Annotated in this window: 52 protein-coding genes (2 of these 52 only partly in view); 21 read left to right on the plus strand and 31 right to left on the minus strand. The window is 55.7% G+C overall.

Annotated elements, in window-relative coordinates:
- From BN2591_RS14005 to BN2591_RS14020, 4 genes are all read right to left on the minus strand, one after another.
- Positions 1 to 61: the start of a sulfatase-like hydrolase/transferase gene (locus tag BN2591_RS14005; protein ID WP_086872425.1), read on the minus strand. Its footprint begins 1,574 nt before the window's first position; only the first 61 of its 1,635 coding nucleotides appear in the window; its start codon is at positions 59 to 61; the stop codon falls past the left edge of the window.
- Positions 62 to 79: 18 nt separating this feature from the next.
- Entirely contained in the window at positions 80 to 1,123 is a 1,044-nt protein-coding gene (locus tag BN2591_RS14010) for a glycosyltransferase family protein (protein WP_244173012.1), read from the minus strand.
- Entirely contained in the window at positions 1,059 to 2,042 is a 984-nt protein-coding gene (locus BN2591_RS14015; protein WP_086872429.1) for a glycosyltransferase, read from the minus strand. Before BN2591_RS14015 ends, BN2591_RS14010 begins: the two co-directional genes overlap by 65 nt.
- Before the next feature lie 159 nt (positions 2,043 to 2,201).
- Positions 2,202 to 3,569 (minus strand): hypothetical protein, encoded by a 1,368-nt coding sequence (locus tag BN2591_RS14020; RefSeq protein ID WP_086872431.1) that lies wholly within the window; start codon positions 3,567 to 3,569, stop codon positions 2,202 to 2,204.
- Between the two features lie 244 nt (positions 3,570 to 3,813).
- Between BN2591_RS14020 and BN2591_RS14025 the strand changes: the two genes are divergently transcribed.
- On the plus strand, positions 3,814 to 4,917 hold the full coding sequence (locus BN2591_RS14025) for a glycosyltransferase family 4 protein (protein WP_086872433.1): 1,104 nt from the start codon (positions 3,814 to 3,816) through the stop codon (positions 4,915 to 4,917).
- Here the strand turns inward: BN2591_RS14025 and BN2591_RS14030 are convergent.
- The 5 genes from BN2591_RS14030 to rfaD are packed head-to-tail and all read right to left on the minus strand — an operon-like array spanning position 4,896 to position 10,066.
- Complete coding sequence (locus BN2591_RS14030) at positions 4,896 to 6,005, minus strand: glycosyltransferase family 4 protein (protein ID WP_086872435.1); 1,110 nt, start codon at positions 6,003 to 6,005, stop codon at positions 4,896 to 4,898. The two genes, BN2591_RS14025 and BN2591_RS14030, sit on opposite strands and share 22 nt — an antisense overlap.
- Positions 6,002 to 7,105, minus strand: coding sequence for a putative lipopolysaccharide heptosyltransferase III (rfaQ, locus tag BN2591_RS14035; protein ID WP_086872437.1), 1,104 nt, complete (start codon positions 7,103 to 7,105; stop codon positions 6,002 to 6,004). Before rfaQ ends, BN2591_RS14030 begins: the two co-directional genes overlap by 4 nt.
- Positions 7,098 to 8,081, minus strand: coding sequence for a lipopolysaccharide heptosyltransferase RfaC (gene rfaC / locus BN2591_RS14040; protein WP_086872439.1), 984 nt, complete (start codon positions 8,079 to 8,081; stop codon positions 7,098 to 7,100). Before rfaC ends, rfaQ begins: the two co-directional genes overlap by 8 nt.
- Before the next feature lie 3 nt (positions 8,082 to 8,084).
- Positions 8,085 to 9,131 carry an ADP-heptose--LPS heptosyltransferase RfaF gene (rfaF, locus tag BN2591_RS14045; protein ID WP_086872441.1) on the minus strand — a complete coding sequence of 349 codons (1,047 nt, stop codon included), beginning with the start codon at positions 9,129 to 9,131 and terminating at the stop codon, positions 8,085 to 8,087.
- A 2-nt stretch (positions 9,132 to 9,133) separates the two neighbouring features.
- Positions 9,134 to 10,066, minus strand: coding sequence for an ADP-glyceromanno-heptose 6-epimerase (rfaD, locus tag BN2591_RS14050; RefSeq protein ID WP_017458185.1), 933 nt, complete (start codon positions 10,064 to 10,066; stop codon positions 9,134 to 9,136).
- Positions 10,067 to 10,282: 216 nt separating this feature from the next.
- On the opposite strand from rfaD, the gene kbl reads away from it, so the two are divergent.
- Together kbl and tdh are read left to right on the plus strand one after the other, a co-directional pair.
- Positions 10,283 to 11,479: a glycine C-acetyltransferase gene (kbl, locus tag BN2591_RS14055; protein WP_086872443.1), complete on the plus strand. Its 1,197-nt coding sequence runs from the start codon at positions 10,283 to 10,285 to the stop codon at positions 11,477 to 11,479.
- Between the two features lie 9 nt (positions 11,480 to 11,488).
- Positions 11,489 to 12,514, plus strand: coding sequence for an L-threonine 3-dehydrogenase (gene tdh / locus BN2591_RS14060; protein ID WP_086872445.1), 1,026 nt, complete (start codon positions 11,489 to 11,491; stop codon positions 12,512 to 12,514).
- Positions 12,515 to 12,550: 36 nt separating this feature from the next.
- Here the strand turns inward: tdh and BN2591_RS14065 are convergent, their stop codons facing one another.
- Genes BN2591_RS14065 through gpmM form a run of 3 tightly spaced genes read right to left on the minus strand, consistent with a single transcriptional unit; the run spans position 12,551 to position 16,318 of the window.
- Complete coding sequence (locus tag BN2591_RS14065; protein ID WP_086872447.1) at positions 12,551 to 13,492, minus strand: divergent polysaccharide deacetylase family protein; 942 nt, start codon at positions 13,490 to 13,492, stop codon at positions 12,551 to 12,553.
- A gap of 3 nt (positions 13,493 to 13,495) precedes the next feature.
- On the minus strand, positions 13,496 to 14,761 hold the full coding sequence (envC, locus tag BN2591_RS14070) for a murein hydrolase activator EnvC (protein ID WP_017458189.1): 1,266 nt from the start codon (positions 14,759 to 14,761) through the stop codon (positions 13,496 to 13,498).
- A 9-nt stretch (positions 14,762 to 14,770) separates the two neighbouring features.
- A complete protein-coding gene (gene gpmM / locus BN2591_RS14075) occupies positions 14,771 to 16,318 on the minus strand; it encodes a 2,3-bisphosphoglycerate-independent phosphoglycerate mutase (protein ID WP_086872449.1) in 1,548 nt (515 codons plus the stop codon).
- 246 nt (positions 16,319 to 16,564) lie between these two features.
- Between gpmM and BN2591_RS14080 the strand changes: the two genes are divergently transcribed.
- From BN2591_RS14080 to cysE, 5 genes are all read left to right on the plus strand, one after another.
- Positions 16,565 to 16,996 carry a rhodanese-like domain-containing protein gene (locus BN2591_RS14080; protein WP_017458191.1) on the plus strand — a complete coding sequence of 144 codons (432 nt, stop codon included), beginning with the start codon at positions 16,565 to 16,567 and terminating at the stop codon, positions 16,994 to 16,996.
- Positions 16,997 to 17,027: 31 nt separating this feature from the next.
- The gene (gene grxC / locus BN2591_RS14085) at positions 17,028 to 17,279 is read left to right on the plus strand and encodes a glutaredoxin 3 (RefSeq protein WP_007369517.1); all 252 of its coding nucleotides are present in this window, start codon (positions 17,028 to 17,030) and stop codon (positions 17,277 to 17,279) included.
- 39 nt (positions 17,280 to 17,318) lie between these two features.
- Positions 17,319 to 17,786, plus strand: a complete 468-nt coding sequence (gene secB / locus BN2591_RS14090) for a protein-export chaperone SecB (RefSeq protein ID WP_017458193.1) — start codon at positions 17,319 to 17,321, stop codon at positions 17,784 to 17,786.
- A complete protein-coding gene (gpsA, locus tag BN2591_RS14095; RefSeq protein WP_086872451.1) occupies positions 17,786 to 18,796 on the plus strand; it encodes an NAD(P)H-dependent glycerol-3-phosphate dehydrogenase in 1,011 nt (336 codons plus the stop codon). The genes secB and gpsA overlap by 1 nt, the downstream gene beginning before the upstream one ends.
- A gap of 84 nt (positions 18,797 to 18,880) precedes the next feature.
- Positions 18,881 to 19,702: a serine O-acetyltransferase gene (cysE, locus tag BN2591_RS14100; protein WP_086872453.1), complete on the plus strand. Its 822-nt coding sequence runs from the start codon at positions 18,881 to 18,883 to the stop codon at positions 19,700 to 19,702.
- A gap of 243 nt (positions 19,703 to 19,945) precedes the next feature.
- Here cysE and trmL read toward each other — a convergent pair whose 3' ends face one another.
- The 8 genes from trmL to BN2591_RS14140 all read right to left on the minus strand — a co-directional run bounded on the left by trmL (position 19,946) and on the right by BN2591_RS14140 (position 28,500).
- Complete coding sequence (gene trmL / locus BN2591_RS14105; RefSeq protein WP_086872455.1) at positions 19,946 to 20,419, minus strand: tRNA (uridine(34)/cytosine(34)/5-carboxymethylaminomethyluridine(34)-2'-O)-methyltransferase TrmL; 474 nt, start codon at positions 20,417 to 20,419, stop codon at positions 19,946 to 19,948.
- A gap of 36 nt (positions 20,420 to 20,455) precedes the next feature.
- Positions 20,456 to 21,643, minus strand: coding sequence for an FMN-dependent L-lactate dehydrogenase LldD (gene lldD, locus BN2591_RS14110; RefSeq protein WP_086872457.1), 1,188 nt, complete (start codon positions 21,641 to 21,643; stop codon positions 20,456 to 20,458).
- The gene (gene lldR, locus BN2591_RS14115; RefSeq protein WP_086872459.1) at positions 21,640 to 22,416 is read right to left on the minus strand and encodes a transcriptional regulator LldR; all 777 of its coding nucleotides are present in this window, start codon (positions 22,414 to 22,416) and stop codon (positions 21,640 to 21,642) included. The genes lldD and lldR overlap by 4 nt, the downstream gene beginning before the upstream one ends.
- On the minus strand, positions 22,413 to 24,068 hold the full coding sequence (gene lldP, locus BN2591_RS14120) for an L-lactate permease (protein WP_086872461.1): 1,656 nt from the start codon (positions 24,066 to 24,068) through the stop codon (positions 22,413 to 22,415). Before lldP ends, lldR begins: the two co-directional genes overlap by 4 nt.
- Before the next feature lie 263 nt (positions 24,069 to 24,331).
- The gene (locus BN2591_RS14125; protein ID WP_045507540.1) at positions 24,332 to 24,694 is read right to left on the minus strand and encodes a YibL family ribosome-associated protein; all 363 of its coding nucleotides are present in this window, start codon (positions 24,692 to 24,694) and stop codon (positions 24,332 to 24,334) included.
- Positions 24,695 to 24,749: 55 nt separating this feature from the next.
- Positions 24,750 to 25,337, minus strand: a complete 588-nt coding sequence (mtlR, locus tag BN2591_RS14130; RefSeq protein WP_176519658.1) for a mannitol operon repressor MtlR — start codon at positions 25,335 to 25,337, stop codon at positions 24,750 to 24,752.
- Positions 25,337 to 26,485 carry a mannitol-1-phosphate 5-dehydrogenase gene (gene mtlD, locus BN2591_RS14135; protein WP_482793317.1) on the minus strand — a complete coding sequence of 383 codons (1,149 nt, stop codon included), beginning with the start codon at positions 26,483 to 26,485 and terminating at the stop codon, positions 25,337 to 25,339. Before mtlD ends, mtlR begins: the two co-directional genes overlap by 1 nt.
- A 107-nt stretch (positions 26,486 to 26,592) precedes the next feature.
- Positions 26,593 to 28,500, minus strand: a complete 1,908-nt coding sequence (locus BN2591_RS14140) for a PTS mannitol transporter subunit IICBA (protein ID WP_086872467.1) — start codon at positions 28,498 to 28,500, stop codon at positions 26,593 to 26,595.
- 514 nt (positions 28,501 to 29,014) lie between these two features.
- On the opposite strand from BN2591_RS14140, the gene BN2591_RS14145 reads away from it, so the two are divergent.
- The 4 genes from BN2591_RS14145 to BN2591_RS14160 all read left to right on the plus strand — a co-directional run bounded on the left by BN2591_RS14145 (position 29,015) and on the right by BN2591_RS14160 (position 33,750).
- Entirely contained in the window at positions 29,015 to 29,623 is a 609-nt protein-coding gene (locus BN2591_RS14145; protein ID WP_086872469.1) for a glutathione S-transferase, read from the plus strand.
- A gap of 91 nt (positions 29,624 to 29,714) precedes the next feature.
- Entirely contained in the window at positions 29,715 to 31,091 is a 1,377-nt protein-coding gene (gene selA / locus BN2591_RS14150) for an L-seryl-tRNA(Sec) selenium transferase (protein ID WP_086872471.1), read from the plus strand.
- On the plus strand, positions 31,088 to 32,932 hold the full coding sequence (selB, locus tag BN2591_RS14155) for a selenocysteine-specific translation elongation factor (protein ID WP_086872473.1): 1,845 nt from the start codon (positions 31,088 to 31,090) through the stop codon (positions 32,930 to 32,932). Before selA ends, selB begins: the two co-directional genes overlap by 4 nt.
- A 344-nt stretch (positions 32,933 to 33,276) precedes the next feature.
- Positions 33,277 to 33,750: a 4Fe-4S dicluster domain-containing protein gene (locus BN2591_RS14160; RefSeq protein ID WP_086872618.1), complete on the plus strand. Its 474-nt coding sequence runs from the start codon at positions 33,277 to 33,279 to the stop codon at positions 33,748 to 33,750.
- Positions 33,751 to 33,914: 164 nt separating this feature from the next.
- Here BN2591_RS14160 and avtA read toward each other — a convergent pair whose 3' ends face one another.
- Both avtA and BN2591_RS14170 read right to left on the minus strand, forming a co-directional pair.
- Positions 33,915 to 35,165 (minus strand): valine--pyruvate transaminase, encoded by a 1,251-nt coding sequence (gene avtA, locus BN2591_RS14165; RefSeq protein ID WP_407659163.1) that lies wholly within the window; start codon positions 35,163 to 35,165, stop codon positions 33,915 to 33,917.
- A 149-nt stretch (positions 35,166 to 35,314) separates the two neighbouring features.
- Entirely contained in the window at positions 35,315 to 37,351 is a 2,037-nt protein-coding gene (locus BN2591_RS14170; RefSeq protein WP_086872477.1) for an alpha-amylase, read from the minus strand.
- Positions 37,352 to 37,665: 314 nt separating this feature from the next.
- On the opposite strand from BN2591_RS14170, the gene BN2591_RS14175 reads away from it, so the two are divergent.
- Positions 37,666 to 38,493 (plus strand): protein bax, encoded by an 828-nt coding sequence (locus BN2591_RS14175; RefSeq protein WP_017458212.1) that lies wholly within the window; start codon positions 37,666 to 37,668, stop codon positions 38,491 to 38,493.
- Between the two features lie 47 nt (positions 38,494 to 38,540).
- Here the strand turns inward: BN2591_RS14175 and xylR are convergent, their stop codons facing one another.
- The 4 genes from xylR to xylF form a co-directional block, all read right to left on the minus strand.
- Positions 38,541 to 39,719 (minus strand): D-xylose utilization transcriptional activator XylR, encoded by a 1,179-nt coding sequence (gene xylR, locus BN2591_RS14180; protein ID WP_086872478.1) that lies wholly within the window; start codon positions 39,717 to 39,719, stop codon positions 38,541 to 38,543.
- Between the two features lie 102 nt (positions 39,720 to 39,821).
- On the minus strand, positions 39,822 to 41,003 hold the full coding sequence (gene xylH / locus BN2591_RS14185; RefSeq protein ID WP_086872481.1) for a xylose ABC transporter permease XylH: 1,182 nt from the start codon (positions 41,001 to 41,003) through the stop codon (positions 39,822 to 39,824).
- On the minus strand, positions 40,981 to 42,522 hold the full coding sequence (locus BN2591_RS14190; protein WP_086872483.1) for a xylose ABC transporter ATP-binding protein: 1,542 nt from the start codon (positions 42,520 to 42,522) through the stop codon (positions 40,981 to 40,983). The genes xylH and BN2591_RS14190 overlap by 23 nt, the downstream gene beginning before the upstream one ends.
- 78 nt (positions 42,523 to 42,600) lie before the next feature.
- On the minus strand, positions 42,601 to 43,593 hold the full coding sequence (gene xylF, locus BN2591_RS14195) for a D-xylose ABC transporter substrate-binding protein (protein ID WP_086872485.1): 993 nt from the start codon (positions 43,591 to 43,593) through the stop codon (positions 42,601 to 42,603).
- A 350-nt stretch (positions 43,594 to 43,943) separates the two neighbouring features.
- On the opposite strand from xylF, the gene xylA reads away from it, so the two are divergent.
- The 4 genes from xylA to BN2591_RS14220 all read left to right on the plus strand — a co-directional run bounded on the left by xylA (position 43,944) and on the right by BN2591_RS14220 (position 48,356).
- Positions 43,944 to 45,266, plus strand: coding sequence for a xylose isomerase (gene xylA / locus BN2591_RS14205; protein ID WP_086872487.1), 1,323 nt, complete (start codon positions 43,944 to 43,946; stop codon positions 45,264 to 45,266).
- A 49-nt stretch (positions 45,267 to 45,315) separates the two neighbouring features.
- Positions 45,316 to 46,770, plus strand: coding sequence for a xylulokinase (xylB, locus tag BN2591_RS14210; RefSeq protein ID WP_086872488.1), 1,455 nt, complete (start codon positions 45,316 to 45,318; stop codon positions 46,768 to 46,770).
- A 129-nt stretch (positions 46,771 to 46,899) separates the two neighbouring features.
- Entirely contained in the window at positions 46,900 to 47,436 is a 537-nt protein-coding gene (locus tag BN2591_RS14215; RefSeq protein WP_017458219.1) for an isochorismatase family protein, read from the plus strand.
- Positions 47,436 to 48,356 (plus strand): GlxA family transcriptional regulator, encoded by a 921-nt coding sequence (locus tag BN2591_RS14220; protein ID WP_017458220.1) that lies wholly within the window; start codon positions 47,436 to 47,438, stop codon positions 48,354 to 48,356. The genes BN2591_RS14215 and BN2591_RS14220 overlap by 1 nt, the downstream gene beginning before the upstream one ends.
- Here BN2591_RS14220 and BN2591_RS14225 read toward each other — a convergent pair.
- Positions 48,349 to 49,344, minus strand: coding sequence for an acyltransferase (locus tag BN2591_RS14225; protein WP_065369632.1), 996 nt, complete (start codon positions 49,342 to 49,344; stop codon positions 48,349 to 48,351). The genes BN2591_RS14220 and BN2591_RS14225 overlap by 8 nt on opposite strands.
- A 171-nt stretch (positions 49,345 to 49,515) precedes the next feature.
- Here BN2591_RS14225 and BN2591_RS14230 point away from each other — a divergent pair, with 171 nt between their 5' ends.
- The 3 genes from BN2591_RS14230 (at position 49,516) to glyS (ending at position 52,942) form a co-directional block, all read left to right on the plus strand.
- On the plus strand, positions 49,516 to 49,815 hold the full coding sequence (locus tag BN2591_RS14230; protein ID WP_065369631.1) for a YsaB family lipoprotein: 300 nt from the start codon (positions 49,516 to 49,518) through the stop codon (positions 49,813 to 49,815).
- A 136-nt stretch (positions 49,816 to 49,951) separates the two neighbouring features.
- On the plus strand, positions 49,952 to 50,863 hold the full coding sequence (gene glyQ / locus BN2591_RS14235; RefSeq protein WP_017458223.1) for a glycine--tRNA ligase subunit alpha: 912 nt from the start codon (positions 49,952 to 49,954) through the stop codon (positions 50,861 to 50,863).
- Between the two features lie 9 nt (positions 50,864 to 50,872).
- Positions 50,873 to 52,942: a glycine--tRNA ligase subunit beta gene (gene glyS / locus BN2591_RS14240; protein ID WP_086872489.1), complete on the plus strand. Its 2,070-nt coding sequence runs from the start codon at positions 50,873 to 50,875 to the stop codon at positions 52,940 to 52,942.
- Positions 52,943 to 52,998: 56 nt separating this feature from the next.
- On the opposite strand, the gene BN2591_RS14245 is transcribed toward glyS, so the two are convergent.
- The 3 genes from BN2591_RS14245 to BN2591_RS14255 are packed head-to-tail and all read right to left on the minus strand — an operon-like array spanning position 52,999 to position 54,982.
- Positions 52,999 to 53,970 (minus strand): GGDEF domain-containing protein, encoded by a 972-nt coding sequence (locus tag BN2591_RS14245; RefSeq protein WP_086872490.1) that lies wholly within the window; start codon positions 53,968 to 53,970, stop codon positions 52,999 to 53,001.
- A 2-nt stretch (positions 53,971 to 53,972) separates the two neighbouring features.
- Entirely contained in the window at positions 53,973 to 54,614 is a 642-nt protein-coding gene (locus BN2591_RS14250; protein ID WP_017458226.1) for a chemotaxis protein CheC, read from the minus strand.
- Positions 54,611 to 54,982, minus strand: coding sequence for a response regulator (locus tag BN2591_RS14255; RefSeq protein ID WP_017458227.1), 372 nt, complete (start codon positions 54,980 to 54,982; stop codon positions 54,611 to 54,613). Before BN2591_RS14255 ends, BN2591_RS14250 begins: the two co-directional genes overlap by 4 nt.
- Before the next feature lie 413 nt (positions 54,983 to 55,395).
- Between BN2591_RS14255 and BN2591_RS14260 the strand changes: the two genes are divergently transcribed.
- Positions 55,396 to 57,015: an ABC-F family ATP-binding cassette domain-containing protein gene (locus BN2591_RS14260; protein WP_086872492.1), complete on the plus strand. Its 1,620-nt coding sequence runs from the start codon at positions 55,396 to 55,398 to the stop codon at positions 57,013 to 57,015.
- 45 nt (positions 57,016 to 57,060) lie between these two features.
- Here BN2591_RS14260 and BN2591_RS14265 read toward each other — a convergent pair whose 3' ends face one another.
- On the minus strand, positions 57,061 to 57,326 hold the 3' portion of the coding sequence (locus tag BN2591_RS14265; protein ID WP_086872494.1) for an HTH-type transcriptional regulator. 28 nt of this gene lie beyond the right edge of the window; the window shows 266 of its 294 coding nt (coding positions 29-294); the start codon falls outside the window, past its right edge — the gene reads right to left on this strand; the stop codon is at positions 57,061 to 57,063.

The raw sequence follows: 57,326 nt of genomic DNA on the forward strand, positions 1-57,326 counted from the left end.
GCAGAGTCCTTAGGCTATCGCGCCCCACTTTTCCATGGGTCGATAAAGTCTTACTTAACATTTAACTACCTGACTTTTATTAAAACTTCCTGGTAAGCGGACGAATCGCCTTACTCAATACGAAGCGCAAAGCGCGCCCGGTGGTAGTGCGGTTGTGTAGCCCTTTTTTCCAGATACTTTCAAACAAGGCATTCCACTTAGCTGCAACAGCTTCATGGGAATGCGCAAGTCGCCGTTTCTCACCTTGTGTGCGCATACGCGCATACAAGTCAGGAGAATTTTTAAGCGCCATAATGGCATCAAAGGTTTCATCGGGCGTTTTGGCGATCAGATAATCCAAATCGTTTTCGCGTATAGCCCGGAAAGAAGGTTCGTCATCGCAGATCATGACGGTTTTGCCCAGCCAGCTGTTAATCAATTTACTGGCCGGTTTACGCGCCAGCCGGTGATCGTGGTTTTTGCGAAAACTCAGACATACGTCCACATCGCGATAATCTGTCCAGTTATCGAACGAGATGCGCAGCGTAATACCTTGATCCGCTAAGCGCTGTTTAAATTCTTCACTCTGGTATGCATCCGGAAGGCTGTCTTTACTGCCGAAGTAGGCGACGGTACGTACGGTGTTATCGTCACGCTCGCGTGGTTGCAAACCCGGTTGAGGCCAATGTGGGATGAATATTCGTCCTGGAGTCGATAAGACCGCCGGATTTTGTTCAACCACATAATCTGCGCCAAGTACGGGTGGGCGATCGGTTCGGGCGACTACAGTAAGACCATTCCACGGTTTTATCCGATAACCGAAATGATCGTTATGCAGCAAATTAATGGCATCAGCACGGCACTCTGTACCCCAGGAAAATTCTATTTCGCCAGGATAGTAATAATTCAGGCTGAGCATGGTTTGAAATGTCCATACACCCCGTCCCCCGCAATAAAAACGATGGGGAATATCATCCGGATTGACACTTTCATCCATCAGGGTCTGAAAATCGGCAAAATTCGTCGCGATAAAGTCGTCGTGTGAGACGATATGTAACCTAAATCTGGTCATGGTTAAGTTATTTAATAAGTTTTTTAAGCCGAAAGTAGCGACGCCCAAGCCGCCAGCGCTGGCGAAACCCACGTGCGTTTTGCCAAATCATTGACCAAATCCCTCGGTCAAAAAGCTCCTGCGTGATCTCGCGTTTTTTTGCCAGATCATCAATGTTATTAATCTCATGTAAAATGCCCAACCCTTCTTTGGCGATTTGCCACTGGCAAGCCGGAACACGTTTGACTTGTTCCGGATATCGACGGTTAATCGCGTCGAGCATTTCCAGGATTTTCATATAATGACGCGCTGAACGCATTCGAGTGTCATTGGTACCAGGAATATGTGATACCGATGCAGAATGGATCAAATAGTCGTAAAACGTTTCATCCACATATTGAACACGCTTCGCGGTGAGCAATACTTCAGTTGTCCACGGAATATCCTGATGGCGTAAACCGTGCTCGAACGTAAAACCATGCTCTTTGATAAATGCATGACGGTAAATATTCAACCAGGTGACGTGCAGAAACTTGCGCGACGAGAGCGCCATTTGCAACCAAACCGGCCCTTCCAGTACGCCTGTTGAAGAGAGTTTATCGGACGGAAAAATTTTCTTTGCCGGACGGCCATCATCATAGATGTAAGTACCATTACAGGTCGCGACATCCAGATTACCTTGCGTCGCTATCTCCAGCAGGCGCGGATACATGCCGGGATAGATCACATCGTCGATATCGGGGAAAGCCAGATACTCACCGCGCGCGACAGCAAGGCCAGTATTTCGCGCCGCTGAAACGCCCTGGTTAGCCTGGTTGATCACCTGAAAGTGAGCAAATTCACTGGCGTAACGCGCGATCACTTCGGCAGAACCATCAGTCGAACCATCGTTAACAACAATCATCTCAAGGCTTTCAAGTTGTTGATTCTTGATACTGTCAAAGAATGCGCTGAGGAATTTTTCGCCATTATAAACAGCAATAACGAGGCTCAGTTGCGGTGTATCGGACATGCTTTCTCCGTTAAAAGCGGGCTGTGCGAAGGATTTACCCTGATAGTTTGTGGCCTTTTAAAGACCATCGAAGCGGCAGATTTGTTCCGTGGTGGTTGCGCCAGCGGTGCTCATTATCTACGAAGCGATAAAGAAAGCTACTGGCGCACGGGGAGACTGTTAAATTTTGGGGGGATCAGCGCGCAACTGGTGTAAAGCACACATGCCAATCAATAGGCCAGTAAGAAACATGTATTGCTCAAGATAGTGATCCAGCAAGTTATGATCAACCAACGTGCGTGAGAAGAAGCCAATGGTAAACAGCAGCAAAAACATGCCGATCATTGTATTGCCATGGCGAAAGTGTCGCCAGCCGATATACCAACATCCCGCCAACAGAATTAACCAACCCGCGATACCCGCAAACCCATTTTGCAAGCCGAATTCAATCAAGCCGTAATGGCTGTGTGGGATGGTAATACGATTGGTATGTAAATCGCGATTCAAAATATAGTTGAAAGCTTCTTTATGGGGGCCCATTCCTGCTGGATACTTGAAGACCAATTTCCATCCCTGATGGAAAAAGCTGGCACGGCAGCCATTAGAGTGGTTCATCGGCATATCCATGTCATTTATGGGTGCTGCTGCGCTCTTGATATAGCAGAAACTGTCAAAAGGGGCATTCCAGCCGGTAATCGCATCGCTTTCCAGACTCTGCCAGCGAGGGTCTGTTTTCCACGAGGCGTAGCCCAGCGCCATAGAGGCCGCGACAATTGCCACTAAAATGCCACAGGTCAGCACTACCCGGCTGCGCTGCATATTATGCAGCGTGATAAGAATGAAGGCGGAAAACAGGCCGCCAACCAGGCCGATAGTCCCCCAGCGTGTATCCACTAATGCGGTACAGACGAGGTTCGACAGCAGTAGCAACCCCAGCACCGGTGTGCTCAGGCGCAGAAAACGCTGGTGCATTAAACCGCGCGCCAACAACTCTGCCAGAATAAAACCGGTGATCATATTGATCTGGAAACTCATGCGCGTGCGGTTAAACACAATACGCGTCTCACCCCAATGGATCACACCATCACGCCAGTAAAGCCAAACCGTATCCAGCAAGTGAATGAGAATGACGCCCCAGAAAGAGAGCACAATCAACGTAAATAGCCGGGCAGCAGAAAAATTGGGAAACGCCGATTGTACGGCTGGCAGCAGCACGATACCCGCACAGAAAAGTAGTGCGGGACGTACCCATTGCCCGTCCCAGGTGCCGATCATCTCTTTCAAATCTGGCGCAACAAACAAGCCGTTGATCAGCAGGAACAGTGTTAACGCACCAAGCGTATAAAGGACAAAGCGCAACTGTTTACCGTGCAACTGAGTGCGAGCCTGGGGAGAGGTGAAAAACAGGCCGAGTGAAAGCGCGATAACCGGATAGATGAACCCATTTCTGTGGAAAGGTAATTGACCGTTAGGCATTGGCCAGACAAAACACAAAGCGAGGGTAAACAGGACCAGGATCCCTGCCAAAAAAGTGCGAGTTTTAGTCATAATTCTCAGGCTGATTAATAAGTTCGTGGCCTTATCGGCAAATTAACGCTCCAGAATGCACTCCCCTGGATCGCTTGGGTAGTGTGATGAAGCGGAGGAAAACTACCACAGAAAAATTATGTTAAGAAGTGGCTTCTTTGTAATCAGGGTTTTCTTCTGGAAATCGCTCGCCGTGCACTTCGGTGCTCCCGACGTATATAATGCCCCCAATTTTGGCGTCTGTAAGCCAGGTTACAGGAAATCTATGCATATTGTTCACACCGAAGCAGATGGCGGGAAAGGCGGGCAGCCGCTGCGGATTATCAATGAGTCGTTAGGCATGCTGGAGCGCGGCCATCAGGTGACTATCCTGTGTCCAGAAACTGCGCCGCTGCACCAGATGGCGAGCGATGCCGGGCTAACGGTGGTGACCATGCCGCTGAAACGCAAGAATATCGCCAACCTGCTTGCGCTGCGCCGCTGGTTGCGCGCGAACCGCGATAGTATTGATGTGATTAATAGCCATAATTCCGCCGATACCTGGCTGGTGGCGCTGGCGAACCTCACGCTGTCACGCCCGGTGCCGTTGGTACGTACCCGCCACGCTTCCGGTACGCCGCGCAATAACTGGACCACGCGCTGGCTGTTCCGCCGTGCCTGCGCGCATATCGTCAGTACCGGAGAAGCGCTGCGCTATCAGATGGTCGACATCGGCGTACCGCTGGAACAAACCACCTCGGTGCCAAGCGGTGTTGATACCCGGCGTTTTCATCCTGCTGATAAAACGGCTGCGCGTGAACTGTGCGGGTTAGCGCAGGATGCCCTGTGGCTGGGTGTGGTGTCCCATTTGCGCCCGAACAAAGGGCATAGCGTGCTGCTCAAAGCGCTGGCGCAAATTAACGACCCGGCGATCAAACTGGCGATTGTCGGTGAAGGGCCGCATCGGGCGACGCTGGAACAGGAAATCGTGCAGCTTGGTTTGCAGGATCGCGTGGTGATGGCGGGCCATCAAAGCAATCCTTCGCAGTGGTTTCCGGCGTTCGATATTGCGTTAAGTCCGTCGCACGATATGGAAGGTGTACCGCAAGGCGTACTGCAATCGCTGGCTTGCCGCATCGCGACTATCGCCACAGATGCGGGGGGCACGGCGGATGCCATTATCAATGAACAAACCGGCTTGCTGGTGGCGCAGCGTGACGTGGAAGCTCTGCGCGGCGCGATTGTTCGCCTGGCTGGCGACGCCGCGCTACGCGATACGCTGGCGCAACAGGGTTATGATTACCTGTGCGCGCATTTAACGCGTGAATGTATGCTGGCGGCGATGGAAAAGGTGTTCGACGACGCCGCTCAGCACACCAGGTCGCGGTAAAGCGCCTGCAACTCCTGGGCCATTCGATCCAGCGTCCAGGGTTCTGCGGTGGCGCGCGCCGCCGCCGCATAATCCACGCCGCGCGCACGGCCGGCCAGCCACTCACCGACAGACGCACTGTAACCCTCGCTGTCCAGCGCATCGCGCACCCAGCCGTTTTCCCCTTCGACCACCCATTCGGCAGCGCCGCAGCCTGGGCTGGTAAACAGCGGCAGCCCGCAAGCCAACGCTTCAACGCAGACGTTCGGGAACGGATCGTAGAGCGTTGGCAGGATCAGCGCATCCGCCGAACCGTAGACCTGGCGAATATCCGCCACCGGGCCAAGAAAACGCACACGCTTCGCCACGCCCAACTGGCGTGCCAGCTTTTCAAACTTACGGGCGTGTTTATCGCGACCCGCTACCAGCAGCCAGACGGACGGATGCGCGACAATCGCACGCAGCGCCGTCGCGACGCCTTTGCGGGTAAAACCGGAACCGACATACGCCAGCATCGGCGCATCGGCAGGAATTGCCAGCGCCGTTCGCAGGGACAATTCACGCACGCTGGGGTGGAAATGGGCGGTATCGACGCCGTTATAAATCACCGTCAATTGGTCGTCGCGCAATTGAAAACGGCGGGCGATATCATCGCGCACCATCCGCGAATTACAGATAACCGTGCGCAGCGCAGGGTGAGCGAACATCTGGCGCTCCGCCTGCAAAATGTAGTGGTGATAGGGGCTGAAATTCTGCGACCAGCGTTTTAGCGGTGACAGAATGCGGCTGTATTGCTCAAGCCAGGTGGCATGTACGCCGTCTCCGGCACGGAAAATGGTCGCACCGGGAATGCGCTCATGGCTTTGCACAATATCGAAATCGGCAAAGTGCGCCGCCGCCGCGTCAGCAAAACCCGCTTCGCGCATTTTGCGGTTACGAAACGGTGGATTGACCGTCAGGGTGTGCCAGCCAGCGGCGTTTTCCCATTCGCGGGCAATCAGCGTGACATCCAGTGATGTGTCCTGCGCCAGCACATTTAAGGCGCGGGAAACGAAACGCTCTGCGCCGCCGTTCGGGTTATAGGTTTGTCTGACGATAGCCAGCTTCATGCGGGGTTTTCCAGCAATAAGGTATCAATCGCGCCGAGCACTTGCGCAGGCGTAATGGCGGTAATGCAATCAGAAACCTGGCTGTCGCCGCAGCCTGCTTTGCCGCAAGGCTGGCAGGTGAAACCGGCAGTGATCACCCGATAAGAGACGCCCCACGGTGCCCATTTGATAGCGCCCGTCGGGCCAAAAATAGCGACGGTGGGCGTTCCTACGGCGCTGGCCAGATGCATTGGCATCGAATCGACGCCGAAGTAGAGCCGCGCATGTTTCATCAACGCGCCAAGCTCTTTCAGATTCAACTGCCCGCTTAGATCAAACACCGGTTGTGTCAGTGCGGCGCGCAGCTTATCCATATAATCGCTCTCCTCTTTCGACGGCGCGGCAGAGAGAATGATCGGTAAGCCACGGGCTGCCAGCGTGTCGATAGTCGCTGCCAGCTTGTCGATTTGCCAGGCTTTGAACATCCAGCGCGATGTCGGGTGCACCAGAATGTAGGATTTGCTGGCGAGGCCAAAGCCCGCCAGTTTTTGCAAAATGGTGTTTTCCGCTTCCTCGCCTGGCGTAAACAACGTGCGTTTGTCCTCTGCGCTGGCCGGGTGGATACCAATGCGGCGCAGGGCATCCAGGTTCACTTCCACCATATGGCGGCTGTTATCCTGGATTGCCGGATAGAGTGTGGTGAAGGATTTCACCCAACGCCAGCGGGCGAGGCCGCCGCGTTTATCCGGCTTGAAACCCACCGAGACGCGAGGTTTCAGCTTGCGCGCCAGTCGCGCCCCGTGCCAGTGTTCGGTGAGGTTTATCAGCACATCATAATTGCGCGCTTTTAGCCGGTTGCGCAGGCCGCGATAGAGGCTTAACTGCTTTAACCAGCCCTGTTTGCGCCATTTGCGCCCGATGGTATGTACTTGATCGATATAAGGATGGTTGGTCAACATCGCCTGAGTATCGTCATATACCAGTGCATCCACTTCGACGCCGGGCCAGTTTTTCTTCAGTACGGTAAACATGGGCGAGGTCAGCAAGACATCACCGTGGTGACGCAACTTGATAATCAGCACCCGTTTCGGCGGGCGTTCGGGTGAGAAGAAATCAGACATGGACACGCTCAGCTGCCAGCAAAGGCTGTAATTGGCGATAAACCGCAGCGGCAGAAAGGCTGCTCAGTTGCGAAGAGTTTTCCGGGCGGCAAATGGTTTGGTTTTTTCCGTAGCCGCCGATAAGACCGGGATCCGTTGGGCCATAAAGCGTGATGTTCGGCCTGTCCAGCGCAGCGGTAAGATGGCTTAAACCGGTATCGACCGAGACGACAAACCGCGCGCCTGCCAGTTCTCGTGCCACATTCTCAAGGCTCATCCGCGGCAAAACGTCGACAAAATCCAGCCCTTGCGCCAGCCGTTTCGCGCGGGCTTCTTCATGCGGCGCGCCCCACGGAAGCTTGATGCGTAAACCGCTATCTGCCAGCAAATTAAGTAACTCGCGCCAGTGCGCTTCCGGCCAGTGCTTATCATCGCGGGTGGTGGCGTGTAAGAACACGGCATAGGGCGAATGCGACGCGTCCGCGACGGCAAAGTGGCGGGCAATGGCGTAATCGCCCTGCGTTTGTGGTTTGGTATAACCGAGGCTTTTGGCGAACAACTCGCGGGTGCGCTCAACAGCGTGTTGCTGTTTAGCAATGTGGTGACGGCGATTATAAAACAGGCTCGCCAGCGGTTCGCGCGCGGTACTCCAGTCCATACCGTGCTTCACGCCATGCGCCAGCCGGGTGACCAGCGCGGCGCTTTTCACCAGCCCTTGCGCATCAATAATCGCGTCGTACTGTCCGGCCTGCACCGCTTCGCGAAAGGCTTTACGCTCAGCAGCAATCGGCGCGGAAAACCAGGCTTTGCGCCAGCGGCGGATCGCCACCGGGATAACGCGCTCAACGGCGGCATGCCAGGCGGGGATCTGGGCGAAACCCTCTTCTACAACCCAGTCAAAGCGGATGCCGGGAATCGCCTGTGCGGCATCGGTGAGCGCGGGCAGCGTATGCAGCACATCGCCCATCGACGAGGTTTTAACGATCAATACCCGCATCGGTTATCCTTCCGCGTCCAGCAACAGCGCGTTCAACTCTTCCAGCACGCGCTGCGGGGTAATATCGATCAGACTCTGGTGATACCCTTCAGCGGCGTCGCCTTTGCGCACTTTGTGGTAGCCGGAAATCAGGCGGATCACACGCGCTTTGTGCGACAGCGGCGGGGTGAAATCCGGGCTGCTTGGACCGTAAAGCGCCACCAGCGGACGATTAAGCGCGGCGGCGACATGCATCAAACCGGAATCATTGGTAACGACCGCTTTACAGGCGGCAATCAGCACAACGGCTTGTTCCAGCTGCGTTTCACCGGCCAGATTGCGGCACCAGGCTTGCTGCTCGGTGCTGAGCGAAGCCAGGATCTCGTTGCCCGCTTCGTGATCTTTCGCCGAACCAAACAGCAGCACCTGGTAGCCTTCATCAATCAGTTGCTTTGCCAGCTCTGCGTAATGGTAGTGCGGCCAGCGTTTCGCGGGGCCAAACTCTGCGCCGGGGCAAAAACCAATCAGCGGGCGTTCTGCTGAAATATCAAACGTCGCGCAAACTTGTAATTTTTCGCTGTCGTTAACTTGCAACTGCGGCCACAGCAGCGGTTGCGGCAGATCCTGCGCCGAGCGCATCACACCGTTGTCATATGCCAGCGCGACATAGCGCTCTACCATCAGCGGCCAGGCTTGTTTATCCAGCGTGCGAATGTCATTGAGCAGGCCGTAACGCATTTCACCGCGCCAGCCGGTACGGTGTGGCACATTGGCGAAAAAGGGCACTAACGCGGATTTAAACGAGTTGGGCAGCACGTAGGCGCGGTCATAACGGCGCTCGCGCAGGCTGTGGCCCAACTTACGGCGTGCGCCAATTTCCAGCGCACCGTGACCAAGCGGCATCGGGATCGCTTCGTTGACTTCCGGCATGCGTGATAAAAGTGGACGGCACCACGCGGGTGCCATCACATCGATTATCGCCTGGGGAAAGCGCGCTTTAAGCGTGCGATAAAGACTCTGCGACATCATCATGTCGCCGACCCAGGACGGGCCAATGACCAAAATTTTCATACTTACGCGTCGCGGTTCAGCCAGGCCATATACTCGGTTACGCCTTCGGCGACGGTTTTAAACGGTTTGTCGTAACCTGCCGCGCGCAGGTTAGTCAGATCCGCCTGGGTAAACGCCTGGTAGCGGCCTTTCAGTTTGTCCGGGAACGGAATGTATTCAATGCTGCCTTTTTTGTGGAAGGCCAGCGTCGCATCGGCAACGGCCTGGAAAGATTCCGCGCGACCGGTACCCAGGTTGTAGATACCGGAAACACCGTTTTCCCAGAACCACAGGTTGACCGCCGCGACATCGCCCACGTAGACGAAATCGCGTTTGAAGTTTTCGCTGCCTTCGAACAGTTTCGGGCTTTCACCGTTGTTCAACTGGGTATTGAGGTGGAAGGCCACGCTCGCCATGCTGCCTTTATGCCCTTCGCGCGGGCCATACACATTGAAGTAGCGGAAACCGACGATCGGCGAGTTCGCTTCCGGCAGGATGCCGCGCACATACTCGTCGAACAGCATTTTTGAGTAGCCGTAGACGTTGAGCGGCTTTTCATATTCGCGGGATTCAATAAAGTCCGACGTACGCCCGCCGTAAGTGGCGGCGGACGAGGCGTACAGGAACGGGATTTCACGCTCCAGGCAGTAATGCAGCAGCTCTTTGGAGTACTGATAGTTGTTATCCATCATATACTTGCCATCCCACTCGGTGGTGGAAGAGCATGCGCCTTCGTGGAATACCGCTTCAATATCACCGAACTCTTCGCCAGACATAATCTGGATCAGGAAATCTTCTTTATCCATGTAGTCGGCAATGTGCAGGTCAACCAGATTGACGAATTTGGTGCCGTCTTTCAGGTTGTCCACCACCAGAATGTCGGTGATGCCTTTATCATTCAGGGCCTTAACGATGTTACTACCGATAAAACCCGCGCCGCCGGTCACGATGATCATAACTGTACCTTTGAAAAGTGGAGCGTTGAGACGATCTCAGACACTAATGTCTCTTATCATATCATCACATTGACGACCCTTCAGCCATTCACCCAGTGAACGATATGGCTATGCGTGATTTATGCTACAAAATGAAGAATGGATGCTGTGTCATCTCGTATCACCGTATACCTTTCGGTAATATGTGCCGAAATTTGCCCAGTCTGGAGAATTGCGATGCGTGGGGATTTTTATAAACAGTTAACGAACGACCTGGAAACCGCGCGGGCGGAAGGGTTGTTTAAAGAAGAACGCATTATCACGTCGGCCCAGCAGGCTGATATCACCGTGGCGAACGCGGGCCATGTCATTAACTTCTGCGCCAATAACTATCTTGGCCTTGCTAACCACCCTGATTTGATTGCTGCGGCGAAAACCGGCATGGACAGCCACGGCTTCGGCATGGCGTCGGTGCGCTTTATCTGCGGCACGCAGGACAGCCACAAAGTGCTGGAGAAGAAGCTGGCCGACTTCCTCGGCATGGAAGATTCCATTCTTTATTCCTCCTGCTTCGACGCGAATGGCGGCCTGTTTGAAACGCTGCTCGGCGCGGAAGACGCCATCATTTCCGACGCGCTGAACCATGCTTCCATCATCGACGGTGTACGTTTGTGTAAAGCGAAGCGCTACCGCTATGCCAACAACGATATGCAGGAGCTGGAAGCCCGCCTGAAAGAGGCGCGTGAAGCGGGGGCGCGTCATGTGCTGATTGCGACTGACGGCGTGTTTTCCATGGATGGCGTGATCGCTAACCTGCAAGGCGTGTGCGATCTGGCGGATAAATATGACGCGTTGGTAATGGTCGATGACTCTCACGCCGTCGGTTTTGTTGGCGCGAATGGTCGCGGCACACATGAATATTGCGACGTGATGGGGCGCGTAGACATCATCACCGGCACGCTGGGCAAAGCGCTTGGCGGCGCGTCCGGCGGTTACACCGCTGCGCGTAAAGAGGTAGTGGAGTGGCTGCGTCAGCGTTCCCGCCCGTATCTCTTCTCCAACTCACTCGCACCCGCCATTGTGGCGGCATCCATTAAGGTGCTGGAAATGCTGGAATCCGGTGCTGAACTGCGCGATCGCCTGTGGGCAAATGCCCGTCTGTTCCGCGAAAAAATGTCTGCCGCAGGCTTTACGCTGGCAGGTGCCGATCACGCGATTATCCCGGTGATGCTGGGCGATGCGGTAGTGGCGCAGAACTTCGCACGCGAGCTGCAAAAAGAGGGGATTTACGTCACCGGTTTCTTCTTCCCGGTGGTGCCGAAAGGTCAGGCGCGCATCCGTACGCAGATGTCTGCGGCGCATACGCCTGAACAAATTGAACGTGCGGTAGCTGCCTTTACCCGCATTGGTAAACAACTGAGTGTGATTGCCTGAGGGCGTGAAATGAAAGCGTTATCCAAACTGAAAGCGGAAGAAGGCATCTGGATGACCGACGTACCGGAGCCGGACGTTGGTCATAACGATCTGCTGATTAAAATTCGTAAAACCGCGATTTGCGGTACTGACGTGCATATCTACAACTGGGACGACTGGTCGCAAAAAACCATTCCTGTGCCGATGGTGGTCGGTCATGAATATGTCGGCGAAGTAGTGGGCATCGGCCAGGAAGTGAAGGGTTTTAAAATTGGCGATCGCGTTTCCGGTGAAGGCCACATTACCTGCGGCCACTGCCGTAACTGCCGCGCCGGGCGTACGCACCTGTGCCGTAACACCACGGGAGTTGGCGTTAACCGTCCGGGCTGTTTTGCTGAATACCTGGTGATCCCGGCGTTCAACGCTTTCAAAATCCCCGACAATATTTCTGATGATTTGGCGTCGATTTTCGATCCGTTTGGTAACGCGGTGCACACGGCGCTCTCCTTTGATTTAGTCGGCGAAGATGTGCTGGTCTCCGGCGCAGGCCCGATTGGTATTATGGCCGCGGCAGTGGCAAAACACGTTGGCGCACGTCATGTGGTGATCACCGATGTGAATGAGTACCGCCTCGATCTGGCGCGCAAAATGGGTGTGACCCGCGCGGTTAACGTCGCCAAAGAGAATCTGGCGGATGTGATGGCAGACCTGGGCATGACCGAAGGGTTCGACGTGGGTCTGGAGATGTCCGGCGCGCCGCCTGCGTTCCGTACGATGCTCGACACCATGAACCACGGTGGCCGTATTGCGATGCTGGGTATTCCGCCGTCCGATATGTCTATCGACTGGACTAAGGTCATCTTTAAGGGGCTGTTTATCAAAGGGATTTACGGTCGTGAGATGTTTGAAACTTGGTATAAGATGGCCGCGCTGATCCAGTCTGGCTTGGATCTTTCCCCGATCATTACCCACCGTTTCAGCATTGATGAGTTCCAGCAGGGCTTCGACGCGATGCGCTCGGGGCAGTCCGGCAAAGTGATTCTGAGCTGGGATTAATGACGAAAAAGGCGCCTGTGGGCGCCTTTTTAATGCTTAAGGGTGGGTTGTTTTCCACCCTTGCCACTGATTCTGCATATAACGCACCAGCGTACTCTCGCCAACACTTTCACTGATTACGCTAAAGAAGCGGCTGGCATATACCGGTTCCGGTTTATGCTTCGCTTTACACAGTTTTACGCCGCGGAACGGATTACGCGGTGGCTGAACAGTGCCACCTGGCGGCGTGGCGTTGGGCGTTGAGGTATCTGTCTGCGGTTCATTGAGCAGGTCGCTTGGGCGCACCAGCGTAATATCGGCAGGCAGGCTTGAGAGCGCTTGCTGTAACACGCGAACGGTAGCGGGATGTGGATGACCAATCGCAATGGCGGAACCGTTGCGGCGCGCTAACTGTACGGCGCGGTCAAACTGACGGCGGATATCGCCTTCGTTTTGCGTATCGTCGAGGAACACCTTGCGCTTAATGACTTTCACCCCGGTGCCGGAAGCGGCGCGCAGCGCCTGACTATTGCCGATAGTCATGCTGTCAAGGAAATAGAGGTTGTAACGCTCCAGTGCCTGCATCACTTTCTGCATGCCAAACAGGCTTGACGTCATGGCGCTGCCCATATGGTTGTTCAGCCCGACGGCATACGGCACGTTGTTCACTGCATCGCTGATGATGCGCTCAATCTCTGCGCTGCTCATCTCCGGGCGCAGCGTGTCTTTTTCCAGCGGCTGTTTACTCAGCGGTGCCATTGGAAGATGGATCAGCACTTCATGCCCACTGTTGTGCGCTTTGGTCGCCATTTCCCGCGCATGCGTTGCATTGGGCAGCACCGCGACAGAGATCGCCTGCGGCATGGCCAGCACCTGGTTTTCAGTTTGTGGACGGTAGCCGAAATCGTCGATGACGATGGCCAGTTTCCCGGCGAATACCGGAACGGAAAACGCCAGCACACTGGCGAGCGTCAAAACAATACGACGAAATTGAAGCAAACCTTATCTTCCCAACCACGGTTGTGGATTGACCGCCTGACCCTGACGGCGAATTTCGAAATAGAGTGAAGGCCGGCCCTGACCGCCACTGCTCCCTACGAGGGCTATCGGCTGACCGGCGCGAACCTGGGTGCCTACGCTCACCAGCGCGCTCTGGTTGTAACCGTAAAGGCTCATGTCGCCTTTGCCGTGTTCAACCACCACCACCAGACCATAGCCTTGCAGCCAGTCGGCTAAGATCACACGTCCATCCGCGATGGCTTTCACTTCGCTGCCTTCAGACGCGCCGATAACAATCCCTTTCCAACGTAGCTCACCCTGCAGTTGTTCGCCATAACGGTGCAGCAACGGGCCGCGAACCGGCCAGACGGCCTGGCCTGACGGCGAGCCTAAACCGCCGGTGCGGGACATCAGCGAGCGTTCGCTCTCGGTAGGTTTATAGGTGGTGCCTTTACGGCTGGCTTCATTCTGGCGGTCACGCACCGCTTGCGCTTCGCGGGCTTCACGTTCGGCACGGGCTTTGGCGGCCGCTTCCGCACGGGCGAGGCGATCGCGCAAGCGAGATTCGTTGGCGCGCATTTCGCTGAGCTGTTGTTGACCTTCCTGAATGGACGATTCCAGACCAGAAAGGGTTTTCTGCCGCTCACTGCGCGCTTGTTCAAGTTTGGCCTGCTGCGCTTTTTGCTCATACAGCAGCGTTTGTTGCTGGCTCTGCTTCTCTTCCAGCTCGGATTTTTGCGTGGCGACCTCTTCGCGCGTCTGTTTCAACTGCGCGATGGTTTCCTGTCGCGCCTGGTTGAGATAACCAAAGTAGGCCTGCAAACGCTGGCCGCGCTGGCTCTCTTCACCGCTTAAAATCAGTTGGATCCCGGTGTGTGGCCCCTGACGGAACGCCGCATCAAGCTGTGCCGCGAGGTTGTGTTCCTGCGTGGTGCGCTGACGTTCCAGTTTGGCAATCGAGGCGTTCATCTCGGCGATCTGCTTATTGAGCTGGGCGAGGGTGTTTTGCGTTTCCCGTAACTGGCGAGTGGCGGCAGAGATGGCTTCTTCCTGTGCCTTTAACTGGGCAAGAAGGCCCGCGCGTTGCTGTTGTTGCTGGCGTACCGCGCGCTCTTTTTCAGCGATATCGGCCTGAATAGATTTGAGCTGATCGCGATCGTCCGCGTGGGCGGAAACGGCGCACAGCAATGCGCCAGCGCTGAGTGCGCTGGCGCAAAGAAAGGGTCGGATCCCGACCCATGTAATTGAAAAAATCGCCTTTCCCCTCATGGGGAGCGATTATTCCACGATGAACAGCGGCTTACCAGTCATCTCTTGCGGGATTTCCATGCCCATCAGCGCCAGCATCGTCGGCGCGATGTCGGAAAGTTTACCGCCGGAAACGGCTTTCAGCGCTTTGTCGCCGACATAGATCAGCGGCACCGGCAGGTTGGTATGCGCGGTGTGCGCCTGACCGGTTGACGGGTCACGCATCTGTTCCGCGTTACCGTGGTCGGCGGTGATCAGCATCTGGCCACCAACGGATTCCACCGCTTTGCTCACCTCTGCAACGCAATGATCCAGCGCTTCTACAGCGGCGACAGCGGCTTCAAACACGCCGGTATGACCAACCATATCGCCATTCGGATAGTTACAAATAATGGTGTCGTATTTACCGCTGGTGATCGCACCCACCAGTTTCTCGGTCAGCTCTGCGGAGCTCATTTCCGGTTGCAGATCGTAAGTCGCCACTTTCGGCGAGTTGATCAGAATACGGTCTTCGCCCGGGAATGGCTCTTCTACGCCGCCGTTAAAGAAGAACGTGACGTGGGCATATTTTTCCGTTTCGGAAATACGCAACTGGGTTTTATGGTGTTTCGCCATCCACTCACCGAACGTGTTCGCCAGAGAAGCGGGTGGATAGGCGACGGCGGTTTTGATGTCGGCGGCATATTCGGTCAGCATGACGAAATCGCCCAGCTTAACGATTTTCTTACGCGCGAAACCGTCGAAATCTGCGTTAACGAACGCACGGGTAATTTCGCGTGCGCGGTCGGCGCGGAAGTTCATGAAAATCAGCGCGTCGCCATCTTCCATTGCCGCATCAGGCTGGCCTGCGGCGCGAATGACGGTGGCTTTGACGAATTCGTCGTTCTCATCGCGAGCGTAAGCCGCTTGCAGACCCGCAACGGCGCTATCAAAGGTGAACTCGCCTTTGGCTTCGGTCATCAGGTTGTAAGCTTGTTCCACGCGATCCCAGCGGTTGTCGCGATCCATGGCGAAATAGCGGCCAATGATACTCGCAACACGGCCTTTACCCAGCGCGGCGAACTTGTCTTCGAATTTTTTCAGGGAAGATTCTGCGCTGCGCGGCGGTGTGTCGCGACCATCAAGGAAAGCGTGCAGATAGATTTTTTCCGCGCCGCGTTCTGCAGCCAGTTCCACCATCGCCAGAATGTGGTCTTCATGGCTGTGCACGCCGCCTGCGGAGAGCAGACCCATAATGTGCACGGCTTTGCCAGCGGCAACCGCTTTGTCTACCGCACCGGCCAGCACCGGGTTGCTAAAGAAAGTGCGCTCTTTAATCTCTTTATCCAGGCGAGTCAGATCCTGGTAAACAATACGTCCTGCGCCCAGGTTAACGTGGCCGACTTCGGAGTTGCCCATCTGGCGATCCGGCAGGCCGACTTCGAGACCTGACGCGTCAATCAGCGTATGCGGGCGGGTTGCCCACAGTTTGTCCATTACCGGGGTTTTGGCGTTGAAAATAGCGTTATCCTGCTGGTCTTCACGGTAGCCGTAGCCATCCAGAATCACCAGTACCATAGGTTTTTTAGAAACCGACATTGCGACAACCTCATGCTCAGAAGACAAAAAAATTTGCGTAATTTTACTACAGCTGAATCGATAAAATAGCCGCAGAAGATCAAAGAAAGCGGCTGACCAACCCCTTGTTTGCGCGGCGACGCTTTATTTTTTTTGTAACACTCCGCAGAAAATGCATTCCGTCGCGCTCGCTGGCTGTATTTGCCCCACTGCGCAGGTATACTCCTTGCTGGTTTTTAATCACTAAGTCCGGAGTTGTAACCCCAGATGCAAGAAATTATGCAATTTATTGGCCGCAACCCAATCCTGTGTATCGCCTGGATTGCGTTATTCGGTGCTGTGCTGTTTACCACTTTCAAGGGCATTGCGTCTAAAGTGAAAGTGATTTCTCGCGGCGAAGCTACGCGCCTCATTAATAAAGAAGATGCCGTGGTAGTGGACTTACGCCAGCGTGATGATTTCCGTAAAGGTCACATCGCAGGCGCGGTGAATTTGCTGCCAAACGAGATCAAAGCCAATAATGTAGGTGAGCTTGAAAAACACAAAAGCGCGCCGATTATCGTTGTTGATGGTACCGGCATGCAGGCCCAGACCCCGGCGAACGAGCTGGTGAAAGCCGGTTTCGAGAAGGTCTTTGTGCTGAAAGACGGCATCTCTGGCTGGATGGGCGAAAACCTGCCGTTAGTTCGCGGTAAATAATTTACCCACGGGTAAACATCGGAGAAGAGATATGGCCAATATTGAGATCTACACGAAAGCGACTTGCCCGTTTTGCCACCGTGCAAAAGCGCTGTTGAGCAGCAAAGGCGTCGCTTTTGCTGAGCTGCCGATCGATGGCGACATGGTAAAACGCGAAGAGATGATTCAACGTAGTGGCCGTACGACGGTTCCGCAGATTTTTATTGATGCGCAGCACATTGGCGGCTGCGACGATTTATATGCGCTGGACGCGCGTGGCGGGCTGGATCCGCTGTTGCGTTAATGCTTTTAGAGCACTACAACACTAAAGGGTTATTCACTCATGTCTGAACAAAACAACACCGAAATGACTTTCCAGATTCAGCGTATCTACACGAAAGATATCTCTTTCGAAGCGCCGAATGCGCCACATATCTTCCAGAAAGAGTGGCAGCCGGAAGTGAAACTGGATCTCGACACGGCCTCCACTCAGCTGGCGGAAGGTGTTTATGAAGTGGTTCTGCGCGTTACCGTGACCGCTTCTCTGGGCGAAGAAACTGGCTTCCTGTGCGAAGTGCAGCAGGGCGGTATCTTCTCTATCGACGGTATCGAAGGAACGCAGATGGCACACTGCCTGGGTGCATACTGCCCGAACATTCTGTTCCCGTATGCTCGCGAGTGCATTACCAGCCTGGTTTCCCGCGGTACGTTCCCGCAACTGAACCTTGCGCCAGTGAACTTTGATGCGCTGTTCATGAACTACCTGCAACAGCAGACTGGCGAAGGTGCCGAACAACATCAGGATGCCTGATGAACGCACTTAATGCTGCAATGACTGTGATCGGTGCCGGCTCTTACGGCACCGCTCTTGCCATCACGCTGGCAAGAAATGGCCACCCGGTTGTACTGTGGGGCCATGACCCCAAACATATCGCGACCCTGCAACATGACCGTTGCAACGCCGCGTTCCTCCCCGATGTGCCTTTCCCCGACACACTGCAATTAGAGAGCGATCTTGCCCGTGCGCTTTCCGCCAGCCGTAATATCCTGGTGGTGGTGCCAAGCCACGTCTTTGGCGATGTGTTAGCGCAAATTAAGCCGCTTATGCGTGATGACGCGCGTATTGTCTGGGCGACAAAGGGGCTTGAAGCTGAAACCGGGCGTCTGCTCGAAGAGGTGGCGCGCGAGATATTAGGTCCGGATATTCCGCTGGCGGTGATTTCCGGCCCGACATTTGCCAAAGAGCTGGCGGCGGGTCTGCCAACGGCGATTTCCCTCGCTTCTGCTGATCCCCAGTTCGCCGAGGATTTACAGCAGCTTCTTCACTGCGGCAAAAGTTTTCGTGTCTACAGCAATCCGGATTTCATCGGTGTGCAACTGGGCGGCGCGGTGAAAAACGTCATTGCGATTGGTGCTGGCATGTCCGACGGCATTGGCTTTGGCGCCAATGCGCGTACGGCGCTGATCACCCGCGGTCTGACCGAAATGTCGCGTCTCGGTGCGGCGCTCGGTGCCGATCCGGCCACCTTTATGGGCATGGCGGGTTTAGGCGATTTGGTGCTGACCTGTACCGACAACCAGTCGCGTAATCGGCGCTTCGGCATGATGCTTGGCCAGGGCATGGATGTGCAAAGCGCCCAGGAGAAGATTGGCCAGGTGGTCGAAGGTTACCGCAATACCAAAGAAGTGCGCGCGCTGGCGCACCGGTTTGGCGTCGAAATGCCAATAACCGAGGAAATTTATCAGGTATTGTATTGCGGAAAAAATGCGCGCGAGGCAGCATTGACCCTATTAGGTCGTGCCCGCAAGGAAGAGCACTAACCCCTTAGTCGCAGGGACTCTTTTTGAACTCACGATAAGGCTGGCGCAGACCAGCCTGTCGTCTTATCACGTCTGGAGTAAGCAATGCCGTGTGAAGAACTGGATCTGGTCTGGAAAAATATCAAAGCCGAAGCCCGGGAACTGGCGGAGTGCGAGCCAATGCTGGCCAGTTTTTACCACGCAACATTACTCAAGCACGAAAACCTTGGCAGCGCACTGAGCTATATGCTGGCGAACAAACTTGCCTCGCCAATTATGCCAGCGATTGCTATTCGTGAAGTCGTCGAAGAAGCCTACGCCGCGGACCCGGAAATGATCGCCTCCGCCGCCTGTGATATTCAGGCCGTGCGCACGCGCGACCCGGCGGTGGATAAATACTCGACGCCGCTGCTCTATCTGAAAGGTTTCCACGCGCTACAGGCATACCGTATTGGGCACTGGTTGTGGACGCAGGGCCGCGAGGCGCTGGCGATTTTCCTGCAAAACCAGGTATCGGTCAGTTTCCAGGTGGATATTCACCCGGCGGCGCGAATTGGCCGCGGGATAATGCTCGACCACGCCACTGGCATTGTGGTGGGCGAAACGGCAGTTATTGAAGATGACGTGTCGATTCTGCAATCGGTCACGCTCGGCGGGACCGGCAAAACCAGCGGCGATCGCCATCCGAAAATCCGCGAAGGAGTGATGATTGGCGCTGGCGCCAAAATTCTCGGCAATATCGAAGTGGGGCGCGGCGCGAAGATTGGCGCGGGTTCGGTGGTGTTGCAACCGGTGCCGCCGCATACTACGGCAGCAGGCGTTCCGGCGCGAATTGTCGGTAAGCCGGAAAGCGATAAACCGTCAATGGATATGGATCAGCACTTCAACGGCATAAACCACGGGTTCGAGTACGGCGACGGGATTTAATTGTCAGGCGATTTTTCCCGCCAGCCTGAACCAGGGCAGGGCGCATAACACGACAGCGTGTTGAACACCCGCAGGAGGCGCGAAGCGAAGAATCCCGCTGGATGTTGTGTTCGCGCCAGTTTTCCGCGCTGCCCGTATTTAACTGCCTTCGCCCGTTAGCGCAGAAGAGTAAATGCGTCAGTAATAACAGGCATCGCTATCCGCAGGTCGGATAACATGGTGCCGTCATCCGTTAATTCCCCTTCAGCTACGCAGTACCGCGCCCGGGTAACCGAGCTGGCGCCAGGCTTCATACACCACCACCGACACCGCATTCGACAGGTTCATGCTGCGGCTGTCCGGCATCATCGGAATGCGGATTTTTTGCTCTGGCGGCAGCGCGTCAAGGATGGTCGCTGGCAGGCCGCGCGTTTCCGGGCCAAACATCAAATAATCCCCGTCCTGGTAGCTCACCGCGCTGTGTGCTGGCGTGCCTTTGGTGGTGAGGGCAAATAAGCGTTGCGGCTGTTCGGCTTCGACAAACGCGGCGTAATCGTGATGGCGTTTTACCGCGGCGAACTCATGGTAATCCAGCCCTGCGCGACGCAGACGCTTGTCGTCCCAGGTGAATCCCATCGGTTCAATGATATGCAGACGAAAACCGGTATTGGCGCACAAGCGGATGATATTCCCGGTATTTGGCGGGATTTCAGGTTCGAATAAAACGATGTTTAACATACTGCCCCCTTAATAGCGGGGGCAGAATAGCACTCTCTAGGCGGCGTCGCCATGCGCCAACGGTGCGAGCGCGGCAGGCAACTGGTTCAGCCCCTGTACCAGCGAATCTTTACTGATGTCGCGAATCGATTTCGCGCTGGTCAGCGTCATCGCCACGCGCATCTCTTTCTCGATCAGATCCAGCAGGTTTGCCACGCCTTTACGACCATGCGTTGCCAGCGCATACAGATAAGCGCGTCCCAGCAGGACAGAATCTGCGCCAAGCGCCAGCATGCGCACCACATCCAGCCCGTTACGGATGCCGCTGTCGGCCAGAATGGTGATATCACCTTTCACCGCATCGGCAATCGCCGGCAGCGCGCGGGCAGAAGAGAGCACACCGTCAAGCTGGCGGCCGCCGTGGTTAGAAACCACAATGCCGTCTGCGCCAAAGCGCACCGCATCGCGGGCATCTTCCGGGTCAAGGATCCCTTTGATCACCATCGGGCCATCCCAGAATTCGCGGATCCACTCCAGGTCTTTCCACGAAATCGACGGGTCAAAGTTCTTCGCCAGCCAGCCAATGTAATCTTCAAGTCCGGTCGGTTTGCCGAGATAGGCGGAGATATTCCCCAGATCATGCGGTCGCCCGTTGACGCCGACATCCCACGCCCACTGCGGATGCAGCACCGATTGCAGGTAACGGCGCAGCGCCGCATTCGGGCCGCTCATACCGGAGTGGGCATCGCGGTAGCGCGCGCCAGGTGTTGGCATATCCACGGTGAATACCAGCGTTGAGCAACCGGCGGCTTTCGCCCGTTCCAGCGCATTACGCATAAAGCCGCGATCGCGCAGCACATATAGCTGGAACCACATCGGGCGCTTAATCGTCGGCGCGACCTCTTCAATCGGACAGACAGAAACGGTCGAGAGCGTAAACGGAATGCCTTTCGCATCCGCTGCGCCTGCTGCCTGCACTTCACCGCGCCGGGCATACATACCGCACAAGCCAACCGGGGCAAGCGCCACCGGCATCGATAATTTTTCGTTAAACAACGTGGTTTCGAGGCTCAGTTCAGACATGTCTTTCAGCACCCGCTGGCGCAGCGCCACCTGGGACAGGTCTTCAACGTTACGGCGCAGGGTATATTCGGCATACGCGCCGCCATCGATATAGTGAAACAAGAACGGCGGCAAAATGCGTTTAGCCGCCGCGCGATAGTCGCTGGCTGCGGAAATAATCATGCTTTTTTCTCCCTGGAGTGAATGTGCTGCTCGTCGGGCAGGCGGGTGATGCGTGCCTGGCGGGCTTGATCTTCATCGAATTTGCGAATCGTGGTATGCACGAAGCCGAGGTGCGCCATCATCGCCTGGCGCGCGCCATCGGCGTCTCCGGCAAGAATGGCGTTCATCACCGCCTGATGCTGTTCGGTCAGTTGTGAAAAAACGGGGGGAACGAGATACATGCGCTGGCGGCTCTGTTTCACCGAGGATTGCAGCAGGTCGAAGAACCCGCGCATGGTTTGCAATAACACCACGTTATGCGAGGCTTCAGCGATGGCGAGATGGAAACGCACATCGGCCTGCGAGGCGAGATCCGGGTCATCGGATTGCGTGGCTTCAAAGCACAGCACAATTTTCTCTTTATCGGCCTCGGTAGCGCGCATCGCCGCGTGCCAGGCAGTGCTGGCTTCAATGGCGTGGCGCGCTTCAAGAATATCGAAACTGTAATCCGGATCATCATGCAGCAGCGTTTTCAGCGGCTGGACGATGTTTTGCTCCGACCAGTCATCATGCTGCCAGCGTACAAACGTGCCGCCACCGCGACGGCTGAGCAGCACGCCTTCGCTGACCAGTTTTGATAACGCTTCACGCAACGAGTTGCGCGACACGCCAAGCTGTACGGCGAGCTGGCGTTCTGCGGGCAATTTCATGCCCGCTTCCAGTTGTTGTTCAGTAATCAGCGCCCGCACACGATCGGCAACTTCGTCTGTCAGGCGTCTGGGTAACACTTTCATGGGATCATCCAGGTCAGTACATAGGCCTGAAGTGTCGTGATCACCCCCACCATGCAGGTGAAAATCAGGCTGTGTTTAACAGTAAAACGGAACAGGTCGGACTCTTTGCCCACCAGCCCCACCGCCGCACAGGCAATGGCGATCGACTGCGGCGAAATCATCTTGCCGGTAACGCCACCCGTGGTATTCGCCGCCACCATCAGCACATCTGACACGCCAATCTGTTGCGCGGCGGTTGCTTGCAGCGCGGCAAACAGCGCGTTGGATGAAGTATCAGAACCGGTCAGGAAGACGCCCAGCCAGCCGAGAAATGGCGAGAAAAACGGGAAGGCGCTGCCGGTATGCGCCAGTGCCAGCGCCAGCGTGGATGACAGCCCGGAATAGTTAGAGATAAAGGCGAACGCCAGCACCATACCAATCGAGTAAATCGGCAGCGCCAGGTCACGTAGCGTGCTGGTAAAGGTCGTGACGGCATCCTTCGGCTTCATGCGCAGCCAGAGAATCGACAACATGGCGGCGAACAGAATGGCGGTGCCGGTGGCGGAGAACCAGTCAAATTTATACACCGCAGCATAAGGCGTGGCGGCGCTAACCACCGGCGGCATCCGCGCGACCAGCTTGTCGAGATGCGGTACAGAAACCGTGAACACCCAGTCATACAGCGCACCGCCAGGCGCAAACAGCGCCTTAAACGGCGGCACGCTCCACAGCGTCACGGTGGCGGTCAAAAACAGGAACGGTGACCAGGCGCGCAGGATCTGCCCGCCGCTGTATTGGGTGCGTTTCAAATCGAGATCGACCTGCGATGCGCCCATATCGCCGAAGCGGAAGATGCGTACCGGACGCCAGCGCTTGAGGAACAACGTCAGGCAGACCAGCGAAACCAGCGACGAGATGATGTCCGGCAGTTCCGGGCCGATAAAGTTGGAACTCAGATACTGGGCGATAGCAAACGAGCCACCCGCGACAATCACCGCCGGCCAGGTCTCTTTTATGCCGCGCCAGCCATCCATAATCGCCATGATCCAGAACAGCACGATAATGGTCAGGAACGGTAACTGGCGGCCAACCATCTGGCCGATTTCAAAGCTGTCCAGCCCGGTAACCTGCCCGGCGACCAGAATTGGAATACCCATTGCGCCAAAGGCGACCGGCGCGGTGTTAACGATCAGACACAGGCCCGCAGCATACAGCGGGTTAAAACCTAAGCCCACCAGCAACGCGGCGGTAATGGCTACCGGCGCGCCAAAGCCGGCAGCCCCTTCCAGAAACGCGCCGAAAGAGAAGCCGACAATCAACATTTGCAGGCGCTGGTCTGGGGTAATCGACAAAATCGAAGAGCGAATGATGTCGAACTGCCCGGTTTTGACCGAGATTTTGTAGACAAAAACGGCGGCGATAATGATCCACGCAATTGGCCACAACCCGTAAAAGAAGCCATACACCACCGAGGCCAGCGCGTGATCGAGCGGCATATGGTAAAACAGCAGCGCCACGCCAAGGGCGATGACGACAGTCCAACTGGCGGCGACATAGCCTTTCAGTTTGAGCTTTATCAGCGCAAAAAAGAAAAACAGGATCGGTAACGAGGCAATTAAGCTGGAAAGCCAAAGGTTGCCAGCCGGGTCGTAATTCTGTTGCCAGAGATTCATGCAGGTCTCCTGAGAACCACACCAAAACCGGCGAGCGGCAAGTCTGCGCTTAGCTATGCGTCACAGGTTTTGTAAAAGTGGTCCTGCCAGTTGGGTTGTGTAGGGGTTGTGATAACGAATGGTTATCCAGATGTTGCTAGCAAGCAATATATCTGTGACGGGATTTGATGGATTTGTGAGCCAGGGAGAGGAACAACAGTAATTGGTAGGGCCAATTAAACAACCCTGGCGCTATCGGGCGGCCAGGGCGGTTAAAGAGAGGATCAGAACTCGCTGTTAGCGAAGCCGGTCATTGCATCAAGACCCATTTCGCGGCCCAGCGCGGTCATCGGGTGGACGACCACCAGACCACGGACGCTTTTTTTCAGCTTGCCGAGATCGGCCTGTTCTTTTTTGGTGATGGCGCGGCGAAACGGCATTTTCATCAGTTTCTGCGCTTCTTTGCTCAGCTTTTGCGTGTACTGCTCACGCAGACGGGCAATTTCGCTTTCCAGCGTGGTTTTCTCTTTTTCCAGCTCAGCGTATTTTTCTGCGGCGTCAACTAAGGAGAGATCCGCCTGCTGGTGGCGAATCGCGTCGAGGCGGTCGCTCAGACGCTTGATTTCGTTTTTTTCGACTTCTTTCATGGGGCTCAATTCGTTGGGGAGTAAAACGATAAGGATACAGTATTTATGGCGAAGGTTATTTCTGGAATGCTTTTTTTAAGCTGATACGGGAAATAAGCTCGGTCAGAGAGAGCACCATGGTTGAACGCACGACTTGCTGGTAGCGCTGTTTTTGCATGGCCAAAAGCCTTGCGTCACTGGTATCAAACACCGGCGTTGGCGGCAGGGCGGCAACACAGTGCAGCTCGCCAAATGGCCCGAGGATCTCATCATCGGTAAACGCGTACTCTGTGCCATCGTGGTTGAGCTCTTCACGCAGCGCCATCAAAAGCTCGGCGTCTTCATATTCCGGGCGGGAGATGACACCCAGACCGTAAATCAGCTTTAAACGCACGGACAAATTGCCCAGCGGTCCATCTCCGTCAAGCAGCGGCTCTACAGCGTATTTCACCGCGTAGTCATCTTTGCGAAATACCTGCAACACCAGAATATTGATGGCTTCGTTGAGCAACTCAACGGCGGCAATCAAAAAGCTTCGCACGGTTTTGCCAGCATTCAGACGCTCGAGAACACGGTTTTCGAAAGCCTGCGTTTTTTCCATTATTGCCTGCATATCTGACAATTTCGTTAACTGGCGCGGGGCTTCCCGCGCCATCGTCGGCATCATGCCCTGGTGTTATAGGCGCTGACGGCTTCGTTAACGACCGGGCTGTTAGCATCCAGGCCGGAAATCTGCGCCAGCGCGGCTTGCGGGCCTTTCTCTTCGATAAGCTGAGCCAGCTCCTGCGCCTGCGGATCCTGCTCGCTGCGGTAATGCATGGCAGCGGCAATGCCTTTCACCAGGTTGGCGTGCGGCAGGTTGTACTCCAGCGTGCCGAGCAGCGGTTTGATCAGGCGATCGCCCGCGCTCAGTTTACGCAGCGGTTGACGACCTACGCGCTCAACATCGTCTTTCAGATAGGGGTTTTCAAAACGGCCCAGGATTTTCTGAATGTACGCAGCATGCTTGTCGGCATCGAAGCCATAACGTTTGATCAGCACCGCGCCGCTCTCTTCCATTGCGCCTTTCACCACCGCACGGATGCTGCCATCCAGAATGGCGTCGCGAATGGTTTGATGGCCGGTCTGCTTTCCAAGGTACGCGGTTATAGCATGCCCGGTATTCAGCGTGAAGAGCTTACGTTCAACAAATGCCATCAGGTTATCAGTTAATTCCATACCCGGAATGTTCGGCAGCGCGCCTTTGAACTGGGTTTTGTCGACAATCCACTCGCTGAAAGTTTCCACCGTCACTTCCAGCGGATCGTTAGTGGCGGATGCAGACGGCGGAACAATACGGTCAACGGCGGAATCCACGAAGCCAACATGCTCTTCAACCCAGGTTTTATCCGCGTCAGCCAGCGCCGCGAAAACATGCCCTTTCAACTGTGTGGTGCCGCGCACCATGTTTTCACAGGCGATAATATTCAGCGGTGTGTTAATGCCCTGCGCTTTACGTTTTGCCAGACCTTTGGCGATAGCCGGGGCGATGCGTTCCAGTACCACCGGGCCGACCGCCGTGGTCACCAGATCAATGCTCGCAATCAGGTCGACAACCTCGTCGCCAATGCTGCTCACCGCGTTAACGCCGGAGACGGTATCGACCTGCTCTTTTTCACCAACCACATGCACCTGATAGCTATGACGGGCATTAAGGGCGTCGAGCACCACCTGATTCACATCGGCGAACGTCAGTTCAATCCCCGCGTCGGCGAGCAACTTGCCGATAAAGCCACGTCCGATATTACCTGCGCCAAAATGCAATGCTTTCATAGTCTTAACCTTCATCAATGTTTTTACCCGAGAGGGCTGGGGTGAGGAACCGCAAATATTTCCCCTCACCCTAGCCCTCTCCCCGTGGGGAGAGGGAGGAAAACCGATTATTTGCCGAGCAGTGCCAGCACTTCTTCAACGCTGGTGGTGTGCGCCAGACGCTGAATCACGGTCTCGTCATCCAGCGCGTTGGTGAGGCTGGTGATGACCTGGATGTGCTCATTGTTACGCGCCGCGATGCCAATCACCAGACGGGCGATGTCATCTTCGTCTTCACCGAAGCGGACACCTTCCGGGTACTGGCAGAACACCACGCCGGTTTTCAGCACGCGATCTTTCGCTTCCACGGTGCCGTGCGGTACCGCGATAGACTCGCCCAGATAGGTCGGGGTCAGTTTTTCACGTTCCAGCATCGCGTCAACGTATTCCGGCTGAACGTAGCCGCCTTTGACCAGCTGTTCACCGGCAAAGCGGATGGCTTCTTCTTTATTGCTCGCGGTGCGGCCAAGGAAGATATTCTCTGCACCCAGTTTGAACAGGTTACTGTTCGGGGCATCGAAACTATCTTGCAGGCTGCTGGTGACTTTAGCTTCATTGTCGCTATGGCGCTGTGCGGCAACCAGACGTTCGGTCAGGTTGGTGTACAGGCCACTGTCGAGGAAGTTGGTCAGCGAAATATGTTGCGCCTGCGGCGCCTGGCGCATCGCGCGCTCGGTCAGATCGCGGTGCGTAATCACCAGGTCAACGTCAGACGGCAAGCTGTTGATGGCGCTATTAGTGACAGAGATGTTGGTCAGACCCGCATCCTGCACTTTCTTACGCAGCACACCCGCGCCCATGGCGCTGGAACCCATACCGGCGTCACAAGCGACGATGATTTTACGCACATGGCTCAGGTCGTTGGTCACATCGCCTGCCGCCAGCGGGGTTGCGCCTTTAGACTCAGCTTTCATTTCGTGAATACGACGGGTCGCTTCTTGCAGATCTTCGTCGTCTTTCACTTTGCTGGTTTTCAGCAGGATGGAAGAGATAACGAAAGAGACAATCAGCGCAGCGAAGATAGCCGCCAGGTTCGCGAAGTACGCGCCTTTTGGTGTCATTGCCAGCACCGCCAGGATGGAACCCGGAGAAGCCGGAGAAACCAGGCCGCCGTTCAGCACGCTCAGGGTGAACACGCCAGTCATACCGCCGAGGATAACGGCAAGCAGCAGACGCGGGTTCATCAGCACATACGGGAAGTAAATTTCGTGGATACCACCCAGGAAGTGGATGATAGCCGCGCCGCCAGCAGACTGTTTAGCGCTGCCGCGACCAAAGAACATATACGCCAGCAGCACGCCCATACCCGGACCCGGGTTCGCTTCAATCAGGAAGAAGATGGACTTGCCAAGGTCATGCGATTGCTGGATACCCAACGGTGAGAAGATACCGTGGTTGATGGCGTTGTTGAGGAACAGGATTTTCGCCGGTTCAACAAAAATAGACGCCAGCGGCAGCATTTCGTGCGCAACCATGAAGTTCACGCCCGCCGCCAGAACTTTGGACAGCACTTCAACCGCAGGGCCAATGCCGAGGAACGCCAGGATGGCGAGGATCATACCGATAATGCCAGCGGAGAAGTTGTTCACCAGCATTTCGAAACCGGATTTGATCTTACCGTCGACCCAATTATCAAAGTGTTTAATCGCCCAGCCGCCCAGCGGGCCTGCGATCATTGCGCCGAGGAACATCGGCATATCCGCACCAACGATAACGCCCATGGTGGTGATCGCGCCGACTACGCCGCCACGATCGCCGCCCACCAGACGACCACCGGTGTAACCGATGAGCAGCGGCAGCAGATAAGTAATCATTGGGCCAACGAGTTTTGCCAGCGTCTCGTTCGGCAACCACCCTGTAGGAATAAACAATGCGGTGATGATCCCCCACGCGATGAACGCGCCGATATTCGGCATCACCATATTGCTGAGAAAACGACCAAAGCTTTGCACCTTGATCTTGATATCGGATGACATAAAACACCCCTTCTTATGTTTGCTATCGCACAGGCCGGAAGCCCGAGGTTTTTTGTTAACGTGGCGGCAGAGGTAGCCGGACCTGGGTTATCTGTGAGGCGAAATCTCGCACCGAATCGCGTAGCTGTCCAGATGGTGCGCCTTTGTGTGATTCAGATCACACTAACGTAGGGGGTATGCCACCATTTAGTGTGATATTTGTCACATAAAATCAGTGTAAAAAAAGAACAAAGCGTAAAATCTGAACGTTATGAGCCTGTAAGTGTGATGTTATTCACATTTTATGCGCGATGGTTTGTTATGTATTTGTGATGTAGATCACAAGATATTTTCGTCAGGACTTTTCCGAATGTGATCGCCAGCAAACTGTGTTTTTGACGACCAGCAGAACCTGTAACTTCCTTTCACAGCCTGCGGCAATGCGTACGTTAGCGGCAGAAGTTTTCATCTTGATGAAACAATCTGCGCCCGCTCGTTCATACTTAGATTTTTGTTGGCGAAAACGGAGAAGGCAATGAAACTGATCGGCAGCTATACCAGCCCTTTTGTACGCAAAATTTCGGTGATCCTGCTGGAAAAGGGCATCACCTTCGAATTTATCAATGAGCAGCCTTATAACGCCGTCAATAGCGTGGCGCAGTACAACCCGCTTGGCAAAGTGCCGGCGCTGATAACCGATGATGGCGAAGTGTGGTACGACTCGCCGATCATCGCGGAATACATTGATTTGCTAAATATCGCCCCGGCGATGCTGCCCACCGATCGCAAAGCGGCACTGAAAATTCGCCAACTGGAAGCGCTGGCTGACGGCATTATGGATGCGGCGCTGGTCTCGGTTCGCGAGCTGGCGCGTCCGGTTGAGCAGCAATCGGAAACCGAGTTGTTACGCCAGCGGGAAAAGGTCTCGCGCGGTCTGGACGCGCTGGAAAATTATCTTAAAGACGGCACGCTGAGGGTGGACGACTTGAATCTGGCGACAGTGGCAATCGCCTGCGCGATTAGTTACCTCAATTTCCGCCATGTTTCCCCCGGCTGGTGTGTTGATCGCCCACTGCTGGTAAAGCTGGTGGAAAATCTGTTCCAGCGCGAGAGTTTCGCCCGCACCGAACCGCCGAAGGCTTGATAAGCATGATGTTCGCCTGAGCAAGTCACGGTACAATCCCCTCACGTCAAACCCCCTGACGGGAGGGGGCAACTCATAGCCAGGCCTTTTCATGACTACTCTTTACAGCCAGATCCCTTCAACCGATCGCCTGTTACGTGACGAGGCGTTCGCCACTTTATTAACCACTTTTGGCCACAGTCGCGTAGCGCAAACGTTGCGCCAGCTTCAGGACGAGGCGCGCGCGCAGATACGCGACGCGCAGACATTACCCGGCTGGAGCCAGAACTGGGCGGCAGCGGCGCAACAGCGGCTGGCACAAAGTGACAGCCGCGCGCTGCGCCCGGTCTTTAACCTGAGCGGCACGGTGCTGCACACCAACTTAGGCCGAGCGGTGCAGTCGCAGGCCGCCATCGATGCCGTTACCCAGGTGATGGGTTCGCCGGTGACGCTCGAATATGATCTCGACGGCGCAGGGCGCGGTCATCGCGATCGCGCGCTGGCGGATTTACTCTGTCAGCTAACCGGCGCGGAAGACGCCTGCATCGTCAATAACAATGCCGCAGCGGTGTTACTGATGCTGGCGGCCACGGCGGCTGGTCGCGAAGTGGTGGTGTCGCGCGGCGAACTGGTGGAAATTGGCGGCGCGTTTCGCATTCCGGATGTGATGCGCCAGGCGGGTTGTGTGCTGCAAGAAGTCGGCACCACCAACCGCACGCATGCGAAAGATTATCGCCAGGCGATTAACGACAGCACCGCGCTGCTGATGAAAGTGCACACCAGTAATTACCATATCGAAGGCTTTACCAAAGCGGTGGATGAAGCGGAGCTGGTGGCGCTGGGTGAAGAGCATGCGCTACCGGTGATTGTTGATCTCGGCAGCGGTTCGCTGGTCGATTTAAGCCGCTACGGTTTGCCGCAGGAACCGATGCCGCAGGCACTTATTGCTGCCGGTGTAAGCCTGGTGAGTTTCTCCGGCGATAAGCTGCTCGGCGGCCCGCAGGCGGGCATTATCGTGGGTAAAAAAGCGCTGATTGAGCAACTCCAGCAGCACCCGCTGAAACGCGCGTTGCGGGCGGATAAAATGACGCTGGCGGCGCTGGAGGCGACGTTACGCCTCTATCTGCACCCGGAAAAACTCGACCAGAGTCTGCCGACGCTGCGTTACTTAACCCGCCCGGAGGCGGAAATTCGCGACCAGGCGCAGCGCCTGTACGCGGCGTTGACGGCGCGTTATGGCGAATTTGAGCTGCGCGTCGAAGCCTGCCTGTCGCAAATTGGTAGCGGCTCGCTGCCCGTGGACAGGCTGCCAGGCGCGGCATTGACCTTTACCCCGCGCGATGGCAGTGGGCGTCGTCTGGAAGCGCTGGCTGCGCAGTGGCGGGCGCTGCCGCAGCCGGTGATTGGCCGTATTTACGATGGTCGCCTGTGGCTGGACTGTCGCTGTGTTGATGATGAATCCCGCTTGCTGGAGATGTTGCTGAAATGATTATTGCCACTGCCGGGCATGTCGACCACGGCAAAACCACCCTGATTGAAGCGATTACGGGCGTGAATGCCGATCGCCTGCCGGAAGAGAAAAAACGTGGCATGACCATCGATCTCGGTTATGCCTACTGGCCGCAGCCGGATGGCCGCGTGCCGGGTTTTATTGATGTGCCTGGGCATGAAAAATTCCTCTCTAATATGCTGGCGGGCGTTGGCGGCATTGACCATGCGCTGCTGGTGGTGGCGTGTGACGATGGCGTCATGGCGCAGACGCGCGAGCATCTGGCAATTTTACAATTGACCGGCAACCCGGCGCTGACAGTGGCGCTAACCAAAGCTGATCGCGTGGATGAGGCGCGCATTGCCGACGTGCGCGCGGAAGTACAAAACACGCTCCAGGCTTTTGGTTATCCGCAGGCGACGCTGTTTGTTACCGCCGCTACGGAACAGCGCGGCATTGCTGAGCTGCGTGAACATCTGTTGCAGTTGCCGGAACGCGCGCATCCGGAACATCAGCGTTTCCGCCTGGCGCTCGATCGTGCTTTCACGGTAAAAGGGGCGGGGCTGGTGGTGACGGGAACGGCGCTTTCCGGCGATGTCCGCATAGGCGATACGCTATGGCTGACCGGGGCGAATACACCGATGCGCGTGCGCGGGTTGCATGCGCAGAATCAACCTGTTGAACACGCGCATGCCGGGCAACGCATCGCGCTGAACATTGCCGGTGATGCGGAAAAAGAGGCGCTCAGTCGCGGTGACTGGTTGTTGTCGCAGCAGCCTGACGAACCCACCGAGCGGCTGATTGTCGCGCTGCAAACCCACGTTCCACTAACGCAATGGCAGCCATTGCATATTCACCATGCTGCCAGCCACGTTACCGGACGCGTGTCGCTGCTGGAAAATGGCCTTGCCGAACTGGTGCTTGATACGCCGCTGTGGCTGGCAGATAACGACCTGCTGGTACTGCGCGATATCTCCGCGCGCACGACGCTTGCGGGGGCGCGGGTGGTGACGCTGAACTCGCCGCGTCGCGGTAAACGCAAGGCAGATTACCTAGCGTGGATTGGTGAACTGGCGCAGGCCAAAGATGATGCCCAGGCGCTGGCGGTGCATTTATCGCGTGGAGCGGTGGATCTACGCGCGTTTGGCTGGGCGCGTCAGTTAAGCAGCAGCGGTCTGGCGGCGTTACTCGATAACCCCGGTTTTATCCGCGCGGGTGATAACCTGCTTAATGCGCCTGTGGCGGCACGCTGGCAGCGCAAGCTGCTGGACACGCTGGCGACTTACCATGAACAGCACCGCGAGGAACCGGGGCCTGGGCGCGAACGTCTGCGGCGTATGGCGCTGCCGATGGAAGATGAAGCGCTGGTATTAACGCTGATTGAACTCATGCGGGAGAGCGGCGATATCCACAGCCACCACGGCTGGCTGCACTTGCCGGAGCATAAAGCCGGTTTCAGCGACGAGCAGGCGCCGTTGTGGCAAAAAACCGCGCCGCTGTTTGGCGACGAACCCTGGTGGGTGCGGGATTTAGCCCGTGAAATCGGCGTCGATGAACAGGTGATGCGCGGCCTGTTGCGCCAGGCGGCACAACAGGGGCTGATTACGGCGATCGTTAAAGATCGTTATTACCGTAACGATCGCATTGTGACTTTTGCCAGCATGATCCGCGATCTTGATGAAGCGCGCGGCTCGACCAGCGCGGCGGATTTCCGCGATACGCTGAATGTGGGGCGCAAACTGGCGATTCAGATCCTGGAATATTTCGACCGCATTGGTTTTACCCGTCGCCGTGGCAATGACCACATCCTGCGCGACAAGGCGTTATTCCTCAAAGAGTGATCAACGCTCAGGCTGGCGATTTTTCGCCAGCCGCACCATCCCTCGCAAAACCGCCTTACCGCAAGGAAACGCTGGTCATCACCTTCAGACTCTCCCCCCCGCGCCCAACGGAAGATTACAGGTTAAGCGCTAGTAACCCGGCCTCGGGTGCGAATTCTCTGGCAGGCGCAATGCGCGTTGGCGAATAACGTCTGTGTACATTTAGCGGCATGCTGAGCGCGTGATAGAGATTGCCAGAAATGTTCAGGCAAATGACAAAACTGGCGGCTTTCCCGCTTGCGATCAAAGCATTGCGGCGGTTTTTTCTGGCACCCTTGTCGTTTTCGTGCCCGGTGGAGTGGGGAATGAATCGTTTTATTATCGCTGATCCGGCCAAATGCATTGGCTGTCGCACCTGCGAAGTGGCGTGTGTGGTGTCGCATGAAGATAACCAGGACTGCTCGGGTGTGAAACCCGCGACCTTTTCCGCACGCATCCGCGTGGTGAAAACCGGCGATTTCTCCTCCGCCGTCACCTGCCATCATTGTGAAGACGCGCCCTGCGCGAATGTCTGTCCGGTCGGTGCGATCGGGCGGGCCAACGGTGCGGTGCTGGTTGAGCAATCGCGCTGTATCGGTTGTAAAAGCTGCATGATCGCCTGCCCGTTTGGTGCCATGCAGGTGATGCGTGTTGAGAACCGGGCGCAGGCGCTGAAGTGCGATCTGTGCCAGCATCGTGAAGGCGGCCCGGCCTGTGTTGACGCTTGCCCGACCAACGCGCTGAGTGACATAAACCTGGCGCAACTGCGTGAGAACCGGCTGCACAGCCAGCGGTTCTAGCCAGCAAATTGGCGTTGCACAGAGCCGTGGTTAACCCGCAAAGCCGCTGCCAGCGCAGCGCGAATGACATCCCAGGATTGCAGGCAGAGCAGAATCGGTGCTGACGCGCCCGTTTTTGTGAGCGATAAAAAAGCCCTCATCCGAGGGCTTTTGAGTTTTCAGCGTTAGTTTTCCTGCCAGGCTTTTTCAATCTCTTCGGCGAGGATTTTCACGCCCGCTTCGATAAGCTCCGGCTCCGGCACATAGTTCATGCGCATGCACTGATGCGTGTGCGGCCAGGGTTTATCCAGGCCCGGGAAGAAGTAGTCGCCAGGCACCATCAGCACGCCGCGTTTTTTCAGCCGTTGATACAGCAGCTCGGTGCTAATCGGCAGATCTTTAAACCACAGCCAGAGGAAAATCGCCCCTTCCGGTTTATGGATCAGGCAGCGTTCTTCAGGCAAATAACGACGCAGCGTGGCGATCGTTTCCTGTACCCGCTGGTAGTAAAACGGTTTGATCACCTCTTCAGAAAGGCGCAGCAAATCTTTGCGTTTAATCATTTCGCACATCATCGCCGGGCCAATGCCGCCCGGCGCGAGGCTGATAATGCCGTTCATATTACGGATTGCGGAGATAATTTTTTCGCTGGCAATGATAATGCCGCAGCGGCTACCCGGCAGGCCCAGCTTCGACAGGCTCATACAGAGAATGATGTTCGGATTCCACAGCGGCCGCGCTTCGCTAAAGATAATGCCGGGGAAAGGGACGCCGTAAGCGTTATCGATTACCAGCGGGATATTGTGCTGGTTCGCCAGCACATCCAGCTTCATCAGCTCTTCGTCGGTGATCACGTTGCCGGTCGGGTTGGTTGGGCGCGAGACGCAGATCATGCCGGTCTCTTCGCCAATATGCAGGTGTTCAAAATCGACATGGTACTTAAACTGCCCGTCCGGCAACAGTTCAATGTTGGGGCGCGCGGAGACAAACAGATCTTCTTCCAGCCCGGAATCGGCATAGCCGATGTACTCCGGCGCCAGCGGGAAAAGTACTTTTCTGGTGCTTCCATCGGCGCGACGGCCAGCAAACAGATTGAACAAGTAGAAAAACGCGCTCTGGCTGCCGTTTGTTAGTGCAATATTCTGTGGCTCAATATCCCAACCTAACTCTTCACGCAGCATAGCCGCCAGCGCCGACAGTAGCTCGGTTTTACCCTGCGGGCCGTCATAATTGCACAGTGCATCAGTCGCTTTGCCGTTTTCTACCATGTCTGCAAGCAGGTTGTGGAAGTAATCGGTCATCGCCGGGATTTGTGCCGGGTTACCGCCACCGAGCATGATAGCGCCAGGGGTGCGTAAACCGTCGTTGAGATCCTCCATCAGGCGCGTAATGCCTGCATGGCGGGTAAATTTGTCGCCGAAAAGTGAAAATGTCATCGCTACTGCTCTGTCGGGCTGCGGATCAAAGTGGCTAACCATAGCGCTCCGGACGGCGAGGTGCAAATCGCCGCCGGCGCGCCTTTTCCCCGCTTAATTCTTATTAATGACAGTTATGCGACATAATATGCTGATATTTGCTTTATGGCTCAGTGGCGAGCCGCGCCCGCCCAGACCACCATCACTTTGTCTTCCCCTTGTTCACGGACAAAACCGTAGCCCTGCGGCAGCGTAAGCGTGGTCTGTTTGCCCATGCCCAGCGCCGGGTGGCGTGCGCGGAACTGCCCCAACGTTTGCCAGTGCCGCAGGCTGGCGGCGCTTTTACCGCCAAGATCCTGCCAGTTCATATCCGATCGCGTACCTTGTAGCGGATCCGATCCTGTCGGGCCAAAAGGCCGCGCGCTTTCATCACCGTAAAAGATCTGCACCGCGCCGGGGGCGAGCAGCAGCAGCTCTGCGGCTTGCTGGCCGCCCTCGCGGAACAACCGGGTATCGTGCGAGGAGAGATAGCTCAGCACATTAAAGCCTTGCAGTTTGTCGGCCATCTGTTGCCAGACGGTATCCATATTCGCCAGGCATGACACCGCGTCGGCGGCTTGTTGCTGGTAATCGAAATTGATCATGGCGTCGAAACCGTGGCGGTAATAATCACTTTCCATCACACCGTGACCCCAGGATTCGCCGGTCATCCAGAAAGGGGCGTCATCGATTTTTTTCTGCGGATTGGCCTTTTTCCATTCGGCGAGCGCTGCCGTGGCCTGCGTTTTTAATTGTTGCCAGGCCGCCAGCTCGACATGTTTGGCGGTATCAACGCGAAAACCGTCTATGCCGTACTCGCGCACCCACGCGCTGAGCCAATGGGTGAGGTAATCGCGCGGCGTAAACCCGGCGATTTCACGTGCGTGCGTATCCGGTTTGTGGCGATAAAATATCGGCAGCCCGGAAGGTGTGGTGGATTCGGTTTTCAGATCCGGCAAAAACGCCAGCGACATGGTGAGGTCGTCAAAACCGGGATTGTCATAATCGCCGATATCGGAGCGGATCCAGTTTTTGCCCCACCAGTTTTGCCAGGCGCTTTTATCGCTAAAGTTGATGTAATCATTGAAGCTATGCCAGCTCTGCCCGGCGGCGGGACGCCAGTCTGTCCAGTGCTCGCCGAGGATCTTTTTGCGCTCTTCTTCTTTCAAATACAGCGCGCCAAACTGGAAGGTTTGCATATCAGCCAGCGTCGCATAGCCGGTGTGGTTCATCACTACGTCAAACAGCACACGAATACCGCGGCGGTGCGCTTCATCAACCAGCTTACGCAGATCATCTTCGTTGCCCACATTAGCGTCGAGGCGCGTCCAGTCCTGTGTGTAATAACCGTGGTAGGCATAGTGGGGAAAATCTCCTTTTGTACCGCCGCCTACCCAGCCGTGGATCTGCTCCAGCGGCGAGCTTATCCATAACGCATTGACGCCCAGCTGCTGTAAGTAATCCAGTTTGCTGGTCAGCCCTTGCAGGTCGCCGCCGTGAAAGGTGCCAATCTCCTGCATGCCATCTTTATGTCGACCATAGCTGTTGTCATTGGCGGGATTGCCATTCACGAAGCGGTCGGTAAGGACAAAATAGACCGTGGCGTTATGCCACTGAAAAGGGGCTGCGCCCTGCGTTTGCGCCTTTTCCAGCAGCAGAAGACCATCGCTTTCTGGTGCGGGTTGCAGGGTGATTTTTCCGTCGCGTACTGTTGCCGTTTGCTGGCTGTAGAAATCGCGTACCAGGCTGCCTTCCGGGAAGGTGTTGCCAACAGGCACGGTCAGCGGTTTATCGTCACGCACCGGGCACTGGCGCGCAGCGTTAACCGGCGCTGCGCTGGCCTCACTTTTGACACTGAGCAGCACTGTTGGTGTGCCGGAGCGGGTGTCTAGCTGTATCTGGTAATCGCCATCACGGAATATCCGCCACTGTGGCGCACTGCCGCTGCAAGGCTTCAGCGAAAGCATTTGGTTCAGCTTGATGTCGCTGGCGGGCTGCCAACATTGCTGACCCTGTTGCAACGCTAGCGGATGCTCGCCTTTTTTCAGCGCGGCCTGGCTGCGCCAGAGGCCGGTGCCGTCGTCAGTTAAAGGGGGAAAACCGGCGGCGGACCAGTCGGCGAGAGCGATGCCGGGAAGCAACAACAGTAACAGTGCGGAGTGTTTCATCGGATGTCCCAGTGATGGCGATTTTACCCAGTTTGCCACTCCGCCTGGCGGGGGAACTCCTCCCTGGTCGTCATCGCCAGGGAGGAGGGCGCAGGGTGAGTGATCGCGCGCATATCGTTAACGATAATTGCGATAACCGCCACATTTATAAGAGATTGTCCGTTTTGTGTGCAGTTTCCTGGTGACAGGATTTCAGAATTGGATTATTTCTGTACGTGCTCTTGCAGGCTATTTTTGGTATGATTTGAGATTCAGCTCTCAAAATCATGCAAAAAAGAAGGTGTTGGAATGTTCATATCCGACCAGGAGACCTAATGATATCGATACCCATGCGACGACTTGGGGCCACGATACTCATGTTTTCCACCTTGATATTTTCAGGTGGGGTGCTGGCAAAGACGCACACAGAAACAGCGAGTCACAAAGCCCACGTCACTAAGGCAAGCGTAAAAAAACAGGCAAGCAGTAAACAAGAGTATTCTCGCAATAGTGTAAAAAGTAGTTCACTTCCTGATTTGCGAAAATACCCTTCCGGAACACCAAGGAAAAAAGCGTTTCTCCGGACGGTAATGCCTTATATCACCAGCAAAAACTCTGCGATTACCGCCGAGCGTAACTGGTTGCTGTCAAAACAGTACAACAGCCAATGGTCGCCGGCCGAGCGCGCGCGTCTGAAGGATATTACTCAGCGCTACAAAATCAGCTGGAACGGGAATACGCGCCGTATTCCCTGGAACGCCTTGCTGGAGCGTGTAGACATTATCCCGGACAGCATGGTGGCTACCATGGCGGCGGCGGAAAGTGGTTGGGGCACGTCAAAACTGGCGCGTACCAACAACAATCTGTTTGGCATGAAATGTGCGAAAGGTGCCTGTAAAAACGGGGCTGGCAAAGTGAAAGGTTACTCTCACTTCAACTCCTTACAGGAATCGGTTGATGCTTACGTCACTAACCTGAATACGCACACGGCCTATGCCTCATTCCGTAAATCCCGTGCGCAACTGCGTAAAGCGGATCAGGAAGTGACCGCTACCAACATGATCCATAAGCTGAAGGGTTACTCAACCCGTGGTGCGAGCTACAACAACTACCTGTTTGCCATGTATCAGGACAATCAGCAGTTAATCGCCGCCCATATGTAATGTCAGCCTTGTAAACGCCTTCCAGCCGGAAGGCGTTTTTCTTTGTGTCAGATAAGGATTTCGCTATAGCGGTCGCGGTAGTCTTTTGGCGTGCTGTCGTACTCTTTGCGAAACACCGAGTAGAAATATTGCAGCGACGGGTAGCCGCACATCTGTGAGATTTCATTGATCGAGAGCGATGTCGATATCAGCAGGCTACGCGCCTTTTCCAGCTTCTCCGCATGAATTACCGCATGAATTGTCTCACCGACCTCTTCTTTAAAGCGCTTTTCCAGGTTTGAACGCGAGATGCCGACGGCATCCAGCACCTGATCCACTTTGATGCCTTTACAAGCGTGATTGCGAATGTAATGCATCGCCTGAATTACCGCCGGGTCGTTCAGCGAGCGATAATCCGTCGAGCGCCGCGCCACCACGCGCACCGGTGGAACCAGCAACCGCTGTAACGGCATGGTTTCGTTATCCAGCAAGCGGTGCAGCAGCTTCGCCGCCTGGTAGCCCATTTGTCGGGTGCCTTGCGCCACGGAAGAGAGCGCAACGCGCGACAGATAGCGGGTGAGTTCTTCGTTATCGATGCCGATCACGCACAGTTTTTCTGGCACTGGTATATGCAAATGGTCACACACCTGCAAAACATGGCGCGCGCGGGCGTCGGTCACGGCGATAATACCGGTCTGCGGCGGCAGCGTTTGCAGCCAGTCTGCCAGCCGGTTTTGCGCATGTTGCCAGTTCTCTGGCGCGGTAGTCAGCCCCTGGTAAACCACACCGCGGTACTTCTCTTGCGCCACTAACTGGCAGAAGGCGTGCTCACGTTCTGCCGCCCAGCGTTTGCCGCTGGAGACTGGCAGGCCGTAGAACGCAAAACGGTGCACGCCTTTCTCTTTCAGATGCAAAAACGCGCTCTCCACCAGCGCGTAGTTGTCGGTCGCGATGTAATGCACCGGTGGGTAGTGCTCCGGTGTGTGATAAGAACCGCCCACGCCGACAATCGGCACGTCGACATCCGCCAGCAGCCGCTCAATGTCCCGATCGTCATAATCGGCGATCACGCCATCGCCCAGCCACTCTTTGATATTTTCAATACGGGCGCGAAAATCCTCTTCAATGAAAATATCCCACTCGGATTGCGAGGCCTGCAAATATTCGCCGACCCCTTCGACAACCTGGCGGTCGTAGGCTTTATTGGCATTAAATAACAATGTGATGCGATGGCGCTTCTCAAACATGTTGGTTTGCTTCCTGACTTTCCATCCGATCTCATTATCATATTCACCAAGCTGATGAATAAAAAAGATCCGGCAGTGTGATCGCGCCTTAATTCACAACTTTCAGGCCCGCCGTTTGGTGGCTGAGTCCATCCACACGGCGAGCAGCAAAATGGCCCCTTTAACGATATATTGCCAGAACGTCGGCACATCCATCATGCTCATGCCGTTATCCAGCGACGCCATAATAAACGCGCCCATCACCGCGCCTGCGACGCTACCAATACCGCCTGCAAGGCTGGTGCCGCCAATGACGCATGCGGCAATGGCGTCCAGTTCGGCGATGTTCCCGGCGGAAGGTGAACCCGCGCCGAGGCGCGAGCTGAGGATCAAACCGGCAATCGCCACCATTAATCCGTTAATCGCAAATACCGCAAGTTTGGTGCGCTCGACGTTAATGCCGGAAAGCCGTGCCGCTTCCAGGTTGCCGCCAATCGCGTAAATACGGCGGCCAAACGCGGTGCGCGTCGCCATAAACATGCCGGCCAGCAGCAAAAATGCCAGCAGCAGTACCGGCGTGGGGACGCCACGGTAATCATTCAGCAGCCAAATGGCTCCAAGCACGATCACCGCGATAATTGCCTGGCGGCCGACTGCCGTCGTGGAGGGAGAGGTTGCCAGCCCCAGCGTCTGGCGGCGCATGCGTCCGCGCCACTGCCAGAGTACAAAAGCGACCAGACCCAGCAGGCCCACACCGAAACCTACGCCGTCTGGCAAATAGCTTTGGCCAATTTGCGACATCGCCGCGCTGGTGGGGGAAACCGTGGTGCCGTTGGTGATGCCGATCAGCACGCCGCGAAAAGCCAGCATCCCGGCCAGCGTGACGATAAATGAAGGGACTTTGCGATACGCTACCCACCAGCCGTTCCAGGCACCGAGCAGCAGGCCGAGCACCAGTGTCACCACCACGGTCAGCGGCAGCGGCCAGCCCAGCCAGACGTCGAAAATCGCCGCCGCGCCGCCGAGCAACCCCATCATGGAGCCGACGGAAAGGTCAATTTCGGCGGAGATAATGACAAACACCATGCCCACCGCCAGGATGCCGGTGATCGCAGTCTGGCGCAGCAGATTGGAGATATTACGCGCGCTGAGATACGCGCCATCGGTCATGCCAGTGAAAAACAGCATAATCACCACAATGGCGGCGATCATCACAAAGACTTGTAAGTTAAGGGACTTCAGTCCGGAAAAAGCCCCTGGTGAGGCGGTGGCTAACTTGATTTCAGACGGGTTGCTTTTCGACATGATGTTCGCTCCTCAGCGCCGCTTCCATGACCTGTTCCTGGGTCAGATTACGATTGATGAGATCGGCTTTTAGCTTGCCTTCATGCATCACCAACACCCGATCGCTTAATCCCAGCACTTCGGGAAGCTCGGATGAGATAACGATGACGGCGATCCCCTGCTGCACTAACTGGTTAATCAATTTGTAGATTTCGTATTTCGCGCCGATATCGATGCCGCGCGTGGGTTCATCAAGAATCAGGATGCGCGGATTGAGTAACAGGCAGCGGGCGAGAATGGCCTTTTGCTGGTTGCCTCCGCTCAGGCGGCCAATGGCCAGCTCCGGTGAGGAGGTTTTTACTTTTAGCCGCTGGAGTGACTGTAAAATGCACGCCTGCTCGGCGGCGTCGTCCAGGCTGCTTAACGCGCCGGTAAACTGGCTAAGCGCCGCCAGCGTGATGTTCTTGCCCACCGCCATCACCGGCACGATGCCGTCTTTTTTGCGATCTTCCGGCACCATGGCGATGCCAAAGTCGATAGCCTGCTGACAGTTGTGAATCTGTACCTGCTTGCCATCAAGAAAGATTTGTCCTTCCCAGCGCCCCGGCCAGACACCAAACAGGCACTGCACCGCTTCAGTTCGCCCGGCGCCGACCAGCCCGGCAATGCCAAGGATCTCGCCGCGCTTCAGGCTGAATGAAATATCGTTCACACGTTTGATATGGCGGTTTACCGGATGCCAGGCGGTAAGGTGTTCAACGCGCAGGATCTCGTCGCCTGTCGCGTGCGGTTCATTGGGGTAGAGCGCGGTCAGTTCGCGACCGACCATCATCGTGATGATGTCGTCTTCACTCATGCCAGCGGCATCACGCGTACCGATATGCTTGCCATCACGGATAACGCAGATGGTGTCCGATATCGCTTTGACTTCATTCAGCTTGTGGGAAATGTAAACGCAGGCGATATCGTGATTTCGCAGGTCGCGGATGATATCCAGCAGCACGGCGGTCTCCTGCTCGGTCAGCGAAGCGGTGGGTTCATCGAGGATAAGCAGCCGCACCTGTTTGTTCAGCGCTTTGGCGATTTCAACCAGTTGCTGTTGCCCGAGCCCTAAATCGCCCACCCGGGTATCCGGGGAAATCGACAGGCTCACCTGTTTAAGCAACTTCTCGCAGCGCAGGGTCATCTGGTCATAATCCATCACGCCGTGACGAGTAATTTCCGTACCGAGGAAAATGTTTTCCAGTACGGTTAAATGTTTCACCAGCGCCAGCTCCTGGTGAATGATGGCGATACCTTTGCGCTCGGTATCGCGGATATGGCTGGCTTGCAGGGTTTCGCCCGCAAAAATGATTTCTCCCTCGTAACTGCCTGCCGGGTAAATCCCACACAGCACTTTCATCAGCGTAGATTTACCCGAACCGTTCTCACCGCACAGCGAGAGCACCTCACCCGCGTTAAGGTGCAGGCTGACGTTATCTATCGCCTTTACGACACCAAAAGTTTTGGTGATATTTTTCATTTCAAGTAAATAAGGCATGGCTGCTCCACGTCATTCGCTGATATACAGCGCCTGAAAGAGATGGCAGCCGACGCGCCCGCAGGCGCGCCGACGGTTTTAGAGCTGATTTTTCTGATGGAAGCCGTCTTTGATGACAGTAGCGTCGATGTTGTCTTTGGTGACTTCGATTGGCGTCAACAGGCGGGCAGGGACATCTTTCAGACCGTTATTCAGTGAAGCGTCCGCTTTTGGCGTTTTGCCGTTACCCAGTTCGACGGCGATTTCCGCAGCGGTATTAGCGAGTTGGGTGATTGGCTTATAGACCGTCATGGTCTGGCTGCCGTTAATCAACCGTTTCACCCCTGCGAGGTCGGCATCCTGACCCGAAATCGCCACTTTCCCGGCCAGACCCTGGGCGCTCAGCGCCTGAATTGCACCGCCAGCGGTTGCATCGTTGGAAGCGACCACGGCATCAATTTTGTTATTGTTGGCGGTGAGGGCATTTTCCATAATCTTCAGCGCGTTTTCCGGTAACCAGCCATCGACCCATTGATCGCCGACAATTTTAATTTTGCCGCTATCAATATAGGGTTTTAATACCTTCATTTGCCCGGCTCGGAATAACTTGGCGTTATTATCGACCGGCGATCCGCCCATTAAAAAGTAATTGCCCTGCGGGACTTTGCTTACCAGGCTTTGCGCCTGTAATTCCCCGACTTTTTCATTATCGAAAGAGATATAGAAATCGATGTTGGCATTATTAATCATGCGATCGTAAGCCAGGACTTTAATTCCTTCCTGTTTGGCTTCTTTTATTACATTACTTAATACCTGGCCGTTATAGGGAATAATAACCAGCACATCGACACCACGGTTGATCATATTTTCAATTTGCGACATCTGGGTTTCTTCATTTCCGTTTGCGGATTGAACAAACACGTCAGCACCGAGCGACTCGGCTTTTTTAACAAAGATATCGCGGTCTTTTTGCCAGCGTTCAAGGCGCAAATCGTCAATCGCCATGCCGATTTTCACCTCTTTGGCATGGCCGAAAGCGCTTGCCAGCAGCAGGGAGGCGCAGAGTGTAAGGCAAAGGTTCTTTATCTTCATAATAGTAATACCTTTTGTAGGGTGAAGGGCGAGATAAAAGAAACATGCACTGCTATAGACGAGCAAATTCTTAACGCAGAATTCCTCTCTGGCAATTACAGATTTTTATCCGGGCATTACGTTTTTTGGTTTATTTGCTGATTTATGACCGCGATCTTATTTTAAAAAAAGCAAAACCGATTTTGCATAAAAAAGAGGAAGGCACCTCGCAGCGGCAGATATCAATATTTTGCGAGCCAGCGCACGTTTGTGCATTCTCTTAATAGCAGTGTGAAATAACGTAATTGAGCGAGTCAGAGAGAGAATCCAGTATTAATGTCAGATTTGTACACTCGCCAATGGAGCTCATTATGCAAGCTTATTTCGACCAGCTGGATCGGGTTCGTTTTGAAGGTCCAAAAACCACGAATCCTTTAGCGTTTCGTCATTACAATCCGGATGAGCTAGTGCTCGGTAAGCGCATGGAAGATCACCTGCGTTTTGCTGCCTGCTACTGGCACACCTTCTGCTGGAACGGCGCAGATATGTTTGGTGTGGGCTCTTTCGATCGCCCATGGCAACAGCCTGGTGAAGCCATTGCGATGGCGAAGCGTAAAGCCGATGTCGCGTTTGAGTTTTTTCATAAACTCAATGTGCCCTATTACTGCTTCCACGATGTGGACGTTTCGCCGGAAGGCGCGTCGCTGAAAGAGTATCTGAACAATTTCGCGCAGATGGTGGACGTGCTGGCGGAAAAACAGCAGCAGAGCGGCGTGAAGCTGTTATGGGGTACGGCGAACTGCTTTACCAACCCGCGCTATGGTGCGGGCGCGGCGACCAACCCGGACCCGGAAGTGTTCAGTTGGGCGGCAACGCAGGTGGTGACCGCCATGAACGCCACCCACAAACTCGGCGGCGAAAACTATGTGCTGTGGGGCGGCCGTGAAGGCTATGAAACCCTGCTCAACACCGATCTGCGCCAGGAGCGCGAGCAGATTGGCCGCTTTATGAACATGGTGGTTGAGCACAAGCATAAAATCGGTTTTCGCGGTACGTTGCTTATTGAGCCGAAACCGCAGGAACCGACCAAGCACCAGTACGATTATGACGCCGCCACCGTGTATGGCTTCCTGAAACAGTTTGGTCTGGAGAAAGAGATTAAACTGAATATCGAAGCCAACCACGCCACGCTTGCCGGCCACTCCTTCCATCATGAAATCGCCACGGCCATCGCGCTGGGGCTGTTTGGTTCAGTGGATGCGAACCGCGGCGACCCGCAGCTCGGCTGGGATACCGACCAGTTCCCGAACAGCGTCGAAGAGAACGCGCTGGTGATGTATGAAATCCTCAAAGCGGGCGGTTTCACTACCGGCGGCCTGAACTTTGACGCCAAAGTGCGTCGCCAGAGCACCGATAAATACGATCTTTTCTATGGCCACATTGGCGCGATGGACACCATGGCGCTGGCGCTGAAAGTGGCGGCTCGCATGGTGGAAGAGGGCGAGCTGGATAAACGCGTGGCGAAACGCTATGCGGGCTGGAATGGTGAGCTGGGCCAGCAAATTTTGCAGGGGCAGCTTAGCCTCGCAGAGCTGGCGAAGTACGCTGAACAGCAGAACCTGGCGCCGCGCCACCAGAGCGGTCACCAGGAGCAACTGGAAAATCTGGTTAACTACTACCTGTTTGATAAGTAAACCGTTCTGCGCCGCCGATAACGCGGCGCACTAAAAAGGAGTGGTCACTATGTATATCGGGATCGATCTTGGCACCTCTGGCGTGAAGGCGATTCTGCTCGGTGAGCAGGGCGAGGTGTTGGCCTCGCATACGGAAAAACTCAGCGTGTCGCGACCGCACCCGCTGTGGTCGGAGCAAGATCCCGAAGCATGGTGGCAGGCGACGGACCGCGCCATTCTGGCATTGGGCGAGGCGCATTCGTTACAGCAGGTAAAAGCGATGGGCCTCGCCGGGCAGATGCACGGCGCGACGCTGCTTGATAAAGAAAACCAGGTGCTGCGCCCGGCTATTCTGTGGAATGACGGTCGCTGCGGCGAAGAGTGCGCGCTGCTGGAAGAAAAAGTCAAGAATTCTCGGGCGATTACCGGCAACCTGATGATGCCCGGTTTTACTGCGCCGAAGCTTCTGTGGGTGCAGCGTCACGAGCCAGAAATATTTGCTCGTGTGGCGAAGGTGCTACTGCCCAAAGATTTTCTGCGCCTGAAAATGTCCGGCGTATTCGCCAGCGACATGTCTGACGCGGCTGGAACAATGTGGCTGGATGTGGCGAAACGCGACTGGAGCGATGAGATGCTGGCGGCCTGCTCGCTTTCACGTGCGCACATGCCTGCGCTGTTTGAAGGCAGCGACATCACCGGCGAATTGTTGCCAGAGATCGCCCGGCGCTGGGCGATGCCGGTGGTTCCGGTTGTGGCGGGCGGTGGAGATAACGCCGCTGGTGCTGTCGGCGTCGGTATGGCGGATGCAGGCCAGGCGATGCTGTCGCTGGGCACATCCGGCGTCTATTTTGCCGTCAGCGAAGGGTTCCTCAGTAAACCCGAAAGCGCGGTACACAGTTTTTGCCACGCGCTGCCTGGCCGCTGGCATTTGATGTCGGTAATGCTTAGCGCGGCTTCCTGTCTGGACTGGGCGGCGAAGTTAACGGGGCTGGAGTCGGTTCCGGCATTGATTAACGTCGCGCAACAAGCGGACGATAACGCCGGGGATCTGTGGTTTTTACCCTACCTTTCCGGCGAGCGTACACCGCATAACAACCCACAGGCGAAAGGCGTGTTCTTTGGTCTGACGCATCAGCATGGCCGCGAAGAACTTGCCCGCGCTGTGCTGGAAGGTGTCGGTTTCGCGCTGGCGGATGGTATGGATGTCGTCCACGCCTGTGGCGTCACGCCGCAAAGCATTACGCTTATCGGTGGCGGTGCGCGCAGCGCCTGGTGGCGGCAAATGCTGGCGGATATCAGCGGATTGCAGCTTGATTACCGTACCGGTGGCGATGTGGGGCCTGCGCTGGGCGCGGCGCGGCTGGCGCAAATTGCTGTCAATCCGCAAACGCCTTTGACGACGTTACTGCCGCAACTGCCCGTTGAGCAACAACACGCACCGGATGCTGGCCGACATGCCCATTACGCGCCACGACGCGAAACGTTCCGGCGTATCTATCAGCAGCTACTGCCACTGATGTCCTGATTTCGTCTGCTTATCCGGCCCGCTGTTCAGGTGGGCTGGAATCACCATGATGTTGTCCTTTTTTGGTCTTAGCGGACGCAAAACTCCTTGCCACAATAGCATTAACCTTACTGAGCAAGGAGTCCTGAAATGTCCCGCACCGCGCTGATTAACATCGACACACAGCAATCTTTTTTCCATCGTGACTACTGGCAAGAGACGGATTTCGCCGCGTTTCAGCAGGCTATCTCCACGCTTATTGCTGGCTGTGAAGCTCGCGGCGTACCGGTAGTCGATATCTTTCATGTCGCCGACAGCGGGCCGTTTGCGCTGGAGAGCGGTTTTGTCGCGCCGATGCCGTTCCTCAAACACCAGGCGGCGGTGACATTTCATAAACATGTACACAATGCCTTTACCGATACCGGGCTCGATCACTGGTTGCGTAGCCGCGATATCAACCACCTGATTATTTGCGGTATTCGCACCGAACAGTGCTGTGAAACCACTGCGCGCGTCGCGTCAGATCTGGGGTATCGCGTGACCTTTGTCAGCGAAGCGACACTGACCTTCCCGATGACGCATAAAGGGGTTACGCTGGACTGCAACGCGCTGCGCCATCGCACCGAAACCGTGCTGGAAGGCCGCTTCGCTGCCATTAAAACCGTCCACGAAATTCTGGAACTGTAATGACCACAGATGTCTGGTTTGTGATGTTGCCCGGCGTGCTGGCGCTGGATATGTCTGGCCCGGCGGAAACCTTCGCGCTGGCGGGGGATGCGTTTCGCCTGCACTACATTGGTCCGCAGCCCGATGTGTCAACGTCAATAGGTCTGACGATGGGCAATATCGCGCCGCTACCGGAGTCGCTGCCAGCAGGCAGCCTGCTGGTTCTGCCTGGCGTATCCGATTCCTCACGGTTATTCGACACGCCACAGGCGAACGCGGTGCGTCACTGGCTGATGCGCCTGCAACCGCTGATCCACAGCCAGAGCATTACGTTGATGTGTGTCTGTTCCGGCGCGGTGCTGGCGGCGAAAGCCGGGTTGATGAACGGCATTCAGTGCACCACCCACCATGATGTCATTGCCCGTTTACGCGCGGCGGCACCTGCGGCGCTGGTCAAAGAGAACCGTATTTTCATTGAGGATCGCAGCATCTGGACCAGTGCGGGCATCACCTCCGGTATCGATCTGGCGCTGCATCTGATTAACCGCTTTTGCGGGCCAGAGACGGCGCTGGCGGTTGCGCGGGAAATGGTGGTCTGGTTCCGCCGTTCCGGGGAAGATCCGCAAATTTCACCGTGGCTGCGCTATCGTAACCACCTGCATCCGGCGGTGCATCGCGCGCAAGATGCGCTGACGGCGGAGCCGCAAAAAGCCTGGCAACTGAGCGACATTGCCGAGCGGGCGCACGTCAGCCCCCGGCATTTAACGCGCCTGTTCCAGCAACATCTCGGGATCAGCGTGCGTGATTATCTGGAGCAGTTGCGGCTGGCGATTGCCGAACAGTATCTGCTGCAAGGGCGCGGCACCGAACAGGCCGCGCTTGCTGCTGGGTTCTCCTCACCGCGCCAGTTACAGCGTGCACGTCAACGGGCGATTAACTGACGAAACGGCGTTTGTCGAGGCGTTGCACCAGCATTGACAGCGCCAGACTCGCCAGCAGCGTGGCGGTGAAAACCCACACAATATCGAGCAGCGGTGAAGCATGAATTTCAATGCCGCGCGTGCGCAGGGCGTGAATAATCAGCGCGTGAAAACCGTAAATCCCCAGCGAATGGTGAGAAATCAGCGTCAGCCCCGGCAGCGTGCGGCTATTCAGCGTGTTTTTGATAAGCGTAAACAGCGCAATGGCGCAGAGAAAGACCATCGGCCCGCAGTAGAGATACCAGGTATCGGCGAAATTGCCGCGCCATTTCAGCTCATTGAGCGTACCGCGTGAAATCATCACTACCGCGGCTAAAAACAGGGCGGCGCAGGCCCAGCTTACTACCCGTTTTTGCGTCTCCATCATGCCGATGGCGCGACCCAGCATGCCGTACAGAATGTAGTAAAACGTATCCCCACCAATATAAAGATTGACCGGCAGCCACTCAAAACCACCGATTTTCTGTGGCACCGTATTCGGGTTGGCGACAATGCCAATCACCACCACTAACGCCAGCAGCATTTTGCCGCTGAGCGCTTTCACCTGAATCAGCGGCGAGACCAGGTAAATGACGATAATGGCGAAGAAAAACCACAGGTGATAGAACACCGGTTTTTGCAGCAGATTTTTCAACGACAGCTCGCTGTTAATTGAGGTAAACAGCACGATATAGAGCAGGGCTATCAGGCTGTAGAAAACCAGACAAAGCGCGATGCGCAAGAAGTGGCGCGGCTGTGCGCTGCGTTCGCCAAAAAAGAGGTAGCCGGAAATCATAAAAAACAGCGGCACGCTGACGCGAGAAGCGGAATTGAGGATGTTGGCGATGTTCCAGTCGAAAGTGGTAATGCTGGCAGGATTGGTGATGTACCAGGTGGTGGTATGGATCATCACTACCATTAAACAGGCTATCCCTCGCAGATTATCTATCCAGTAAATTTTCGACGGCATCAGTTCCTCTGTTTTCACGTTAAAGACAACTCCCTCAGACTGTAAGATTATCTACCTGTCTCATTAGATAATTCTGAGTTTTACCGCTCTTGCTTGTGCGTTTTGCGCAGATTTGCAAAATTTGCGTCCCCACCTTTAAAAATAACAGCCCACGAGCAGGCAGTGATAAAAATGATGAAGTGTATTGCCCCCGCGCTGGTGCTGCTATTAGCAGGCTGCAGCGCCTCTGCCGATATTCCAGCGCAGCAAGCGCAAAAAGCCAGACCCGGCCCCGAACATTCGCTGGATATGGAAAACGCGTGCAGACAAAACGCCGCACGGCGTTACAACACCGGCGTACAACAAATTGATGTCACCGGTTTTGAACAATTTCAGGGCAGCTATGAAATGCGAGGCATGACGCCGCGCCGGGAAGCGTTTGTCTGCACTTTTGACGCGGAAGGCCAATTTTTACACCTTTCGATGCGCTAAACCGCCAGATTCCCGCCTGAAGGCGCGCGCTTTCCCCAATTTTCCTTAAACAAACCCGTTTCGTACTGTATATCTTGCAGCCAGCGGGTATACTGGGCGCTTCCTTTAAATCCACACGTATCCAGCACGAAAGAATATGCAAAAGTTTGATACCAGGACCTTTCAGGGTCTGATCCTGACCTTACAGGATTATTGGGCTCGTCAGGGCTGTACTATTGTTCAACCTCTGGACATGGAAGTGGGCGCCGGTACATCGCACCCGATGACCAGCCTGCGCGCGCTGGGGCCAGAACCGATGGCAACCGCGTATGTGCAACCTTCCCGCCGTCCGACCGATGGACGCTATGGCGAAAACCCGAACCGTTTACAGCACTATTATCAGTTCCAGGTGGTGATTAAGCCGTCTCCGGATAACATTCAGGAGCTGTACCTCGGGTCACTGAAAGAGCTGGGTATGGATCCGACCATTCACGATATTCGATTCGTGGAAGACAACTGGGAAAACCCGACGCTGGGTGCCTGGGGTCTGGGCTGGGAAGTGTGGCTGAACGGCATGGAAGTGACGCAGTTTACTTACTTCCAGCAAGTTGGCGGTCTGGAGTGTAAACCGGTTACCGGTGAAATCACCTACGGTCTGGAACGTCTGGCAATGTACATTCAGGGCGTGGACAGCGTTTACGACCTGGTCTGGAGCGATGGCCCGCTGGGTAAAACCACTTACGGCGACGTGTTCCATCAGAACGAAGTGGAGCAATCCACCTACAATTTCGAATACGCGGATGTCGACTTCCTGTTCAGCTGCTTCGAGCAGTATGAAAAAGAAGCGCAGCAGCTGCTGGCGCTGGAAAACCCGCTGCCGCTGCCTGCCTACGAGCGCATTCTGAAGGCCGCCCATAGCTTCAACCTGCTGGATGCGCGTAAAGCCATCTCCGTGACGGAACGTCAGCGCTATATTCTGCGCATCCGTACGCTGACCAAAGCAGTGGCTGAAGCGTATTACGCTTCCCGTGAAGCCCTTGGCTTCCCGATGTGTAACAGAAATAAATAAGAGGCGGCCATGTCTGAGAAAACTTTCCTGGTGGAAATCGGCACCGAAGAGCTGCCACCAAAAGCCCTGCGCAGCCTGGCCGAGTCCTTCGCTGCTAACGTTACCGCTGAGCTGGATGCGGCGGGTGTCACCCACGGCGACGTGCAGTGGTTTGCCGCGCCGCGCCGTCTGGCGGTAAAAGTCGCGAAACTTGCGGCTTCCCAGCCGGATCGTGAAGTTGAAAAACGCGGCCCGGCGATTGCCCAGGCATTTGATGCTGAAGGTAAACCGAGTAAAGCGGCTGAAGGCTGGGCGCGGGGTTGCGGCATCACTGTCGATCAGGCCGAGCGTCTGACCACCGACAAAGGTGAATGGCTGCTCTATCGTGCGCATGTCAAAGGCGAAAGCGTGGAAACGCTGCTGCCAAACATGATTGCTAACTCGCTTGGCAAGTTGCCGATCCCGAAACTGATGCGCTGGGGCGCGTCGGACGTGACTTTTGTCCGTCCGGTTCACACCGTTACGCTGCTGCTGGGCGACACCGTTATCCCGGCAACCATTCTGGGTATTGCGTCCGATCGCGTGATTCGCGGCCACCGCTTTATGGGCGAGCCGGAGTTCACCATCGATAACGCCGATCAGTACCCGCAAATCCTGCTGGAGCGCGGCAAAGTGATTGCCGATTACGACGCGCGTAAAGCGAAAATCAAAGCGGATGCGGAAGAAGCGGCGCGTAAGATTGGCGGCAATGCCGATCTGAGCGACAGCCTGCTGGAAGAAGTGACCTCGCTGGTGGAATGGCCGGTGGTACTGACCGCGAAGTTCGAAGAGAAATTCCTCGCCGTTCCGGCGGAAGCGCTGGTTTACACCATGAAAGGTGACCAGAAGTACTTCCCGGTGTATGGCAATGACGGCAAATTGCTGCCGAACTTTATCTTCGTCGCTAACATCGAATCGAAAGATCCGCAGCAGATTATCTCCGGTAACGAAAAAGTGGTGCGCCCGCGTCTGGCGGATGCCGAGTTCTTCTTCAATACCGACCGCAAAAAACGCCTCGAAGATCATCTGCCGCGTCTGCAAACCGTGCTGTTCCAGCAACAGCTGGGTACGCTGCGCGACAAGACCGATCGTATTCAGGCGCTGGCGGGCTGGATTGCCGGGCAGATTGGCGCGGATGTAAATCACGCCACGCGCGCGGGCCTGCTCTCCAAATGCGACCTGATGACCAACATGGTGTTTGAATTCACTGACACCCAGGGCGTGATGGGCATGCACTATGCGCGTCACGACGGCGAAGCAGAAGACGTTGCGGTGGCGCTGAACGAGCAGTATCAGCCGCGTTTTGCCGGTGATGAACTGCCGTCGAACCCGATTGCCTGCGCACTGGCGATTGCCGATAAGATGGACACCCTCGCGGGGATCTTCGGTATCGGCCAGCATCCGAAAGGCGATAAAGACCCGTTCGCACTGCGCCGCGCGGCGCTGGGCGTGCTGCGTATTATCGTTGAGAAGAACCTGGCGCTGGATCTGCAAACCCTGACCGAAGAGGCGGTGCGTCTGTACGGCGACAAGCTGACCAACGCGAAAGTGGTCGATGATGTGATCGACTTTATGCTGGGTCGTTTCCGTGCCTGGTATCAGGACGAAGGTTACAGCGTGGATACCATTCAGGCTGTGCTGGCGCGTCGTCCGACCAAACCGGCAGACTTTGATGCGCGTATGAAGGCGGTTTCGCACTTCCGTACGCTCGACGAAGCGGCGGCGCTGGCGGCAGCGAACAAGCGCGTTTCTAATATCCTGGCGAAATCCGACGAGACGCTGAACGATATCGTTCACGCCTCGGTGCTGAAAGAAGCGGCGGAAATCAAGCTGGCGGGCAATGTGGTCGTTCTGCGCGATAAACTGCAGCCGTACTTCGCCGAAGGCCGTTATCAGGAAGCGTTGATCGAGCTGGCGCAGTTGCGTGAACCGGTGGATGAGTTCTTTGAGAACGTGATGGTGAATGCCGACGACAAAGACGTGCGTATCAACCGCCTGACATTGCTGTCTAAACTGCGTGAACTGTTCCTGCAGGTTGCGGATATCTCTCTGCTGCAGTAATCGTCATGGCAATAAAAAACCCGCTGCGGCGGGTTTTTTATTGCCTGGCGTCAGAGCTACGACCTGTTTTGCTCGCCGGGGTAAGGGGCGAACGGCGTAAACGTGGCGTTGACGCGAACGTTGTTACGGCCTGCGCGCTTGGCTTCATACAACGCATTATCGGCGCTCTGGATAAGCTGCCCGTACTCGGTGTGGCTTTTCTGGCAGAGGCTGGCGATGCCAATACTGACGCTAACGATACCACCTGGAGAACTGGCGTGGGGCAAATCCAGCAACTGTACGCTGGTGCGCAGTTTCTCGGCAAGCTCAACGGCATCGGCGCAGCGGGTTTCCGGTAACAGGGCGCAGAATTCTTCCCCGCCGTAACGGAACAGGACATCAGCAGGGTTTTTCAGCGCGCTACGCATCGCGGTGGCGATTTGCTGCAAGCACTCGTCACCGCGCTGGTGGCCATTGCAGTCGTTATAAAGTTTGAAGTAATCAACATCAATCAACAGCAGCGACAGCGGCTTGTTATTGCGCTTGCTGGCGCGCCATTCACGCTCAATACAAAGGTCGAAATAACGGCGGTTACCCACACCGGTCAGCCCATCTGACAGCGATTGTGATAAAAGCTCATGCGCCTGGTCACGCAGTAGGGATTCGCGGCGCACGGCGGCGGTAACATCGACTATCTGAATCAGGCAATAACGTTCCGCATCGCCTAACGGCACAATGGTGACCGCCTGGCTCAGGCGCGCGCCAGGGCGTGAAGGTTCGGCGTAGAGCGGGAAGGGCGAACGGTGCAAAGATTGCGAAAGCAGGGCAGATAAATTGTGGCCAATAGCCTGACGAATCGCATCGCCGACACGGTGATACGCCAGGTCGGGGAATACGCTAAAAAAATCCTCGCCAACCGTATCGCAGGCCGCACGCCCGGTGTGCGTTTCTAACCACGCGTTCCACAGGGCGATACGGTAGTGTGCATCAACAATGATCACACCGAGGCTTAAGGATGAAAAGGCGTCAAACAACAACTTATCTTTCATTTTCAATGCATTCCATCTGGAACACTGCCGGTTTCTAAGCGGCTGATATAAAGCCGGATCTGTTCGCGTAAGTCGCGCAGCGCGGACATATCAAGGATAAAGGCGAGGTATCCCTGAATTTGCTGGCGCTCAAGCGCAAAATCGATGCGCAGCATCATCACCAACGGATCGTTGTCATCTTTATTCGGGTTGAGGATCTGCTGGCTGCTGCCCACGCGAACGACGGGCAGCGAACCTTGCAGCTCTTGCTGGAACATATTGGCCAGCGTCCCGACACAGGCGTTGAGCACAATATTGCCGATTTCGCTCATCGCTTCGCGTTCCATCTCGCCCAACTCATGTGCGGGGATCAGGTCACCCACCATCATGCGCACAATTTCAAAACTGGCGGCTTCCGGAAACATCAAAATCGCTTCGGTGGCATAAGCGCCCTGATAGTGCTGGCTAATGCCGAATAATGCTATGCCCGCTCCCAGCTCTTCAGCGGCTTCAGAGCGCGGCGTAAAGCGGATCGTCGGCACTGACATCCGCACTTCTTCATTGACGATATTACTCATCGCGGCGGCGGCCTGGCCGACACCAATGTTGAAAATCTCCATCAGGCTGTCGGTTTCAATTTCGCTGATATCCGGCAATTCACTCATGGATGTGCCTCCAGGCTGTTCAACACCGCGTGGAGTTGCGGCTCTTTCAGCGGTTTTGGCAGAAAGCCGAGACCGAGCGCTTGCGCGGCGGTTTGGATGGAGTGCTGAACGTTGGCGGTGAGCAGAATGATATGCGTGCCAGGGTGCGTCTGGCGGATGCGCGACGCGGTTTCCATGCCGCCAATACCCGGCATGTTTACATCCAGCAAAATCGCATAAGGTGTGTGCGCCGATGCCAGTTCGATCGCCTCTTCGCCCGTTCCGGCTTCGTCGATTTCCCAGTCCTTATGCAGGCTGAGCACATACTGGCGTGAAATCATGCGTGACAGGCGGCTGTCATCGACAATCAGGATATATTTCGACATCATTCATTCTCGTCTGGTGATGCATTGCCTGAAAAGGACAATGTAAAGCGCCCGGGGTGGATCTCTTTCCTGATGAATGCGGCTTAACGCCTCAGCATCGTTGTGTTTTCACATAACGCGCTGTTTCGTTGTTTCCTTTGTGAAATTCCCTTCCCGGTTTACACGCACGGTCTGCTACTTTTAGTTAAGTCACCATATTCATCGGCAATAACATGCAAATGATTAGCCTCTTTATGACGAGATGGTGAAAATTTAATCTTGAAGAGGGGCGATGATGCGACTATTCTTTGCCCCGACGAATCTCTCGTCTCACCGGAGCGCCCTCTGAAAATGAACAAACACGACTGATGAACTCGGATCCTTGCTAAACGCGCAGGCGTTGGCAGGGGATGTATTGATTTCATTCAGGAGTGCTTATGGCTCATTGCGCCCAGATCCCCGCTTTTATTTTGCATCAGCTCACCTGTCAGTTTGCGACGGGCGATACGCTTTTTGGCCCGCTTACCCTCTCCCTTGAACCGTCGCTGTGCGGCCTGGTGGGGCGCAATGGCGTGGGCAAAACGCAATTACTCCGTCTGCTTGCCGGGTTCGCCATACCTGCCAGCGGACATATCGAACGCTTCGGCACGCATACGTATGTTGCACAGCAGCACGCGGTTTCTGCGCATACCACGCTTGCGGAACTGCTGGGTTACACCGGCGTTTTCGCGGCCCGCGAGCGTGTCGAACAGGGCGCTTACCAGCCCGACGATCTCGACAAACTTGAAGGCTACTGGGATCTGCCGGAACGCCTGGCAGCGGCTTTTTCTGACGCCAGACTTCCCACTTTCGACCCGTACAGACCGGCCATGAGCCTGAGTGGCGGCGAGCGCGTGCGGGCACTGTTATGCAGTGCGTTTATCGCCAGTACGGATTATTTGCTGCTGGATGAACCGACCAACCACCTCGACAGGAAGGGGCGCGAGTGGTTTTACGCACAGCTGGCGCAGCGAAACGGCGGTGCGTTGGTGGCGAGTCACGATCGCGAGCTACTGGCGCTAATGCCGCGAATTCTCGAGCTCACGCCTGCCGGGTTGCGCAGCTATGGCGGCAATTATGACGACTACCAGCGCCAGCGCGATGCGGAGCAGCAAGCCGCACGAGCAATGCTTGAGCACGCGACCAACGAACGTCGACGTACCCGCAGCAGAATGCAGAAAGAGCATGATGCCAGCCAGCGGCGCTCAGCGCACACGCTGCGAACCGTCGATTCGTTAAATATCGCCTCGTTTGAGCGAGTGAAGTACAAGAACGCGGCGAAAGAGCGGCCAGATAGCTGGCGTAAACAGCACCGCGAGCAGAATGACGCGCTTAACACTGCCGTTAACCAGGCGCGCGAGCGGGTGGAAGAGGAGATGCCGGTGCTGTTTACGCTGCCCGGCAGCCACCTTCCCGACGGTAAGCAGGTGCTGGTCATGGAGGATCTGCTGCTGCCGCATGTGGCGCTTCCTCCGCTTAACTGGCGTATGGATGGCCCAATGCGCGTGGCGGTGCGCGGGCCGAATGGTTGCGGTAAATCGACGCTGCTGAAAGTTATCCTCGGCGAGCTGGCTCCCCGCGCCGGTCTGTGCCAGCGCGCGGTCACCTGCGCGTACCTTGATCAGCATTTATCGCAGCTCGATCTCTCGCTGTCGGTACTGACGCATCTCAATGCTGGCGATACGCCGATGGAGGAGGGCATACTGCGCACTCGCCTGGCGCAACTGCAACTGGGGGCAGATAAAGTGGTGTTACCGCTGGCGGCGCTGAGCGGCGGCGAGCGGTTAAAAGCGGCGCTGGCGTGCGTACTGTGGCGGCGCGATGCCACGCAGTTGCTGCTGCTGGATGAGCCGACGAACCATCTCGATCTGGCGTCAACGCAGGCGATTGAAGCAGCGCTGGCGACATTTCCTGGCGCGATGCTGGTGGTGTCTCATGATGCGTCATTTCTGCAGGGATTAACGCTTACGCACAGTCTGGTATGGCGGGAAGAGGGCTGGTACTGCGAAGCGGAGTAAGGTGAGCATTGACCCCCGGGTTAACGGGGGTTCTACCATCACGCTTTATTCAATTAACTGCTTACTGAGCGTTGGGTTCGCATGAATCAGACGCATCAGTTTCATCTCGGTAGCCGTGGGTTTTATTCGTTGTGATTCCCATTCATGCACCATCGATACCGAGACTCCCATGGCACGAGCGAAGTCATCAATTTTAAGCCCGGTTCCACGTCGCAATTGTTCAAAGTCACTAAAGTAATTCTGCTTCTTGCTCAGGGTTGCCGGCTGCGTTACGTCTTTTTTGAAAACAATCTGTTCCAGGCTGCTCAACA

This window comes from Kosakonia pseudosacchari, from assembly GCF_900184035.1.
Lineage (GTDB): Bacteria > Pseudomonadota > Gammaproteobacteria > Enterobacterales > Enterobacteriaceae > Kosakonia > Kosakonia pseudosacchari.

Coding starts and splice junctions, on each gene's coding strand:
- BN2591_RS14015 (WP_086872429.1), bottom strand. CDS start 2,042: ATGTCCGATACACCGCAACTGAGCCTCGTTATTGCTGTTTATAATGGC.
- BN2591_RS14020 (WP_086872431.1), bottom strand. CDS start 3,569: ATGACTAAAACTCGCACTTTTTTGGCAGGGATCCTGGTCCTGTTTACC.
- BN2591_RS14025 (WP_086872433.1), top strand. CDS start 3,814: ATGCATATTGTTCACACCGAAGCAGATGGCGGGAAAGGCGGGCAGCCG.
- BN2591_RS14030 (WP_086872435.1), bottom strand. CDS start 6,005: ATGAAGCTGGCTATCGTCAGACAAACCTATAACCCGAACGGCGGCGCA.
- rfaQ (WP_086872437.1), bottom strand. CDS start 7,105: ATGTCTGATTTCTTCTCACCCGAACGCCCGCCGAAACGGGTGCTGATT.
- rfaC (WP_086872439.1), bottom strand. CDS start 8,081: ATGCGGGTATTGATCGTTAAAACCTCGTCGATGGGCGATGTGCTGCAT.
- rfaF (WP_086872441.1), bottom strand. CDS start 9,131: ATGAAAATTTTGGTCATTGGCCCGTCCTGGGTCGGCGACATGATGATG.
- rfaD (WP_017458185.1), bottom strand. CDS start 10,066: ATGATCATCGTGACCGGCGGCGCGGGTTTTATCGGTAGTAACATCGTT.
- kbl (WP_086872443.1), top strand. CDS start 10,283: ATGCGTGGGGATTTTTATAAACAGTTAACGAACGACCTGGAAACCGCG.
- tdh (WP_086872445.1), top strand. CDS start 11,489: ATGAAAGCGTTATCCAAACTGAAAGCGGAAGAAGGCATCTGGATGACC.
- envC (WP_017458189.1), bottom strand. CDS start 14,761: ATGAGGGGAAAGGCGATTTTTTCAATTACATGGGTCGGGATCCGACCC.
- gpmM (WP_086872449.1), bottom strand. CDS start 16,318: ATGTCGGTTTCTAAAAAACCTATGGTACTGGTGATTCTGGATGGCTAC.
- BN2591_RS14080 (WP_017458191.1), top strand. CDS start 16,565: ATGCAAGAAATTATGCAATTTATTGGCCGCAACCCAATCCTGTGTATC.
- grxC (WP_007369517.1), top strand. CDS start 17,028: ATGGCCAATATTGAGATCTACACGAAAGCGACTTGCCCGTTTTGCCAC.
- secB (WP_017458193.1), top strand. CDS start 17,319: ATGTCTGAACAAAACAACACCGAAATGACTTTCCAGATTCAGCGTATC.
- gpsA (WP_086872451.1), top strand. CDS start 17,786: ATGAACGCACTTAATGCTGCAATGACTGTGATCGGTGCCGGCTCTTAC.
- cysE (WP_086872453.1), top strand. CDS start 18,881: ATGCCGTGTGAAGAACTGGATCTGGTCTGGAAAAATATCAAAGCCGAA.
- trmL (WP_086872455.1), bottom strand. CDS start 20,419: ATGTTAAACATCGTTTTATTCGAACCTGAAATCCCGCCAAATACCGGG.
- lldD (WP_086872457.1), bottom strand. CDS start 21,643: ATGATTATTTCCGCAGCCAGCGACTATCGCGCGGCGGCTAAACGCATT.
- lldR (WP_086872459.1), bottom strand. CDS start 22,416: ATGAAAGTGTTACCCAGACGCCTGACAGACGAAGTTGCCGATCGTGTG.
- lldP (WP_086872461.1), bottom strand. CDS start 24,068: ATGAATCTCTGGCAACAGAATTACGACCCGGCTGGCAACCTTTGGCTT.
- BN2591_RS14125 (WP_045507540.1), bottom strand. CDS start 24,694: ATGAAAGAAGTCGAAAAAAACGAAATCAAGCGTCTGAGCGACCGCCTC.
- mtlR (WP_176519658.1), bottom strand. CDS start 25,337: ATGCCGACGATGGCGCGGGAAGCCCCGCGCCAGTTAACGAAATTGTCA.
- mtlD (WP_482793317.1), bottom strand. CDS start 26,485: ATGAAAGCATTGCATTTTGGCGCAGGTAATATCGGACGTGGCTTTATC.
- BN2591_RS14140 (WP_086872467.1), bottom strand. CDS start 28,500: ATGTCATCCGATATCAAGATCAAGGTGCAAAGCTTTGGTCGTTTTCTC.
- BN2591_RS14145 (WP_086872469.1), top strand. CDS start 29,015: ATGAAACTGATCGGCAGCTATACCAGCCCTTTTGTACGCAAAATTTCG.
- selA (WP_086872471.1), top strand. CDS start 29,715: ATGACTACTCTTTACAGCCAGATCCCTTCAACCGATCGCCTGTTACGT.
- selB (WP_086872473.1), top strand. CDS start 31,088: ATGATTATTGCCACTGCCGGGCATGTCGACCACGGCAAAACCACCCTG.
- BN2591_RS14160 (WP_086872618.1), top strand. CDS start 33,277: ATGAATCGTTTTATTATCGCTGATCCGGCCAAATGCATTGGCTGTCGC.
- avtA (WP_407659163.1), bottom strand. CDS start 35,165: ATGACATTTTCACTTTTCGGCGACAAATTTACCCGCCATGCAGGCATT.
- BN2591_RS14170 (WP_086872477.1), bottom strand. CDS start 37,351: ATGAAACACTCCGCACTGTTACTGTTGTTGCTTCCCGGCATCGCTCTC.
- BN2591_RS14175 (WP_017458212.1), top strand. CDS start 37,666: ATGATATCGATACCCATGCGACGACTTGGGGCCACGATACTCATGTTT.
- xylR (WP_086872478.1), bottom strand. CDS start 39,719: ATGTTTGAGAAGCGCCATCGCATCACATTGTTATTTAATGCCAATAAA.
- xylH (WP_086872481.1), bottom strand. CDS start 41,003: ATGTCGAAAAGCAACCCGTCTGAAATCAAGTTAGCCACCGCCTCACCA.
- BN2591_RS14190 (WP_086872483.1), bottom strand. CDS start 42,522: ATGCCTTATTTACTTGAAATGAAAAATATCACCAAAACTTTTGGTGTC.
- xylF (WP_086872485.1), bottom strand. CDS start 43,593: ATGAAGATAAAGAACCTTTGCCTTACACTCTGCGCCTCCCTGCTGCTG.
- xylA (WP_086872487.1), top strand. CDS start 43,944: ATGCAAGCTTATTTCGACCAGCTGGATCGGGTTCGTTTTGAAGGTCCA.
- xylB (WP_086872488.1), top strand. CDS start 45,316: ATGTATATCGGGATCGATCTTGGCACCTCTGGCGTGAAGGCGATTCTG.
- BN2591_RS14215 (WP_017458219.1), top strand. CDS start 46,900: ATGTCCCGCACCGCGCTGATTAACATCGACACACAGCAATCTTTTTTC.
- BN2591_RS14220 (WP_017458220.1), top strand. CDS start 47,436: ATGACCACAGATGTCTGGTTTGTGATGTTGCCCGGCGTGCTGGCGCTG.
- BN2591_RS14225 (WP_065369632.1), bottom strand. CDS start 49,344: ATGCCGTCGAAAATTTACTGGATAGATAATCTGCGAGGGATAGCCTGT.
- BN2591_RS14230 (WP_065369631.1), top strand. CDS start 49,516: ATGATGAAGTGTATTGCCCCCGCGCTGGTGCTGCTATTAGCAGGCTGC.
- glyQ (WP_017458223.1), top strand. CDS start 49,952: ATGCAAAAGTTTGATACCAGGACCTTTCAGGGTCTGATCCTGACCTTA.
- glyS (WP_086872489.1), top strand. CDS start 50,873: ATGTCTGAGAAAACTTTCCTGGTGGAAATCGGCACCGAAGAGCTGCCA.
- BN2591_RS14245 (WP_086872490.1), bottom strand. CDS start 53,970: ATGAAAGATAAGTTGTTGTTTGACGCCTTTTCATCCTTAAGCCTCGGT.
- BN2591_RS14250 (WP_017458226.1), bottom strand. CDS start 54,614: ATGAGTGAATTGCCGGATATCAGCGAAATTGAAACCGACAGCCTGATG.
- BN2591_RS14255 (WP_017458227.1), bottom strand. CDS start 54,982: ATGATGTCGAAATATATCCTGATTGTCGATGACAGCCGCCTGTCACGC.
- BN2591_RS14260 (WP_086872492.1), top strand. CDS start 55,396: ATGGCTCATTGCGCCCAGATCCCCGCTTTTATTTTGCATCAGCTCACC.